Source organism: Rahnella inusitata (assembly GCF_965118895.1).
Classification (GTDB): Bacteria; Pseudomonadota; Gammaproteobacteria; order Enterobacterales; family Enterobacteriaceae; genus Rahnella; species Rahnella inusitata_A.
In genome coordinates this window covers 57,672-115,342 of sequence record NZ_CBCPJJ010000019.1, presented here as the reverse complement: position 1 = coordinate 115,342, position 57,671 = coordinate 57,672, and the positions used below count along the sequence as shown (strand labels likewise).

The 57,671-nt window shown below is 54.2% G+C and carries 50 protein-coding genes (2 of these 50 cut by a window edge); 13 read left to right on the top strand and 37 right to left on the bottom strand.

Features of this window, described 5'->3' with window-relative positions:
- The 9 genes from truD to cysG form a co-directional block, all read right to left on the bottom strand.
- A protein-coding gene (gene truD / locus ACMHLI_RS16550; protein ID WP_413530421.1) for a tRNA pseudouridine(13) synthase TruD crosses the window boundary here: on the bottom strand, positions 1-792 show its 5' portion. 255 nt of this gene lie to the left of the window's left edge; the window shows 792 of its 1,047 coding nt (coding positions 1-792); its start codon is at positions 790-792; the stop codon falls past the left edge of the window.
- Positions 793-814: 22 nt separating this feature from the next.
- Complete coding sequence (gene ispF, locus ACMHLI_RS16545; protein ID WP_101078465.1) at positions 815-1,288, bottom strand: 2-C-methyl-D-erythritol 2,4-cyclodiphosphate synthase; 474 nt, start codon at positions 1,286-1,288, stop codon at positions 815-817.
- Complete coding sequence (gene ispD, locus ACMHLI_RS16540) at positions 1,288-2,007, bottom strand: 2-C-methyl-D-erythritol 4-phosphate cytidylyltransferase (RefSeq protein WP_413530405.1); 720 nt, start codon at positions 2,005-2,007, stop codon at positions 1,288-1,290. Before ispD ends, ispF begins: the two co-directional genes overlap by 1 nt.
- A gap of 2 nt (positions 2,008-2,009) precedes the next feature.
- Positions 2,010-2,330: a cell division protein FtsB gene (gene ftsB / locus ACMHLI_RS16535; RefSeq protein WP_413530404.1), complete on the bottom strand. Its 321-nt coding sequence runs from the start codon at positions 2,328-2,330 to the stop codon at positions 2,010-2,012.
- 214 nt (positions 2,331-2,544) lie between these two features.
- Positions 2,545-2,925: a DUF3561 family protein gene (locus ACMHLI_RS16530; RefSeq protein WP_413530403.1), complete on the bottom strand. Its 381-nt coding sequence runs from the start codon at positions 2,923-2,925 to the stop codon at positions 2,545-2,547.
- 58 nt (positions 2,926-2,983) lie between these two features.
- A complete protein-coding gene (cysC, locus tag ACMHLI_RS16525; protein WP_413530402.1) occupies positions 2,984-3,625 on the bottom strand; it encodes an adenylyl-sulfate kinase in 642 nt (213 codons plus the stop codon).
- A 1-nt stretch (position 3,626) separates the two neighbouring features.
- Positions 3,627-5,054 carry a sulfate adenylyltransferase subunit CysN gene (gene cysN, locus ACMHLI_RS16520; protein WP_413530401.1) on the bottom strand — a complete coding sequence of 476 codons (1,428 nt, stop codon included), beginning with the start codon at positions 5,052-5,054 and terminating at the stop codon, positions 3,627-3,629.
- 13 nt (positions 5,055-5,067) lie between these two features.
- A complete protein-coding gene (gene cysD, locus ACMHLI_RS16515) occupies positions 5,068-5,976 on the bottom strand; it encodes a sulfate adenylyltransferase subunit CysD (protein WP_112164698.1) in 909 nt (302 codons plus the stop codon).
- A 10-nt stretch (positions 5,977-5,986) separates the two neighbouring features.
- The gene (gene cysG, locus ACMHLI_RS16510) at positions 5,987-7,411 is read right to left on the bottom strand and encodes a siroheme synthase CysG (protein ID WP_413530400.1); all 1,425 of its coding nucleotides are present in this window, start codon (positions 7,409-7,411) and stop codon (positions 5,987-5,989) included.
- A gap of 326 nt (positions 7,412-7,737) precedes the next feature.
- Between cysG and ACMHLI_RS16505 the strand changes: the two genes are divergently transcribed.
- On the top strand, positions 7,738-8,775 hold the full coding sequence (locus ACMHLI_RS16505; RefSeq protein WP_413530399.1) for an aminopeptidase: 1,038 nt from the start codon (positions 7,738-7,740) through the stop codon (positions 8,773-8,775).
- A gap of 68 nt (positions 8,776-8,843) precedes the next feature.
- Here ACMHLI_RS16505 and ACMHLI_RS16500 read toward each other — a convergent pair whose 3' ends face one another.
- The 4 genes from ACMHLI_RS16500 to ACMHLI_RS16485 all read right to left on the bottom strand — a co-directional run bounded on the left by ACMHLI_RS16500 (position 8,844) and on the right by ACMHLI_RS16485 (position 14,499).
- Positions 8,844-9,575: a phosphoadenylyl-sulfate reductase gene (locus tag ACMHLI_RS16500; RefSeq protein WP_413530398.1), complete on the bottom strand. Its 732-nt coding sequence runs from the start codon at positions 9,573-9,575 to the stop codon at positions 8,844-8,846.
- A gap of 24 nt (positions 9,576-9,599) precedes the next feature.
- Positions 9,600-11,336 carry an assimilatory sulfite reductase (NADPH) hemoprotein subunit gene (gene cysI, locus ACMHLI_RS16495; protein ID WP_413530397.1) on the bottom strand — a complete coding sequence of 579 codons (1,737 nt, stop codon included), beginning with the start codon at positions 11,334-11,336 and terminating at the stop codon, positions 9,600-9,602.
- 27 nt (positions 11,337-11,363) lie between these two features.
- The gene (gene cysJ, locus ACMHLI_RS16490) at positions 11,364-13,166 is read right to left on the bottom strand and encodes an NADPH-dependent assimilatory sulfite reductase flavoprotein subunit (protein ID WP_413530396.1); all 1,803 of its coding nucleotides are present in this window, start codon (positions 13,164-13,166) and stop codon (positions 11,364-11,366) included.
- Positions 13,167-13,509: 343 nt separating this feature from the next.
- Positions 13,510-14,499, bottom strand: coding sequence for a hypothetical protein (locus ACMHLI_RS16485; protein ID WP_413530395.1), 990 nt, complete (start codon positions 14,497-14,499; stop codon positions 13,510-13,512).
- Positions 14,500-14,667: 168 nt separating this feature from the next.
- Between ACMHLI_RS16485 and queD the strand changes: the two genes are divergently transcribed.
- On the top strand, positions 14,668-15,027 hold the full coding sequence (gene queD, locus ACMHLI_RS16480) for a 6-carboxytetrahydropterin synthase QueD (protein WP_413530394.1): 360 nt from the start codon (positions 14,668-14,670) through the stop codon (positions 15,025-15,027).
- Positions 15,028-15,096: 69 nt separating this feature from the next.
- Here queD and queE read toward each other — a convergent pair whose 3' ends face one another.
- The 3 genes from queE to ACMHLI_RS16465 form a co-directional block, all read right to left on the bottom strand.
- The gene (gene queE / locus ACMHLI_RS16475; RefSeq protein ID WP_413530420.1) at positions 15,097-15,768 is read right to left on the bottom strand and encodes a 7-carboxy-7-deazaguanine synthase QueE; all 672 of its coding nucleotides are present in this window, start codon (positions 15,766-15,768) and stop codon (positions 15,097-15,099) included.
- A 100-nt stretch (positions 15,769-15,868) separates the two neighbouring features.
- Positions 15,869-16,567, bottom strand: a complete 699-nt coding sequence (locus tag ACMHLI_RS16470; protein WP_413530393.1) for an N-acetylmannosamine-6-phosphate 2-epimerase — start codon at positions 16,565-16,567, stop codon at positions 15,869-15,871.
- Positions 16,564-18,117 carry a maltose/glucose-specific PTS transporter subunit IIC gene (locus ACMHLI_RS16465; RefSeq protein WP_413530392.1) on the bottom strand — a complete coding sequence of 518 codons (1,554 nt, stop codon included), beginning with the start codon at positions 18,115-18,117 and terminating at the stop codon, positions 16,564-16,566. Before ACMHLI_RS16465 ends, ACMHLI_RS16470 begins: the two co-directional genes overlap by 4 nt.
- Before the next feature lie 204 nt (positions 18,118-18,321).
- Between ACMHLI_RS16465 and ACMHLI_RS16460 the strand changes: the two genes are divergently transcribed.
- A complete protein-coding gene (locus ACMHLI_RS16460; RefSeq protein WP_413530419.1) occupies positions 18,322-19,122 on the top strand; it encodes a MurR/RpiR family transcriptional regulator in 801 nt (266 codons plus the stop codon).
- Between the two features lie 89 nt (positions 19,123-19,211).
- Here ACMHLI_RS16460 and eno read toward each other — a convergent pair whose 3' ends face one another.
- The 5 genes from eno to rlmD all read right to left on the bottom strand — a co-directional run bounded on the left by eno (position 19,212) and on the right by rlmD (position 27,089).
- Positions 19,212-20,516 (bottom strand): phosphopyruvate hydratase, encoded by a 1,305-nt coding sequence (gene eno / locus ACMHLI_RS16455; RefSeq protein WP_413530391.1) that lies wholly within the window; start codon positions 20,514-20,516, stop codon positions 19,212-19,214.
- A gap of 81 nt (positions 20,517-20,597) precedes the next feature.
- Complete coding sequence (gene pyrG / locus ACMHLI_RS16450) at positions 20,598-22,235, bottom strand: glutamine hydrolyzing CTP synthase (RefSeq protein WP_413530390.1); 1,638 nt, start codon at positions 22,233-22,235, stop codon at positions 20,598-20,600.
- Between the two features lie 349 nt (positions 22,236-22,584).
- Positions 22,585-23,391, bottom strand: coding sequence for a nucleoside triphosphate pyrophosphohydrolase (mazG, locus tag ACMHLI_RS16445; protein WP_413530389.1), 807 nt, complete (start codon positions 23,389-23,391; stop codon positions 22,585-22,587).
- Between the two features lie 80 nt (positions 23,392-23,471).
- Positions 23,472-25,715 (bottom strand): GTP diphosphokinase, encoded by a 2,244-nt coding sequence (gene relA, locus ACMHLI_RS16440; RefSeq protein WP_413530388.1) that lies wholly within the window; start codon positions 25,713-25,715, stop codon positions 23,472-23,474.
- 9 nt (positions 25,716-25,724) lie between these two features.
- Positions 25,725-27,089, bottom strand: coding sequence for a 23S rRNA (uracil(1939)-C(5))-methyltransferase RlmD (gene rlmD, locus ACMHLI_RS16435; RefSeq protein WP_413530387.1), 1,365 nt, complete (start codon positions 27,087-27,089; stop codon positions 25,725-25,727).
- A gap of 63 nt (positions 27,090-27,152) precedes the next feature.
- Between rlmD and barA the strand changes: the two genes are divergently transcribed.
- Positions 27,153-29,903, top strand: a complete 2,751-nt coding sequence (gene barA, locus ACMHLI_RS16430) for a two-component sensor histidine kinase BarA (RefSeq protein ID WP_413530386.1) — start codon at positions 27,153-27,155, stop codon at positions 29,901-29,903.
- Positions 29,904-29,984: 81 nt separating this feature from the next.
- On the opposite strand, the gene ACMHLI_RS16425 is transcribed toward barA, so the two are convergent.
- The 5 genes from ACMHLI_RS16425 to ACMHLI_RS16405 form a co-directional block, all read right to left on the bottom strand.
- Complete coding sequence (locus tag ACMHLI_RS16425) at positions 29,985-31,292, bottom strand: amino acid deaminase (protein WP_413530385.1); 1,308 nt, start codon at positions 31,290-31,292, stop codon at positions 29,985-29,987.
- A gap of 139 nt (positions 31,293-31,431) precedes the next feature.
- Positions 31,432-32,571, bottom strand: coding sequence for a glycerate kinase (locus ACMHLI_RS16420; RefSeq protein ID WP_413530384.1), 1,140 nt, complete (start codon positions 32,569-32,571; stop codon positions 31,432-31,434).
- Positions 32,572-32,692: 121 nt separating this feature from the next.
- Entirely contained in the window at positions 32,693-33,583 is an 891-nt protein-coding gene (gene garR, locus ACMHLI_RS16415) for a 2-hydroxy-3-oxopropionate reductase (protein ID WP_413530418.1), read from the bottom strand.
- A 26-nt stretch (positions 33,584-33,609) separates the two neighbouring features.
- Positions 33,610-34,380, bottom strand: a complete 771-nt coding sequence (gene garL, locus ACMHLI_RS16410; protein WP_413530383.1) for a 2-dehydro-3-deoxyglucarate aldolase — start codon at positions 34,378-34,380, stop codon at positions 33,610-33,612.
- Between the two features lie 54 nt (positions 34,381-34,434).
- Positions 34,435-35,781 (bottom strand): MFS transporter, encoded by a 1,347-nt coding sequence (locus tag ACMHLI_RS16405; RefSeq protein ID WP_413530382.1) that lies wholly within the window; start codon positions 35,779-35,781, stop codon positions 34,435-34,437.
- 539 nt (positions 35,782-36,320) lie between these two features.
- Here ACMHLI_RS16405 and garD point away from each other — a divergent pair.
- On the top strand, positions 36,321-37,892 hold the full coding sequence (garD, locus tag ACMHLI_RS16400; protein WP_413530381.1) for a galactarate dehydratase: 1,572 nt from the start codon (positions 36,321-36,323) through the stop codon (positions 37,890-37,892).
- Positions 37,893-37,964: 72 nt separating this feature from the next.
- Here garD and exbD read toward each other — a convergent pair whose 3' ends face one another.
- Both exbD and exbB read right to left on the bottom strand, forming a co-directional pair.
- Positions 37,965-38,399, bottom strand: coding sequence for a TonB system transport protein ExbD (gene exbD, locus ACMHLI_RS16395; protein ID WP_413530380.1), 435 nt, complete (start codon positions 38,397-38,399; stop codon positions 37,965-37,967).
- 9 nt (positions 38,400-38,408) lie between these two features.
- On the bottom strand, positions 38,409-39,314 hold the full coding sequence (gene exbB / locus ACMHLI_RS16390) for a tol-pal system-associated acyl-CoA thioesterase (RefSeq protein WP_413530379.1): 906 nt from the start codon (positions 39,312-39,314) through the stop codon (positions 38,409-38,411).
- 522 nt (positions 39,315-39,836) lie between these two features.
- On the opposite strand from exbB, the gene ACMHLI_RS16385 reads away from it, so the two are divergent.
- The 5 genes from ACMHLI_RS16385 to ACMHLI_RS16365 all read left to right on the top strand — a co-directional run bounded on the left by ACMHLI_RS16385 (position 39,837) and on the right by ACMHLI_RS16365 (position 44,955).
- Entirely contained in the window at positions 39,837-40,814 is a 978-nt protein-coding gene (locus ACMHLI_RS16385) for a TRAP transporter substrate-binding protein (RefSeq protein ID WP_413530378.1), read from the top strand.
- Positions 40,815-40,875: 61 nt separating this feature from the next.
- Positions 40,876-41,388: a TRAP transporter small permease gene (locus ACMHLI_RS16380; protein ID WP_413530377.1), complete on the top strand. Its 513-nt coding sequence runs from the start codon at positions 40,876-40,878 to the stop codon at positions 41,386-41,388.
- Between the two features lie 13 nt (positions 41,389-41,401).
- Complete coding sequence (locus tag ACMHLI_RS16375; RefSeq protein WP_413530376.1) at positions 41,402-42,694, top strand: TRAP transporter large permease; 1,293 nt, start codon at positions 41,402-41,404, stop codon at positions 42,692-42,694.
- Positions 42,695-42,875: 181 nt separating this feature from the next.
- On the top strand, positions 42,876-44,069 hold the full coding sequence (gene metC / locus ACMHLI_RS16370) for a cystathionine beta-lyase (RefSeq protein WP_413530375.1): 1,194 nt from the start codon (positions 42,876-42,878) through the stop codon (positions 44,067-44,069).
- A gap of 226 nt (positions 44,070-44,295) precedes the next feature.
- The gene (locus tag ACMHLI_RS16365) at positions 44,296-44,955 is read left to right on the top strand and encodes a DedA family protein (RefSeq protein ID WP_413530374.1); all 660 of its coding nucleotides are present in this window, start codon (positions 44,296-44,298) and stop codon (positions 44,953-44,955) included.
- A 27-nt stretch (positions 44,956-44,982) separates the two neighbouring features.
- Here ACMHLI_RS16365 and ACMHLI_RS16360 read toward each other — a convergent pair whose 3' ends face one another.
- On the bottom strand, positions 44,983-45,924 hold the full coding sequence (locus tag ACMHLI_RS16360) for an AraC family transcriptional regulator (protein ID WP_413530417.1): 942 nt from the start codon (positions 45,922-45,924) through the stop codon (positions 44,983-44,985).
- Positions 45,925-46,225: 301 nt separating this feature from the next.
- Here ACMHLI_RS16360 and dkgA point away from each other — a divergent pair, with 301 nt between their 5' ends.
- Positions 46,226-47,050 carry a 2,5-didehydrogluconate reductase DkgA gene (dkgA, locus tag ACMHLI_RS16355; protein WP_413530373.1) on the top strand — a complete coding sequence of 275 codons (825 nt, stop codon included), beginning with the start codon at positions 46,226-46,228 and terminating at the stop codon, positions 47,048-47,050.
- Between the two features lie 66 nt (positions 47,051-47,116).
- Here dkgA and ftsP read toward each other — a convergent pair whose 3' ends face one another.
- From ftsP to parC, 3 genes are all read right to left on the bottom strand, one after another.
- Positions 47,117-48,532 (bottom strand): cell division protein FtsP, encoded by a 1,416-nt coding sequence (gene ftsP / locus ACMHLI_RS16350; RefSeq protein ID WP_413530372.1) that lies wholly within the window; start codon positions 48,530-48,532, stop codon positions 47,117-47,119.
- A 75-nt stretch (positions 48,533-48,607) separates the two neighbouring features.
- Entirely contained in the window at positions 48,608-49,345 is a 738-nt protein-coding gene (locus ACMHLI_RS16345) for a 1-acylglycerol-3-phosphate O-acyltransferase (RefSeq protein WP_413530371.1), read from the bottom strand.
- Positions 49,346-49,562: 217 nt separating this feature from the next.
- A complete protein-coding gene (gene parC / locus ACMHLI_RS16340; protein WP_413530370.1) occupies positions 49,563-51,836 on the bottom strand; it encodes a DNA topoisomerase IV subunit A in 2,274 nt (757 codons plus the stop codon).
- A 323-nt stretch (positions 51,837-52,159) separates the two neighbouring features.
- On the opposite strand from parC, the gene ACMHLI_RS16335 reads away from it, so the two are divergent.
- Together ACMHLI_RS16335 and ACMHLI_RS16330 are read left to right on the top strand one after the other, a co-directional pair.
- A complete protein-coding gene (locus ACMHLI_RS16335; protein WP_413530369.1) occupies positions 52,160-52,747 on the top strand; it encodes an NAD(P)H-dependent oxidoreductase in 588 nt (195 codons plus the stop codon).
- Positions 52,748-52,778: 31 nt separating this feature from the next.
- Entirely contained in the window at positions 52,779-53,084 is a 306-nt protein-coding gene (locus ACMHLI_RS16330) for a putative quinol monooxygenase (RefSeq protein ID WP_413530368.1), read from the top strand.
- 81 nt (positions 53,085-53,165) lie between these two features.
- On the opposite strand, the gene parE is transcribed toward ACMHLI_RS16330, so the two are convergent.
- From parE to nudF, 5 genes are all read right to left on the bottom strand, one after another.
- Complete coding sequence (gene parE / locus ACMHLI_RS16325) at positions 53,166-55,061, bottom strand: DNA topoisomerase IV subunit B (RefSeq protein WP_413530367.1); 1,896 nt, start codon at positions 55,059-55,061, stop codon at positions 53,166-53,168.
- A gap of 117 nt (positions 55,062-55,178) precedes the next feature.
- The gene (gene yqiA, locus ACMHLI_RS16320) at positions 55,179-55,760 is read right to left on the bottom strand and encodes an esterase YqiA (protein WP_413530366.1); all 582 of its coding nucleotides are present in this window, start codon (positions 55,758-55,760) and stop codon (positions 55,179-55,181) included.
- A complete protein-coding gene (gene cpdA, locus ACMHLI_RS16315) occupies positions 55,757-56,587 on the bottom strand; it encodes a 3',5'-cyclic-AMP phosphodiesterase (protein ID WP_413530365.1) in 831 nt (276 codons plus the stop codon). The genes yqiA and cpdA overlap by 4 nt, the downstream gene beginning before the upstream one ends.
- A gap of 27 nt (positions 56,588-56,614) precedes the next feature.
- Complete coding sequence (locus ACMHLI_RS16310) at positions 56,615-57,040, bottom strand: DUF1249 family protein (protein ID WP_120133194.1); 426 nt, start codon at positions 57,038-57,040, stop codon at positions 56,615-56,617.
- Positions 57,037-57,671, bottom strand: partial view of an ADP-ribose diphosphatase gene (gene nudF, locus ACMHLI_RS16305; protein WP_413530364.1) — the 3' portion only. Its footprint extends 1 nt past the window's final position; the window shows 635 of its 636 coding nt (coding positions 2-636); its start codon straddles the right edge of the window (only 2 of its three bases are visible, at positions 57,670-57,671); it ends in the stop codon at positions 57,037-57,039. The genes ACMHLI_RS16310 and nudF overlap by 4 nt, the downstream gene beginning before the upstream one ends.

Below are 57,671 nucleotides of genomic sequence, written 5' to 3'. Positions count from 1 at the left end.
TAACGGGCCATCACCAGGCAAGGGCGCTGTCACCAGCAACTCGCCGCTTTCTACACGCGGCAGCAGGGAGTCAAACTCTTCTGCTTTCGCGACAAACCAGCTGCCGCGTCCGCTGAGCTGCAAGGCATCGCCAAGCATTGCCTGACGCACCGTATTATCCGCCAGACGCTGGCTGGCGACGATGTTGAACATCGCGCTACGGCTGGCTGACAAATAGAAACTGCGCTTTGCTCGCTCTTTCGGACGGGCTTCGTTGGTTGCCCAGCGTTTCGCCTGCACCAGATTATTGCCGCCACGACCAAAGCGCTGTGTCCCGAAATAGTTCGGTACGCCTTGCTCTGCGACCATTGCCAGACGGGTTTCCACATTCTCAATATCGCTTATCTGGCGCAGCACCAGCGTAAACGCATTGCCTTTCAGTGTGCCGATGCGCATTTTTTTACGATGGCGTGAGGCGCGGATTACCTCGCAACCTTCGAGATCAAACTGACTGAGGTCCGGATCGACTTTGCCCGGCAAATGCAGGCAAAACCATTGTTCGGTGACCGCATGCCTGTCTTTCAGACCGGCGTAGCTGACATCGCGCGGATGCACTTTGGCGAAACGCGCCAGTTGCTCGGCGACAAACTGTGTGTTGCAGCCGTTTTTGCGGATCCGCACTAACAGATGTTCACCCTCGCCGTCCGGCTCAAAGCCCAAATCTTCTTCGACGATAAAGTCTTCCGGATTGGCTTTTAACTGGCCGGTTGCCACGGGTTCGCCCAGCAACCAGGTGAGACGTGACATATCTATCATGCGGTAATCTTCCACAACATCATTCCTTAATCAGCAGGGCGACGGCTTCGCAGGCAATACCTTCGCCACGGCCGGTGAAACCCAGCTGTTCAGTGGTGGTAGCTTTCACGTTAACGTCGTCCATATGACACTGCAAATCTTCGGCCAGAAATACGCGCATCTGCGGAATGTGCGGCGCCATCTTAGGAGCCTGCGCGATGATAGTGATATCCAGATTGCCCAGCTTGTAGCCTTTCGCACGGATGCGGCGGTACGCTTCGCGCAGCAGCTCACGACTGTCAGCACCTTTGTAAGCCGGGTCGGTGTCCGGGAACAATTTACCAATATCACCCAGCGCCGCAGCGCCAAGCAGGGCATCCGTTGCCGCATGCAGCGCGACATCACCGTCGGAGTGGGCCAGCAAACCTTGCGGATAAGGAATACGCACACCGCCGATCACCAGCGGGCCTTCGCCGCCAAACTTATGTACATCAAAACCGTGACCGATACGCATTATGCGTTCTCCTCGTGGGATATGCGGGTTAAATAGAACTCAGCCAGTGCCAGATCTTCCGGCCTGGTGACTTTAATATTATCGGCCCGCGCTGGGACCAGCACCGGATGATAGCCACAATATTCCATTGCAGAAGCTTCATCAGTGACCACAGCGCCTTCATTAAGCGCACGGCGCAGGCAGATTTTCAGTAATTCGAGAGGGAAAAATTGGGGCGTCAGCGCATGCCAGAGATCCTGCCGGTCGACCGTGTGTGCGATAGCCTGCAAACCAGTTTCACCGCGTTTCATGGTGTCGCGAACCGGGGCGGCGAGGATCCCGCCGGTCTTACTGCTCGTTGAAATCGCCAGCAAATTATTCAGATCATCAGGATGCAGACAAGGGCGCGCGGCATCATGCACCAGCACCCAGCCGCGTTCTCCGGCCGCGTCAAGACCCGCCATTACGGACTCTGCGCGCTCGCCGCCACCGGTCACTACCTGAATGCGGGGATCCTGAGCTATTGGCAGCGACGCAAACTGCGTGTCATGCGGGCTCAGGGCCACGATCACCTTTGTGACCTGGTCGTTGTGCAACAAAGCGCGGATCGAATGTTCTATCAGCGTTTTACCGCCGATAGAAAGATACTGCTTAGGACATTCTGCCTGCATACGGCTGCCAATTCCGGCAGCGGGTAAAACGGCAATGACCTTTGGAAGGGAAACTGCGGTGTGGCTCATGGCTATGGGTTCGGATTATTTTGCGAAAGATTGCTGCCCGGAGCGCGTTTATTGTCTGGCACCAGACGATAGAAAGTCTCACCGGGTTTGATCATACCCAGTTCGTTGCGTGCACGTTCTTCGATCGCTTCCTGACCGCCGTTTAAATCGTCGATTTCAGCGAATAATTGGTCGTTACGTGATTTCAGTTTGCCGTTGTTGACCTGCTGCACTTCAACGTCATCGTTCACACGCACGTAATCATGAATACCATTCTTGCCCAGCCACAGCGAATACTGTAACCAGCCAAGTAAAATCAGTAACAGCAGTGTTAGTTTGCCCATCCCCGCCCCCTAAAAAAGCCGGGCAATCATCCCACAACTTTCCTTCTGACTCCACTGTGGCAGGATAATTGCCGTTGAGATTCAGACTTACGCACGCAATTATGGGTGAGAATGACACAATGGGTTACATCGTGGAAAAGAATTGCCGGAAAAATCGCCAGTCAAAAGAGATAAAAAAGGATCCTTGCAGGATCCGATACAGAGTTTTTTTTCCTCACCAGCCGGAGAGAAATGAGAATACGGTCCAGAACAGGCCGATGACGCAAACGCCGGTGGCGACGGGAGTTTTGAACCAGCCACCGCGAAAAAGCATGCTGAAAGCAATACCGATAAGCACCGACACCGGCATCAGCGCCAGGAAGAAGGGCCAGGTATAGAGGAGAAAAAACAGAGTATTCGAGCCGTACACCCAAAAAGGGATCGCCAGCGCCAGCCAGTAACAAGCGAAACCAATAGATCCCCCCTGCACGGAGTAGGACGGATCGTCGTTTTCTGCACTGTCTGTGGTCTGCGCTAACCGCAGCAAGGGCGGGTGTTCCGCCCTGATACGATCGAGGCGGATACGACTGACCAGTCTGCTGAGTAAAGCCTGCATAGGTGATCCCTGTGTTCAGTGTAAACCGGCACGCTCTGTGGCGTTTGGCCGGCAACATTCAGGGATTGATAATACCGCGCCGGCGCATCACATCTAACAATTGGGGAACCAAATGTGTTACCAATTGTTCACCTTCAAGATGCACATCCGGCGCTTCTGGCGGCTGATATTCAGAGTCGATACCGGTGAAGTTTTTCAGTTCACCGGCACGCGCTTTTTTGTACAAACCTTTCGGATCGCGCGCTTCGCAGACTGCCAGAGGCGTATCCACAAACACTTCGATAAACTGTCCGTCCTCCAGCAACTCACGCACTATATCGCGCTCGGCGCGATGCGGTGAGATAAAGGCAGTCAGCACAACCTGTCCGGCATCCACCATCAGTTTGGCGACTTCGCCGACGCGGCGGATGTTTTCACGGCGATCGTCAACGGTAAAACCCAGATCGCGGCACAGTCCGTGGCGGACATTGTCGCCATCAAGCAGATAGGTGCTGACGCCCAGCGCGTGCAGCGCCTGCTCCAGCGCACCGGCGACAGTGGATTTCCCCGAGCCCGAAAGCCCGGTGAACCAAAGTACCGCCCCGCGGTGACCATGCTGCTTTTCGCGATCCGCACGGGTGATGGCGTGAGGATGCCAGACGACGTTCTCATCTTTTAATAAAGCACCATCTTTCAGTAATTGCGGATCCTGAGACGCCATCTTATTTGCCACCGAGCAGGTCGCGTGCGCCCCAATGTGGGAAGTGGCGGCGAACCAGACTGTTTAGCTCCAGCTCAAAGGCGCTGTATTTGTCAGACTCTTCATACACCTGTTCCAGTGCTTCGCGTACCAGACCGGCACCCACGGTGACATTCGTCAGACGGTCGATAAAGATCATGCCACCGGTGACCGCATTGCTCTGGTAGTTATCCAGCACCAGCGGTTCATCGAAGGCCAGTTCGACCAGACCGATACCGTTAAGCGGCAGGTTTTCCACCACGCGCTGCGTCAGTGAGTTAATCTCAACCTGATATTCAATGTTCTCCACGCGCGCACGGGCTTTCTTGCCGCCAACTTTAATGTCGTAGCTCTGGCCGACGCTCAGCGGTTGCTCCGCCATCCACACCACGTCGACTTTGGCATTCTGCACCGGTTTCACGGTTTCATTCGCATCTACAAGCGTATCGCCACGGCTGATATCGCGCTCATCCGCCAGCACCAGCGTAATGGCCTCGCCGGCCCAGGCTTCCTGCAAATCTCCGTCGAAGGTCACAATGCGTGCGACGGTAGACTCCACGCCAGACGGCAGCACTTTGACTTTCTGCCCGACGCGAATCGAACCGGACGCCAGCGTACCGGCATAACCGCGGAAATCGAGGTTAGGACGGTTCACGTACTGCACCGGGAAACGCATTGGCTGCTGTTCGCGGATATTGATGATGTTGACGGTTTCCAGCACGTCGAGCAGCGTCGGGCCGATATACCAGCTCATTTTCTCGCTTGGTGTGGCAACGTTGTCACCTTCCAGTGCGGAAAGCGGCACAAACTTGATGTCCAGATCGGTCGGCAGCTGCTGCGCGAAATCCAGATAATCTTGTTTAAACTGCTCGAATACGGTTTCGCTGTATTCCACCAGATCCATTTTATTCACGGCAACCACCAGATGGCGGATCCCGAGCAGTGTGGCGATAAAGCTGTGACGACGGGTCTGATCCAGCACGCCTTTACGGGCGTCGATCAGCAGGATCGCCAGATCGCAGGTCGAAGCTCCGGTCGCCATGTTGCGGGTGTACTGCTCGTGCCCCGGCGTATCTGCGATGATAAATTTACGCTTCTCGGTAGAGAAGTAGCGGTAAGCCACATCAATCGTAATGCCCTGTTCGCGCTCGGCCTGTAAGCCATCCACCAGCAATGCCAGATCGATTTTTTCGCCCTGCGTACCGTGACGTTTGCTGTCGTTGTGCAGTGAAGACAGCTGATCTTCATAGATCTGACGCGTGTCGTGCAGCAGGCGGCCTATCAACGTACTTTTGCCATCATCAACGCTGCCGCAGGTCAGGAAGCGCAGCAGGCTTTTGTGTTGCTGGGCGTGCAGGTAAGCTTCAACGCCGCCCTGCTCCGCGATTTGTTGTGCAATTGCGTTATTCATTAGCTGCGGCTCCTCAGAAGTACCCTTGACGCTTTTTCATTTCCATAGAACCGGCCTGATCGCGGTCGATCGCGCGGCCCTGTCGTTCACTGGTGGTGGAGACCAGCATCTCTTCGATGATCTCCGGCAGCGACTGCGCTTCGGATTCAACGGCACCGGTCAGCGGCCAACAGCCTAACGTACGGAAGCGCACCATTTTCTTTTCGATAACTTCACCCGGCTGCAAATCAATGCGGTCGTCATCAACCATCAGCAGCATGCCGTCGCGCTCCAGCACCGGACGCGGCGCGGCCAGATATAGCGGAACGATTTCGATATTTTCCAGATAGATGTACTGCCAGATATCCAGCTCAGTCCAGTTGGAAAGCGGGAATACGCGAATACTTTCGCCTTTGTTAATCTGGCCGTTGTAGTTATGCCACAGTTCAGGACGCTGATTTTTCGGATCCCAGCGGTGGAAGCGGTCGCGGAACGAATAGATACGTTCTTTTGCGCGGGATTTCTCTTCGTCACGGCGTGCGCCACCGAAGGCCGCATCAAAACCGTGTTTGCTCAGCGCCTGCTTCAGACCCTCGGTTTTCATGATGTCGGTGTGTTTGGCGCTGCCGTGGACGAACGGGTTAATGCCCATCGCCACGCCTTCCGGGTTCTTATGCACAATCAGCTCGAAACCATAGTTCTTCGCCGTTCGGTCGCGGAACTCGTACATCTCGCGGAATTTCCAGCCGGTGTCCACGTGCAGCAGCGGAAACGGCAGCGTACCGGGGAAGAAAGCTTTGCGCGCCAGATGCAGCATGACCGAAGAATCTTTCCCGATGGAGTACATCATCACCGGGTTGGCGAATTCAGCAGCCACTTCACGGATGATATGGATACTCTCCGCTTCCAGTTGCCGCAAATGAGTCAGTCGTTTTTCGTCCATAACAGATCCTTTAAGCCAAATTCACAACCGACGGGCGTTGAGTGCCGTCAGTCTCAGGATGATGCCCAAACCACGCCAGTTGCTGATGAAGTGCTACCACCTCACCAATCACCAGCAACGCCGGCGTCGGCGCCTGTTGAGCCAGATGTTCAAGATTATCAAGCGTGCCGGTCAGCACCTGCTGATCCGCACGCGTTCCCCGGCCAATTACGGCAACCGGAGTGTGCGCTGCGCGACCATGAGCAATCAGTTGCTGGCTGATTTCGGCCGCCTTGAGCGTGCCCATGTAAATCGCTAATGTCTGCTTGCCTTTCGCCAGCGTCTCCCACTGAATGCCGTTATCTTCCGGCTTACAATGGCCGGTCACGAATACCACACTCTGCGCATGATCGCGGTGAGTCAGCGGTATACCGGCATACGCCGTGGCACCTGCCGCTGCGGTGACGCCGGGGACAACCTGAAAAGGAATGCCCGCCGCCTGGACGGCCTGTAACTCTTCGCCGCCGCGACCGAAAATAAAGGGATCGCCGCCTTTAAGACGCACGACCTTTTTCCCCTGCAGGGCCAGTTCGACCAGCAGGCGGTTGGTTTCTTCCTGGGCGACGGAATGACTGCCCGCACGTTTGCCGACACAAATCTTGTCGGCGTCGCGGCGCACCAGATCTAAAACTTCATCGCTGACCAGATAGTCGTAAAGCACCACATCGGCCTGCTGCATCACCTGAAGTCCACGTAAGGTGAGTAATCCTGCATCACCCGGCCCTGCGCCGACCAGCGTGACATTGCCGTTAAGCGAGATGTCTTCCGCGTTTTCTAACTGCTGTTGCAGTGCTTGTTCTGCTTCTGCGAGCTTTCCCGCAGAAGCGAGGCTGGCAAAGCGACCGGCAAAGGCCATTTCCCAGAACCGGCGGCGGGCGCGCATCGAGGTGAATTGCGTTTTAACGCTCTCACGCCAGCGTCCGGCGATATCAGCCATCTGCCCGAGGCTGGTGGGCAGCAAGGTTTCCAGCTTCTCGCGCAACATACGCGCCAGCACCGGAGCTTTACCGCTGGAGGAGATCGCCACCACAATCGGCGAACGATCGACAATTGAAGGAAAAATAAAGGAGCATTTCGGCTGATCGTCGACCACGTTAGCCATGACGAAGCGCTGATTGGCTTGCTCGAAGACTTCCGCATTGAGCGCCGCATCATCGGTTGCCGCAATCACCAGGAACACGTTATCGAGCTGCTCCGGCAGAAAAGCCTGCGCGACCCAGCTGACTTCTGCGGCCTGTTTGCGTTGTTCCAGCTCGGGGGAAAGTGCCTGCGCGACTATCCGAACTTGTGCGCCCGCTCGCAGGAGAAGATCTATTTTGCGAGCAGCGACTTCGCCACCACCGACAACCAGCACCGGGCGTTGTTTGAGGTCGGCAAATATTGGTAGATAGTCCACAAAAACCTTAACTGATAACCAGAATGAATATCCCGACTATACGTGCAGGCAATAATTGATCTGAAATGACGAAAAGGAATGATTAGTTACTAAATGGAATATAGAGCGCCAGACGGGACTCAGCCTCGCGGGAATTTCATCTGCCTGAATATTTTTCATGACCTGGCCGCGTTTATCATCCCGCGACAAAAAGAGCGATTTCAGATTTGGGAAATTGTCTATTGGCTCACACAATCGCATACTATCAGCCCTGTAAGACCGCCTGCGCGGCCTGCTGCTTTGATTGCCTTCCGGTCACCCTGACCTACTGACAAGGATTTTTGGCTATGTTTTCTTTTTTACGCATGAAGCGGACGCTGCTGGCTTTTAGCCTGGGCTGCGCCGGGATAACTCATGCGCTGGCGGCCACTTCGCCGCTTCCTCCGATGGGCGAAATCGCCAGTCAACAAATTCGCCATATCGCCACCTATTTTCCGGGGCGGATGGCAGGCAGTCCGGCGGAACTGATCGCCGCCGAGTACCTGAATCAGCAATTTAATAAATTCGGGTATCAGAGCAATCTGCGCGGTTTCGATACCCGCTATCTGTACACCAGCAATGATGGCAAACAGGACTGGCATAATATCCACGCCACCTCAGTCATCGCCGCGCGCGCCGGCGAAGTGCCGCAACAAATCATTGTGATGGCGCATTTTGATACGTACGTTCCGCAAAGCGATGCTGATACCAACCACAATCTGGGTGGCCTGACGTTGCAGGGCGTGGACGATAACGCCTCTGGTATTGGCGTGATGATGGAGCTGGCAGAGCGGATGCAGGCTGTTCCGACGCATTACAGCCTGCGTTTTGTCGCGCTGAGTGCGGAAGAAACCGGCGCGAAAGGGGCCGAGGATTTTATTAAACGGATGAGCGCCGAAGAGAAGAAAAATACCCTGCTGGTGATCAATCTCGATTCCCTCATCACCGGCGATAAACTGTATTTCAACAGCGGCGTGAATACCTCAGTAGCGGTCGCCAAACTAACCCGCGTGCGTGCCATTAATATTGCGCACAGTCTGGGTATTCCGGCAGAAAGCCATGCAGGCGCGCACTGCTGCGACGGTTTACAGGCGCTGGACGATGCGCATCTGCCTTTGCTCAACGTTACGGCCACCAATTATGCGCTGGGCAAGAAAGACGGCGTACAACAACGGGCGATCAGCAGCCACTTCCCGCTGGGCTCCGCCCGTTATCAGAGCCAGTTCGACAATCTGCAATATCTTGAAAGCGTACTGCCGGGGCGGATTGATAAACGCGCCAGAGACAGTGTGAAGGTGCTGTTCCCGCTGCTAAAAGGGCTGGCGAAACCTGCCAAACACGCCTGACCTGAGAAAGCACAAAAGACAACGGACGCTTTACGCGTCCGTTTTTTTATCGAAGATTATGCAAATCATCACTCATGTAAGCCGCATTCACGCTTCAGTCCAAAGAAGCGCGTGTCCTCTTCCTTCATCCCTTCTTCCCACTTTTTAGTGGTGTGCGTATCGCCGACAGACAGATAGCCCTGATCCCACAGCGGGTGGTAGCTCAGACCGTTGTCTTTCAGATACTGGAAGATCTGACGGTTATCCCAGTCGATGATCGGCAGGATCTTAAACACGCCGCGCTGTACCGCCAGAACAGGTAAATGCGCACGGCTGCCGGATTGCTCACGGCGCAGACCGGCGAACCAGGTTTGGACGCCGAGCTGTGCAATCGCACGGTTCATTGGCTCAACTTTGTTGATCTGATTGTATTTTTCGATCCCATCGACGCCCTGCTCCCACAGTTTGCCGTAACGCGCTTCCTGCCATGCGGGCGACTGCCCGGCGCGAAACACCTGCAGGTTGAGATTCAGCTGTTCGGTTAACGTATCAATAAACTGATAGGTTTCCGCAAAGAGATAACCGGTATCGGTGAGGATCACCGGAATATCGGATTTCTGCTGAGTGACCAGATGCAGACAGACCGCCGCCTGAATGCCGAAACTGGAGGACAGCGCGAATTCGCCAGGCATATTTTCCAGCGCCCACTGCACCCGCTCCTGTGCCGACAGCTTTTCGAGGCTGACGTTAATTTCCGCCAGCGCCATAGACTGTCCGGATTTCGGTAATGCATTCAATTCAGCCAGACTGAGTAAACTCATAGCGTCTCCGATAACTCGTCGCTCTTAATCGTAAAAATCACGTGCCGGATCAAGCACCGGCCTGATGATACCTGCGCGGATCACGAAGTCGCCGAAACCTTCATTCGTTTCGCGCTCTTTTGCCCAGCGGCCGACCAGTTCGTCGATAATGCCGAGGATCTCTGTATCTGAAATATTCTCGCGGTACATGCGGGGAATGCGCGTACCGGCGCGGTTGCCGCCAAGATGCAGGTTATAGCGGTTCATCGCTTTGCCGACTAAACCGATTTCCGCCAGCAGCGCACGTCCGCAGCCGTTCGGGCAACCGGTCACGCGCAGAACGATATGCTCATCACCCACGCCATGCCCGTGCATGATGCCTTCGACCTTGGTTACAAACTCCGGCAGGAAGCGTTCAGCTTCAGCCATCGCCAGCGGGCAAGTCGGATAGGACACACAGGCCATCGAATTTTTACGTTGCTCGGTGATCCCGTCGTCGATTAAACCGTGGTTGCGTGCCAGCGTTTCGATTGCGTCTTTGTCTTTTTCCGCGACGCCGGCGACGATCAGATTCTGATTAGCAGTAAGCCTGAAATCCCCTTTATGGATCTTAGCAATTTCTGCCAGACCGGTTTTCAGCGGCTTGCCCGGATAATCCAAAATACGGCCATTTTCGATAAACAGTGTCAGGTGCCACTGGTTGTCGATACCTTTTACCCAACCGATACGATCACCGCGGCCGGTGAATTCATAAGGGCGAACATCAGCAAACTGGATGCCTGCGCGCTTTTCGACTTCGGCTTTAAAGACCGGCACACCGACGCGTTCCAGCGTGTATTTGGTTTTGGCATTTTTACGATTGGTACGGTTGCCCCAGTCGCGCTGAGTGGTCACCACCGCTTCAGCCACGGCCAGCGTGTTCTCGAGCGGAATAAAGCCCAGTTCGCTGGCAGTACGGGCGTAAGTGGCTTTATCACCATGCGCGATGGAAAGTCCGCCACCGACCAGCACGTTGAAGCCGATCAGCTTGCCGTTGTCGGCGATCGCCACAAAGTTCAAATCGTTGGCGTGAAGATCCACGTCGTTTTGCGGCGGGATCACCACGGTAGTTTTGAATTTACGCGGCAGATAGGTCGCGCCCAGAATGGGCTCTTCGTCGGTGGTTTCGACTTTTTCCTGATCCAGCCACACCTCGGCGTAGGCACGGGTGCGCGGCAGCAGATGCTCGGAGAGTTTCTTCGCCCACTCGTAGGCTTCGCGATGCAGCTCAGACTCTACCGGGTTCGACGTACACAAGACGTTACGGTTCACGTCATTGGCGGTCGCCAGCGCGTCCAGCCCCAGTTTATTGAGCAACTGATGCACCGGCTTAACGTTCGGTTTCAGAATGCCGTGGAACTGGAATGTCTGACGGTTAGTAATACGGATGCTGCCGTAGATCGTGCTGTCATCGGCAAATTTGTCGATACCCAGCCACTGCGCAGGCGTCATTACCCCACCCGGCAAACGGCAGCGCAGCATCATGGCGTGACGAGGTTCGAGTTTTTGCTCAGCGCGTTCGGCGCGGATATCACGGTCATCCTGCTGATACATACCGTGGAAACGGATTAACAGGAAGTTGTCACCGTTGAACCCGCCGGTCAGGCCATCTTTTAAATCTTCGGTAATGGTCCCGCGCAGGAAATTACTCTCCTTTTTCAGACGCTCAGCGTCGGCCAGCGGGGCATCGACGATCAAAGGGCCGGGACCGGGATTTTGTTCGCTCCACAATTTATTGCTCATAAGGTTTTCGCTCATTGCTCAAATTCGTTAGTAGACGTCACGCTGGTAACGACGATCCAGACGTAATTCACTTAAATATTCGTCGGCCGTTTCCAGATCCATCACGCCGTTTTCGGCAATAATTTCCAGTAACGCCTGCTCTACGTCTTTCGCCATACGGTTGGCATCGCCGCAAACATACACGTGCGCACCTTCCTGCAACCATTGCCAGACTTCCGCGCCTTTCTCACGCAGTTTGTCCTGCACGTAGACTTTTTCAGCCTGATCGCGTGACCACGCCAGATCGATATGGGTCAGCAGGCCGTCTTTGACGTAGCGCTGCCATTCCACCTGATAGAGGAAGTCATCGGTAAAGTGCGGATTACCAAAGAACAGCCAGTTTTTGCCGCTTGCGCCGTCGTTATCACGCTGCTGAATAAAAGCGCGGAACGGCGCGATACCGGTGCCGGGGCCAATCATAATGACCGGCGTTTCCGGGTTGGCCGGGAGGCGGAAGTTATCGTTATGCTCAATGAAGACTTTCACTTCGCCGTCTTCTTCCAGACGATCTGCCAGATAGCCAGATGCTCCACCAGAGCGCGGGCGGCCGTCGATGTCATAACGCACCACACCAACGGTGATGTGAACTTCAGTTTCGGTCTCGGCCTGCGAAGAGGCGATTGAGTACAGGCGCGGCGTCAGTGGACGCAGCAAATCCACCAGCTGTTGCGCGTCCAGTTCGGTCGGTGCGCGGCGCACCATATCCACAAACGGCACGGTCTGCGCATATTGCTGGAGCGCCGTTTTATCGGCCAGCAAACCGGTCAGGTGCTCGTCGCGGCACAGCCCGGCATATTTCTCGATAATCGGCGTGGTGTTTTGTGTCAGTTCGATGTGATGTTGCAACGCCTCGGCAAGCGGCAGCGATTTGCCATTCACCTCAACGGTTTCATCGCCTTTCAGCCACAGCAGTTCAACCACTTCCTGCACCAGTTGCGGATCGTTTTCAAACCAGATACCCAGCGCATCGCCCGGCTGATAACGCAGGCCGGAATCGCCAAGATCAATTTCAAGATGACGCACGTCTTTGTCGGAATCGCGACCGGTAATTTTCTGATTTACCGCAAGCGTAGCGGTCAGCGGCAACGCTTTGGTGTACGGACTGCTGTCTACCTGATTGACACTGCCTGCCAGCGTTGGCGCGGCTTGCCCGGAGGTATCGGCAGGCACGCGCTGTTGCAGCACTTCGACAATGCGCTTGCGCCATTCCTGCGCCACGTCTTTGTATTCGACATCCGCATCCACGCGGTCTAACAGGCGCTCCGCACCCAGTTCGCCCAGGCGGTTATCGAAATCTTTACCGGCCTGACAGAAGAATTCGTATGACGTATCACCGAGCGCAAATACGGCAAACGCGGTGTCTTTCATCTGCGGTGCTTTTTTGGATTGCAGGAATTTGTGCAGCGCGACGGCTTCTTCCGCCTGCTCGCCTTCACCCTGCGTCGAGGCCACGATCAGCAGCAGCTTTTCCTGACCAATTTGCTTGAATTTGTAGTCGCCTGCGTTGACCAGATTGACGTTCAGTTTCGCGGCGATGAGATCGTCACGCAGTTGTTCAGCTACGCGGCGGGCGTTGCCGGTTTGCGAGGCGGAAATCAGCGTAATGGCCGCAGCAGCCGGTGCGGCTACCGGGGCGGCAACAGCGCCCGGTTGCTGATTAACCATTCCCCAAAAATATCCGGAGAGCCAGGCCATCTGAGTCGGTGAGTAATCACCAATCGCCGATTGAAGGCGGGCCATTTGCTCGGGGGTCAGCGGGAGCAGTGAAATTGGAGGAGCCTGAGTCGTCATCGCGGTACGAATTCCCTTATGCAGAAGCCAGTCATCAATCCGGCCTTTTACGCATTTTTGCGCCCTTTGCGGTTAAATGAGCGCGCAGGAAAGACCTTTATTGTTTGTAAGGTTAACGAGGCCGATGATAACAATTAAAGAAGTGATGGAAATAATAAATAACCAAAAGAACTAAGAGGATTTAGAGGTAAGATTAACCGGAAAAACGGGTAAGGAAGGATTTTTATCGCACTGAAATCGCTATAAAAATTTCCCTGCACTTCCAGGACTGAACGCAAAGTGCCGGATAGATAAAGAAAAACCCCGCCGCAGCGGGGTAGTGAAATTTTCTCACTCACGTCCTTCAGAGATGGAACGCGTTGTGTTGCTCAAACCAGGCAAACTGTCCGGCGGCAAACACCGACATTTTACTGCCGCTGTGGCCGACGTCCGAAAGATCTATAAAATGCCAGTTAAACGGCGTGTTGTTCTGCTCGGCGCGTTGCTGCGACGTGGCGAAATAACTCTCGGCGCGATCCAGACGGTTAGTCCCCTGTGCCATCGCCTGCTTGGATTTGCGCAGTAAATGGTTTTCCGGGTCATCATCTTCAGCACCGACGGCAATCAGCACCGGCTTGGCAAAGTAATCATTCAGTTGCTGCTGACTGACGGCAACCGGCGCTTCGCGAAGACCGTAAGGCCAGCGCTGATCGGTGTCCGGCAACGTCCACCATCCTGCTGCTGCGCACACTGCCGCTTTGACATTCGGTTGCGGCAGCAGTGTCAGCATACGGTGGACGAACTGGCAGCCCGCACTGTTCCCAAACAGATAATATTGTTTCTGACGGGTCACGCCCTGTTTTTGCAGCGTGGTGAAAATATTATCGACAATCGTGAATGCCCACTGGGATTTAGGCTGGCGATGGTGAGTTTTGGCGTCCACCAGATTGCCGAGGTTATAACCCGCTGCGCCGGGAAAATCTTGCTCGCTGAAATGCGGCACCAGAACGCGTAAATGATACTGTTCGGCGACGGTTATCCAGTCGTTTCGGTACGTAGACGCATTACGGTCAACGCCGGTCATCACCATGACCACCGGCGTCGTTTCATCAGCATCGGCTGGCTGATAGGTGAAGACTTCCAGCGTCTTTTTGCCCTGCGCGATAGGAATATGTATCACACCGGCACCCGGCGGGAAGGTGACGGACACTTTCGCGGCCACCGGCGATTTTGTCTCAGGATGAACCGTTTTCGCTACGGCGGGCGCGGGTGCCTGAGCCGTCGGTGCGGTCTCAGCATACGCGCCAGCGGAGAAAATCAGCGCCAGAACGGCGCAACGCAGCACAGTAATCATTCACTATCTCAACAGGTTAGTTTCTACCGGCTCACTGTATGCCAGCAATGCAGGCAGTGTAAAGGCAGTTGAAGTCAGGATTTGGTGAAGAAAAGCGCAGTGAAGTCATGGCACGCAGGCCGGTATTCCGGTACTATGCCGCGTTTTTTCGAGCAACGAGAGCGCCTCATGACCACCACATTATTTAAAGATTTTCAGTTCGAAGCCGCCCACCATTTACCGCATGTGCCCGCTGGTCATAAATGCGGACGGTTACACGGCCACTCATTCACCGTGCGTTTAGAAATCACCGGTGAAGTGGATCCGCATACCGGCTGGGTGATGGATTTCGCCGATCTGAAAGCTGCGTTCAATCCGACATTGGATCGTCTCGATCACTATAATCTGAACGATATTCCCGGATTAGAAAACCCGACCAGCGAAGTGCTGGCCGAATGGATCTGGAATGAGATGAAGCCGAAGTTACCTTTGCTTTCCGCCGTGCGTGTGAAAGAAACCTGCACTGCGGGATGCATCTACCGCGGCTAACAATATTTACCGCGGGTCACTATATTTCCCGCGGGTCACTATATTTACCGCGGGTCACAATATTGCCCGTCAGGCAATGTTCAGATACTTGTGTGTCTGCATCGAAAGCCGCCAGTTCCTTGCAATGCAGGTCGCAATGCAAAGTTTGGTGGCTTCTTCTTTTTGACTGATCGGTTGCAGGGCGATAATACGCGCTTTGCTGTCGGTCAGGGTTTCCAGCAAAGCATCCAGCGCGTCGATATCACGCTGACGCGCCACCGGATGTTTCACTTCATCAGCACGTTTGAGCGCCTGCGGCAGAATGTCGTAGCCACCACGCATATTCACCTTTGGCGACACGGTCACCCAGGTATTCACTGAACAACGGACTTCGTGCGTCCCGCTGGTCTCAATCTGGCAGCTGAAGCCGTTCTTTTCCAGCAGCATGGTCAGCGGCATCAAATCGTAAATACACGGCTCACCGCCGGTGATCACAATGTGGCGCGCGGTATAACCCTGCTGCACGATGACGTCCAGCAACTGCTCGGAGGTCGCGTTGCCCCAGGCATCACTTTCTTCGGTTTTGACCAGAATGCGCTGCATATCGACTTCCCGATCGGCAATTTTATCCCAGGTGTGTTTGGTGTCGCACCAGCTGCACCCTACCGGACAGCCTTGCAGGCGTACAAAAATCGCCGGCACGCCGGTAAAATAACCTTCCCCTTGCAGGGTTTCGAACATCTCATTAATCGGGTACTGCATCGTTTTCTCAGTCATCTCTAAAAAGTCAGCGCGCATTATCGCAGATCGCAGGCGCTGCGCCAAACACGGGGCGCAGCGGAAATGTCTGCAAAAATGTCTGTCAGCCTGCAGAGTGAATGGCGTCGGTAAAACGTTGCGTGATCTGCTGCGGGCGGGTGATTGCACCACCGACCACGACAGAATGCGCCCCAAGCGTTAAGCATCGCGCCGCCATTTCAGGTGTATCGACATTTCCCTCGGCAATGACCGGCGTATCGCAATGCGCCAGTACTTGCCGCAGGAAGGCAAAATCGTCATGCCAGAGTTTGCTGCCCTGTGTCTCCTGAGTATAGCCGTGCAATGTCGTGCCGATACAATCAAACCCTAACGTCTGCGCGTTCTGCGCTTCTTCTAAGGTCGCGATGTCTGCCATCAGCAACAAAGCCGGAAACTCTTCACGAATGCGTTGCACCAGCTCGGCGAGCTGTAATTCGCCTGGGCGTTGATGGGCAGTGGCATCGAGCGCAATCATATCTGGCGCAACAGCCATCAGTTCGCGCACTTCTTTCAGAGTTGCCGTGATGTACACGTCGCTGGCGGGATAATCACGCTTAATGATCCCGATGATCGGTAATGGCACGGTGGCACGAATGGCTTTCACATCCGCGACGCTGTTGGCGCGGATCCCCGCCGCGCCGCCCTGCATCGCGGCCAGCGCCATGCGGCTCATAATAAAATCACTGTGCAGCGGTTCGTTGTCCAGCGCCTGACAGGACACCACCAGCTTTCCCTTGATGGTCGTTAACATTGACTGATTCATACTCCCAACATCTCCTCGATTTCATTTTTAATAATCGTGACGTGTGGCCCGTAAATGACCTGAATTCCGTTCCCACGGATAAGGACGGCCCTTGCTCCGCTGGACTTCAGCTTGCTTTCATCCACGTCTGCTGCCTGAAGGACGCTGATCCGCAAACGCGTTGCACAACAGTCCAGCTCGGCGATATTGGCCGCGCCGCCCAGAGCTTCAATAATCATTCCAGCGCGGTCGGTTACCACGTTATCCTGCTGAATTTCAGCCTCATCACGCCCCGGCGTTTTCAGGTTGAAGCGCCTGATCAGATAGCGGAAAGAGAAGTAATAGAGCGCGAACCACGGCACACCGACCAGCGGGACGTACATCCAGTGAGTTTTACTTTCTCCCTGTAAAACGCCAAACAGGATGAAATCGATAAAACCGCCGGAGAAAGTCTGCCCGATGGTGATCTGCAAAATATGCGCGATCATGAAAGCCAGACCGTCAAAAACGGCGTGCAGGACATACAGCATCGGCGCGACAAACAGGAACGAGAACTCAATCGGTTCAGTAATCCCGGTCAGGAAGGAGGTCAGTGCCGCCGAGAGCAGCAGCCCTGCGACCCGCTTTTTATTCTCAGGCCGTGCCGTGTGATACATCGCCAGACATGCCCCAACCAGACCAAACATCATGGTAATAAAGCGCCCGGACATAAACCGTGAGGTGCCGATATAAAACTGCTGCGTATTCGGGTCGGCCAGTTGTGCGAAGAAGATCCGCTGTGTGCCTTCCACCAGATGCCCATTCACCACTTCACTGCCGCCGAGTGCGGTAGTCCAGAAAGGCAGATAGAAAATATGATGCAGGCCGAACGGGCCGAGCATGCGCAGCACAAAACCGTAAATGAAAGTGCCGAAGTATCCTGTGGCATCCACCAGCCCGCCCATCCCAAAAATCACTTTCTGAAAATGTGGCCAGATGAAGAACATCACCGCCCCGACGACAATCGCCGCGACAGAAGAGATGATCGGTACAAAACGCGAACCACCGAAAAACCCAAGAAACTGCGGCAACTCGATTTTGTTAAATCGGTTATGCAGCCACCACGTCACGAGACCAATCACCACACCGCCAAAAACGCCGGTTTCCAGCGTCTGGATACCGAGCGCCATGCCCTGCCCGACGGCGCTGAGATTGGTCGTGACGAGCTGACCTTTGAGGATCAGGATGGCGTTGATGGTCGCGTTCATCACCAGATATCCCAGCAGCGCGGATAATCCTGCCGTGCCTTTATCACTGCGCGCCAGTCCGACCGCAACCCCGACGGCAAACAGCACCGCCAGATTGGCAAAGACGATCGAGCCGGCGCTGGCCATGACGGTGAAAATCGCCTGCAAGGCCGGGATATTCAGAAACGGATACGCCGCTAACGTATTTGGGTTAGAGAGCGCCCCGCCGATCCCCAACAGCAAGCCGGCTGCGGGCAAAATCGCGATAGGCAACATGAAAGACTTGCCGAATTTTTGGGCTCTTTCGAACCAGGCCCCGCCCCCTGAACCATTGAATATTGACATGAGATGACTCCGCGTTGCGTTGTTATGATAATTATTTTCACCACATTATATAAATAAAATAATAATTACCATCAAATACGCAGCATTATCCATACGGAATTCTTCTGGCGTTAACTGCGTCACATCAGCCAAACTAGGGAGGTCAATTATTCTGAGGAGAGCCGAGTGAGTCAGACCAAGGAAACAGGCACGCTATTACTGCGAATGCGTCAGGGGCTGGAGAATTACAGCCCGACGCTGCACAAGCTGGGCAGTTTTGTGCTGGAACAGCCGCAGCGCGTGCTTTACCTGACCATCACTGAACTGGCGCGTGAAAGTGACACCAGCGAGGCCAGCGTCACGCGACTTTGCCGTCAGCTGGGGTGCAAGGGGTTTACCGAGTTCAAAATGGGGCTCGCGCTTGAGACGCGTCAAAACCCGGCAAATCAGGCCGCCGAAGGGAATGACGATGTTCAGACGCTGATCGAAGACAGCATCGCCGCCCTGCGCGATACCGGTAAACTGCTCGATCGTCAGGTGCTGGCGGACGCGGCATTGCACATTCATAACGCGCGTTCCGTGCAGGTCTATGGCGTCGCCGCCAGCGCCATTGTGGCCGATTATCTGGGCTATAAGCTGCTGCGCCTGGGTAAAGCGTCGCAATGTTTTGCCGATATGCATCGTGGGGCGATGAACGCAGTGAGTCTGGACAAACGGGATATTGTGGTGGTGATTTCAAGCTCAGGATCCACCAAAGATGTGCTGCACGCGGCAGAACTGGCGAAGCGTCAGGGCACTACGATAATCGGCATCAGCAATACGCTGCGCAGCCCGCTTTCCTCACTGGCGGATATTTTACTGGTCGCCGCCAAACCGGAAGGCCCGCTGACAGCGGGATTACTGACGTCAAAAGTCGGTGGGATGTTACTGGTAGAATTACTGATCAATCAGCTGTTAACGCTCTCCCCTGATTATCTGCAGGCCAGCGAACACAGTGCAAGTGCCACGCTTTCTTTGTTGCTGTAACCCGAAACTTTCCCGCAGCTTTCCCGGAATTACGGACATAAAAAAACCCGCCGGAGCGGGTTTTTCAGGAAAGTGTTACGGGGCAGTAATTACTGACCTTTAACTTCTTTCAGACCGTTGAACGGTGCAGGTGTGCCTTGTGCAGCCAGCGCTTCTTCAATACGAATCAGCTGGTTGTATTTAGCAACACGGTCAGAACGGCTCATAGAACCGGTTTTGATCTGGCCTGCAGCGGTACCTACTGCCAGATCGGCAATGGTAGCATCTTCAGTTTCGCCTGAACGGTGAGAGATAACGGCAGTGTAGCCAGCGTCTTTCGCCATTTTGATCGCAGCCAGAGTTTCGGTCAGTGAACCGATCTGGTTGAATTTGATCAGGATGGAGTTAACGATGCCTTTATCGATACCTTCTTTCAGGATTTTGGTGTTGGTTACGAACAGATCGTCGCCAACCAGCTGGATTTTGTCGCCCAGCACTTTAGTCTGGTATGCGAAACCATCCCAGTCAGATTCGTCCAGACCGTCTTCGATAGAAACGATTGGGTATTGTTTGGTCAGGTCTTCCAGGAAGTGAGTGAACTCTTCAGAAGTGAAAGCTTTATTGCCTTCGCCGGCCAGAACGTATTTACCGTCTTTGTAGAATTCTGATGCTGCACAGTCCATCGCCAGAGTAATGTCTTTACCCAGCTCGTAACCTGCTGCTTTTACCGCTTCAGCGATAACAGACAGAGCTTCTGCGTTAGAACCCAGGTTTGGCGCGTAGCCACCTTCGTCACCAACAGCAGTACCCATGCCTTTAGATTTCAGCACTTTAGCCAGGGTGTGGAACACTTCAGAACCCATACGGATGGCTTCTTTCAGAGTTTTAGCGCCAACAGGCTGAATCATGAACTCTTGAATATCAACGTTGTTATCAGCGTGTTCGCCGCCGTTGATGATGTTCATCATAGGCAGTGGCATAGAATATTTGCCTGGGGTGCCGTTCAGTTCTGCGATGTGAGCGTACAGTGGCAGACCTTTAGAAGCAGCAGCCGCTTTAGCAGCAGCCAGGGAAACAGCCAGAATCGCGTTAGCGCCGAAGTTAGATTTGTTTTCGGTACCATCAAGATCGATCATGATCTTGTCGATGTTAGCCTGGTCTTTCGCGTCTTTACCGGTTACAGCCTGAGCGATAGGACCGTTAACAGCAGCAACAGCTTTCAGTACGCCTTTGCCCAGGAAACGGGATTTGTCACCGTCACGCAGTTCCAGCGCTTCGCGGGAACCAGTAGAAGCACCTGATGGTGCAGCTGCCAAACCAACGAAACCGCCTTCCAGATGAACTTCAGCTTCTACAGTCGGGTTACCACGGGAGTCAATGATTTCACGGCCGATAACTTTAACGATTTTAGACATTAAGATTTCCTCAGTACAAGTTAACTAAAGCTTCGGAAAAGCGATTCCAGACAGTCTGTCCCGAACCACTTCCCCGGTATTTTATTTTACCTGACGCTTCTGATACTCACCGGCAGCCTTCACGAAGCCTGCAAACAACGGGTGACCATCACGCGGCGTAGACGTAAATTCTGGATGGAACTGACAAGCCACAAACCACGGATGATTTGGCAGCTCGATGATTTCCACCAGTTGCTTATCGCCAGAGCGACCGGCTACGCGTAAACCTGCGGCTTCGATTTGTTTCAGCAGCATATTGTTTACTTCGTAACGGTGACGATGGCGTTCAACTATTGTCGGTTCGCCGTACATCTCACGAACCAGGCTACCGTCGCTCAGGTGACATTGCTGCCCACCGACGCGCATGGTACCGCCTAAATCACTGTCTTCGGTACGTACTTCAACGTTACCGTCTTCATCTCGCCATTCGGTGATCAGCGCCACCACAGGGAATTTACAGTCTGGCACAAATTCAGTGGAGTTGGCATTTTCCATACCTACCACATTGCGGGCGAACTCCATCAGTGCCACCTGCATACCCAGACAAATGCCCAGATAAGGAATGTTGTTTTCACGTGCATAACGGGCGGTCGCGACTTTGCCTTCCACACCACGGTAACCGAAGCCACCTGGGATCAGGATAGCGTCCAGACCTTTGAGCACTTCAACACCACGGGTTTCGACATCCTGAGAGTCGATAAGTTTAATGTTCACGGTCAGACGATTTTTCAGGCCGCCGTGCTTGAGCGCTTCAATCACAGATTTATACGCATCTGGAAGCTCAATGTACTTACCGACCATACCAATCGTGACTTCACCGCCCGGATTGGCTTCTTCGTAGACAACCTGTTCCCACTCGGAAAGATTGGCTTCCGGAGCATTGAGGTTAAAGCGCTTACAAATATAGTCGTCCAGACCCTGAGATTTCAAGAGGGCCGGGATTTTATAAATGGAATCAACATCTTTAAGAGAAATCACCGCTTTTTCTGGCACATTACAGAACAGGGCAATTTTGGCACGTTCGTTGGCAGGAACTGCGCGATCGGAACGGCAGATCAGCACGTCTGGCTGTATCCCGATAGATAGCAGCTCTTTTACGGAGTGCTGAGTCGGTTTAGTTTTCACTTCACCGGCAGCCGCCATGTAAGGCACCAGCGTCAGGTGCATGTACAGCGTGTGCTCACGGCCCACGTCTACGGCCATCTGGCGAATCGCTTCCAGGAACGGCAGGGATTCGATATCACCCACAGTACCGCCAATTTCAACCAGCACAACGTCGTGGCCTTCGCCGCCTTCGATGATGCGTTCTTTGATATTGTTGGTGATGTGCGGGATAACCTGAATGGTCGCGCCGAGATAGTCGCCGCGGCGCTCTTTGCGCAGCACGTCGGAGTAAATACGGCCAGTGGTGAAGTTGTTACGACGGGTCATTTTGGTGCGAATGAAACGCTCGTAGTGACCGAGGTCCAGATCCGTTTCAGCGCCATCTTCGGTTACGAAGACTTCACCGTGTTGAGTCGGACTCATGGTGCCGGGATCCACGTTGATATACGGGTCCAGTTTCATCATGGTCACGTTAAGGCCACGGGCTTCGAGAATAGCCGCCAGAGAGGCTGCGGCAATGCCTTTACCCAGAGAGGATACGACCCCGCCGGTCACAAAAATATAATTAGTTGTCATGCTGAACCTGAGAGGTTAGGTTTAAAGATGATGGAGTAACCAAGACGGGAAAACAGTATACCGGAACCTTGTGTGCGCCACAAATAAACGTTTTGCTGCCCATCATCGTTTTCCTCAGCGTCAGTTCAGAAAAGTTAACCTTTCCCAACATTCTCTCTCATTCTTTCAAAAACAATCAGTTAGCGAATAAAAATGGCGTAACTGTTCGCATGACTCACTAAAACATCTTAGATATCAATTTGTTGGACTTTAACGCTCTCAGATCAGGCTTTTAGCGGCTGACTGATACTGAGCTTAACCGTTTCAGCAAATGCAGATCTTGTCGCCGATCAAAGTCCGGGCACCGGTTTTACGGCTTCTCGCTCTTCTTTACCTGCTGCCACGCGGCTTCCATCTGATCCAGGGTGGCATCTTCCATGTTCAGCCCCTGCTCACGGATAATGCTTTCCACATGACGAAAACGGCGCTCGAATTTACGGTTCGCAGCCTGCAGTGCATCTTCCGCTTTGTGCCCCAGATGGCGGGAAAGATTCACCGTCGCGAACAGCAGATCGCCAATTTCCTCGCCGAGCTTTTCTTCGTCAATCACTGCCTGACGCGCTTCAAACATTACTTCATCGATCTCTTCGTAGACTTTATCGAGCACCGGGCCGAGCGTGGTCCAGTCGAAACCCACGTTTGAGCAACGCTTCTGAATTTTGTGCGCTTTCATTAGTGCAGGCAGTGCGGAGGGAATGTCGTCGAGCGCCGAGTGCAGCGATTTGTCAGCCCGTTCCAGCGCCTTGCGCGCTTCCCATTTCACCAGCACATCTTTGCTGCTGGCGTCTTTTGACCACGCCGCTTCATCACCGAAAATTTGTGGATGACGACGTTCAAGCTTATCGGAAATCGCATTACAGATATCGTCGAAAGCAAACAACCCCTGCTCGCTGCCCATCTGCGCGTAAAACACCACCTGAAACAGCAGATCGCCCAGTTCATCACGCACGTCGTCGTAATCTTTACGCGCAATGGCATCCAGTACTTCATAGGTTTCTTCCAGCGTGTACGGCGCGATGGTCTCGAAGGTTTGTTCTTTATCCCACGGGCAACCGGCCGCGGGATCGCGCAGAGTTTTCATGATGGTGAGCAAACGTTGAAGAGGTGATTCGGTCATGAGGGCTGTCCGTTTTAAAAATGTGTATGCCAAAGCAAAAATAAGAAAGGCCCGACAGGCGGGCCTTTAAAGGATTTCGATCAGTTGCCGTGCAGGCGTTTGGCGTCAATGACGTCCGGCAGCTGGTTCAGCTTGGCGATCACCCGCCCCAGCACCTGTGGATTGTAGATTTCGATATCCATATCGATAGTCGCCAGTTGTTGCTTGGTATCGCTGCGGCTGGCCACGCCCAGTACGTTGACCTTCTCGTTGGCCAGAATGGTGGTGATATCGCGCAGCAGGCCGCTGCGATCGTTCGCCACCACGCGTACCACCAGCGAATACCCGCTGGAGTAGCTTTCGCCCCAGACGGCGTCTACCACACGCTCTGGCGCATTCAGGCGTAAATCTTCTAACTGGTCGCAATCGGCCCGGTGAATAGAAATCCCCCGGCCCTGGGTGATGTAACCGACGATTTCATCACCCGGTATCGGCTGGCAGCAGCGCGCGATGTGGTGCATCAGATTGCCTACGCCTTCAACCACCACGCGGCCATTGTCTTTACTGCCATTGCGTTGCGGTGCCGGCGTAGTTTTCTGCGTCAGCTGACGCATCGCCTCTTTATCCAGCTCTTCCGCACTCGGCTTTTTAAGCTGCGATTGCAGGAAGTTGACCATCTGGTTGATGCGGATGTCGCCGTTGCCAATTGCGGCCAACACTTCGTCGAGCGAATTGACGTTGTAGCGCGGCAGCAGCAGTTTTTCGGCATCCTTGATGCTGATATCCATTCGATCGAGTTCGTCGTCGAGGATCTGCTTACCGGCGATGATATTTTTGTCGCGATCCTGTTTACGGAACCAGTTCTGGATCTTCGAGCGCCCGCGGCTGGTGGTGACATACCCGAGACTCGGGTTCAGCCAGTCACGGCTTGGGTTCGCGTGCTTCTGGGTGATGATTTCAATCTGATCGCCCATTTGCAGCTGATAGGTAAACGGCACAATGCGCCCGCCGATTTTCGCCCCGATACAGCGGTGACCGACATCGCTGTGGATGTGGTAAGCGAAGTCGAGCGGCGTCGAGCCGGTCGGCAAATCGATAACATCGCCTTTTGGCGTAAACACGTAGACGCGGTCGTCGAAGACCTGACTGCGCACTTCGTCGAGCATTTCGCCCGAATCGGCCATTTCTTCCTGCCACGCGATAAGTTTACGCAGCCACGCGATGCGACCCTCGTAGCCACCGCTGCGGCCACCGACCACGGCGGTGCCTTCTTTGTATTTCCAGTGCGCCGCGACGCCCAGTTCTGCGTCTTCGTGCATCTGGCGGGTGCGGATCTGGACTTCCAGCGTTTTACCACGCGGCCCGAGCACCACGGTGTGGATCGACTGATAGCCGTTCGGTTTCGGGTTGGCGACGTAATCGTCGAACTCATCCGGCAGATGGCGGAAATGGGTATGCACAATCCCTAACGCCGCGTAACAATCCTGCAAACGCTCCACCACGATACGCACGGCGCGCACGTCGAACAGTTCGTCGAAGGAGAGGGATTTTTTCTGCATCTTGCGCCAGATGCTGTAGATGTGTTTCGGGCGGCCATAGACATCGACTTTAATGCCCTCTTCGCCCATCGCATTTTTGACGGTAGAAACAAAATCATCGATGTACTGTTCACGGTCGATACGACGCTCATGCAACAGTTTGGCGATGCGTTTGTATTCATCAGGATGCAGATAACGGAAGCAGAAATCTTCCAGCTCCCATTTGAGCTGGCCGATACCGAGGCGGTTCGCCAGCGGGGCATAAATATTGGTACATTCTTTCGCCGCCAGAACACGCTCTTCTTCCGGCGCGTCCTTCACTTCACGCAGATGCGCGATACGTTCGGCGAGCTTGAGCACCACGCAGCGGAAATCTTCCACCATTGCCAGCAGCATCCGGCGGACGTTGTCCACCTGCTCCGGGGCCATAGAGTCATTGTGCGTGGCTTTCAGTTGGCGGATGGCATCCATATCACGCACGCCATGCACCAGATCGGTAATGCCTTTACCAAACTGCTCAGTCAGCGTGTCTTCATCGATGATGCCGTCATCGACCAGCGGAAACAGCAGCGCGGCGCGCATACTGTCGTTATCCATACTGAGGGTCGAGAGGATTTCAACCATCTCAAGACCGCGCCACAGCAAGAGCGACGCGTGCGGATGGCCCTGCGTTTGTTGCTCGCAGTAGCGCCAGGTTTCGGCTAAACGGTCACATGACTGTTGGCTGGACAGCCCTAAACTGTTAATCCAGTCGTCGAGCGCAAACTCGCCAGCCGTGTTCAGATGTGCACTTCTTACCGCAACCATACCCTCTCCCTACGTGTCTGACACAACCCCGGTGTCAGATGGGTTGATAAACAGAGCCATCGATTCAAGGTGCCCGGTGTGCGGAAACATATCCAGCATACGAACCTGAGCCAACCGATAACCCGCCTCCAACAAAATTTTACTGTCCCGAGCCAATGTCGTGGGATTGCAGGACACATACACCACGCGCTGCGGGGCAAGCTTAACAATATGCGCCATCACGCCGGCCGCACCGCCCCGCGCAGGATCGAGCAAAACTTTATTGAAGCCTTGCGCTGCCCAGGGTTGCTGACTGACGTCGTCCTCCAGATTTTCATGGAAGAATGACGCATTTTCTACTCCGTTAATCCGGGCATTATCTTGCCCATTCGCCACCAGTGTAGCAACACCTTCGACTCCGACAACCCGCTTAGCTCTTTTTGCCAGTGGAAGCGTGAAATTTCCCATTCCGCAGAATAAATCCAGCACCCGGTCTTCGGGCGTCAGCGCCAGCCATTCCAGCGCCTGTGCCACCATTTGCTGGTTTACGTCATCGTTAACCTGAATAAAATCACGCGGACCGAAATTCAGCGTCAGGCCATCAATCTGATACGAAGGGACATCGCCGCACAAGCGCTCCAGCGTGTCGCTGTCCGGTGCCAGAAAAATCGTTAACTGATATTTCTGCGCAAACGTTGTCAGGCGGGTGCGGTCAGCTTCGCTGAGCGGATCCAGATGGCGCAATACCAGCAGCGCACCGCTGTCCGCCAGCACCATTTCCAGATGTCCGAGGCGTTTAGCCGCCGTCAGCGAGGCCAGACATTCCTGCACCGGTACCAGCAGTTGCTCGAGCTCAGGACGCAATACCGGGCAGCGGGTGACAGCCACCAGATCATTCGAACCTTCCTGACGGAATCCCATCACCAGCGGCCCGTTGCCGGATTTACGCCCCGGCTTAGCGCCGGCAATTTGCAATCCGAGACGCGCACGGCGGCGATAACCGTATTGCGGACCGGCAATCACCGGCTGTTCATCGGCCTGAATCCCTGTTTCGCGGGAAATCAGCCGCAGCAGAGACGCCGATTTACTGCGCTGCTGCAACGCCTCGCTGGCGTGCTGCTGCTGGCAACCGCCGCAGGTGGAATAGTGCGGGCACGCCGGTTTGACGCGGTCAGCGCTGGTGGTCAGCAGATGTTTCAGCCGCCCTTTGGCGTACTTACTTTTATCTTCTGTTAAGATCACTTCCGCCTGCTCGCCCGGCAATAAGCCACTGACAAACACGGCTTTGCCGTTATGACGTGCAACACCCTGCCCGAAAGCATCCAGGTCGGTGGCGGTCACAGTTATCGTTTGCCGGGTCGTCACACGGCGGTTCGGAGAGTAGAATTGAGCCATTATTGTCGATTGCACGCTGGTTTATTAAGCTTACTTTAGGTAATTCTCCCACATTGGAACCTCATGACCAAATATAGCCTTCGCGTACGGATGATGATCCTGATTCTGGCACCGACATTAATGATCGGTTTGCTGCTCAGCACCTTCTTTGTGGTGCACCGATATAACGAGTTGCAGAATCAGCTGATCGACGCCGGAGCCAGCATTATCGAGCCACTGGCGGTCGCGAGCGAATACGGCATGACGTTCCGCGAACGCGAGCCGGTGATACGTCTCATCAGCCGCCTGCATCGCAATCATTCCGACATTGTCCGCAGCATCAGCGTGTTTGATGGCGACAACAAACTGTTTGCCAGCTCGAACTCACTGCGCGAAAACACACCGTTGCAGGTTAAAAGTGTTAAAGATATTCCCCGCGAACTGACGCAGATGCGCATCGGCGACTCCCTGATTTTGCGCACACCGGTTCAGGCCGAAAACCATACTGAGGCCGATGACGCCTCTTTCATAACGTCTCCCGAACATAATCTGGGATATATCGCTATTGAGCTCGATATCAGTTCGGTGCGGCTGGCGCAGTATCAGGAAGCGTTCGTTTCCACCATGTTGTTACTGTTGTGTCTGGGTATCGCCACCCTCTTTGCCTATCGCCTGATGCGCGACGTTACCGGGCCAATCCGCAACATGGTAAACACAGTGGACCGGATCCGTCGCGGCCAGCTCGACAGCCGCGTCGAAGGCACGATGCCCGGTGAGCTGAGCATGCTGAAAAACGGCATCAACTCGATGGCAATGTCCCTGACGGCGTACCACGAAGAAGTGCAACAGAATATCGATCAGGCCACGTCAGACCTGCGCGAGACGCTCGAACAGATGGAAATCCAGAACGTCGAGCTGGATTTGGCGAAAAAGCGTGCGCAGGAGGCAGCGCGTATTAAATCGGAATTCCTCGCCAATATGTCGCACGAGCTGCGCACACCGCTTAACGGCGTCATTGGTTTTACGCGCCAGACACTCAAAACGCCGCTGTCCCCGACGCAGGCAGATTACCTGCAAACTATTGAACGCTCAGCCAATAATCTGCTGACCATCATTAATGACGTACTGGACTTCTCGAAGCTGGAAGCGGGCAAACTGGTGCTTGAACACATTCCTTTCTCGCTACATGAAATGCTCGATGAAGTGGTGATCCTGCTGGCACACACCGCGCACGACAAAGGGCTTGAGCTGACGCTCAACGTTCACAATAACGTGCCGGAAAACGTGCTCGGCGACCCGATGCGTATGCAGCAAGTGGTCACCAACCTGCTGGGAAATGCGATTAAATTCACCGAAAATGGCAATATTGATATCAATGTGGAACTGCGCTCGCAGAACAATTTGCAGGTCGAACTGGAAGTACAGATCCACGACACCGGCATCGGTATTTCCGAGCGGCAGCAGTCGCAGCTGTTCCAGGCTTTCCGTCAGGCCGATGCCAGTATTTCTCGCCGTCACGGCGGAACCGGTCTGGGGCTGGTAATCACTCAGCGGCTGGTGAAAGAGATGGGCGGCGATATCAGCTTCTACAGCCAAATCAATCGCGGTTCGACTTTCTGGTTCCACGTTACGCTGGAGCTCAATGAAAACCGCCACGTGACGCCGGTTTCCATGAGCTCGCTTGAAGGTAAACGTCTGGCTTACATCGAAGCCAACCCGGCGGCGGCGAAAGCCACTATGGAGATTTTGCAGGCAACACCGCTGGAAGTAACCCATCGCACGTCGCTGGCGGCATTGCCAGAAAACTATTACGACATGATGTTGTGCAGTATTCCGGTCAAACAGGATCAGACGCTGGCCGATTATGACGACAGACTAAAACGGGTGCTGGGCATGACGCGCCACCTGCTGCTGGCGCTGCCAAGCCAGTTCCAGGTTGATGCCGAAGAGCTAAAACGGCGTGGCGTGCAGGCTTGTCTCATCAAACCTATGTCCAGCATCCGTCTGCTGCCATTGCTGTTAAAAGAGCAACAACCGGTGGTTCAGATCCTCGGTTCGGAGGAAACTAAAATCTCGCGCCTGCCGCTGACAGCGATGGCTGTGGATGATAATCCGGCGAACCTCAAACTGATTGGTGCGTTGCTCGAAGAACTGGTCGAAACAACCGTGCTTTGCCACAGCGGTGAAGAAGCGATTGAAGTCGCCCGCCACACCGATCTGGACATCATTTTGATGGATATTCAGATGCCCGATATCGACGGCATCCGCGCCAGCGAAATCATTCATCAGATGGCGCGCCACACCAGTACACCGGTGGTGGCAGTAACCGCCCACTCGCTGAGCGGCGAACGCGAACAGTTGCTGAAACTCGGCATGGACGATTATCTGGCGAAACCGATCGACGAAGGCATGCTGAAAAATGTGCTGTCGCGCCATTACTCGCATCAGAATCAGTTAGATTCACCTCTGCAAACGCAGGAAGACCTGGCGCCAAACAGCACGCTCGACTGGCAGCTGGCACTGAGCCAGTCCGCCAATAAAGTCGCGCTGGCTCAGGATCTGTTGCAAATGTTGGTGGAATTTCTGCCGCAGGTCGCCGAACGCGTCGATGCCGTTGCGCGCGGTGAAACCGATAACGACATTCTGGCGCTTATCCACAAACTGCACGGCAGTTGCAGCTACAGCGGCGTCCCGCGTCTGAAACAGCTCTGTTATTACATCGAACAACAGCTGCGTCAGGGCGTGAGTGTGGAAACGCTGGAGCCAGAATGGTTTGAACTGCTTGATGAAATCGAGAATGTGAAGCAGGCGGCGGTGGCCTACTTGCCAAGGTAAAAAGGGCCGGAGTGAGAAGTTTCAGGTAAACAACATAACGCCCGGCTTTAACCGGGCGTTTTTACGCGTTAAAAATGCCGGTTAAAACCAGGTTGTCACAGCCCCGGTCACATCCCATTGTTCGTTCACCAGCAGCAGCTGGCGCCATTTATCAAAGGTCAGGCACGGATGGCAGATATCGAACACCAGCATATCGCCAACTTTCAGATCTGCATTTTCCGGGATCGACATAAACGCATGCTGATCCATCATCGCGTAAACCTTCCAGTCATCGGGCGCGGGCACAACGGTGGTGTAACCTGCCTGCGTGGCGCTGCGCGGGCGGAAATGACCGGCGGCTTTCGGGTATCCGGCATCGTAACCGGCATCACGCTTGCCGAAGGCGATGATCGCCCTGCCCGGCTCCGGCAAAGACTGCACCGCCGCCCAGACCTGCAGCGCGGGTTGTAAGCTGCTGTTCATTTCACGCGCCACCGGATTGCTGGTTTGCATCCGCTCCAGCGCGACCTGATACGCACCAACATCGTGCGTGACATAGCAGCCGGAGCGCAGGATAACGTCAAGCCGGTAGCGTTTATCACTGTCCAGATGAGGATCTTCACGTGTCAGCTCTTCCGCCACCACGTCAAACCACGCAGATCCTGCGCCGGTCAACATCACCTGCGGTTCAGCGAATTCACCTGCCTGCGCCAGCGCTTCGGTACGCGCGACAACGTGACGCAGGAAGGCGCGGATCGCTGCTTCGTCATTACTGACACCCTCATAAAGCTCAACGCCCACCAGCGCCAGCGACTGCGGCCAGCGCTTCACGGCCGCCAGCACTTCCGCCTCCTGCTCGCCGGTGCGGATACCGGTGCGACCGCCCTGAATGCCGTATTCGAACATGACGCGCAGTGTCAGTTGCTGGCTGGCAAAATAGTGGCCGAGGGCATCCACGTTATCGGCAGAATCGATGATGCAGGAAAATTCAAATTCAGGATCCTCACGCAATAATCCGGCGATGATCGCCATGCTGCCTTTGCCGATCAGCTGGTTCGCCATAATCACTTTGCGCACACCATGCTGGAACGCCACATTAACCTGTGGCGCGGTCGCCAGCGTGATACCCCACGCGCCGAACTCCAGCTGCATCTGGTACAACTCAGGGCTCATGGTGGTTTTGCCATGCGGCGCGAGTTTCAGCCGATAGCGCTGAATAAATTCACGCATCCACGCAAGATTGTGTTCGATTCGCTCTTCAAGCAGTACCGCTACCGGCAGGCTGACGTCCTCGCGCAGAATATTCCAGCCCTGCTGGCGGATATCCCCCATGCGTGAATCTGCACTGATGGCACCTAATCCTTTGGTTTGTGTATTGACCGGCTGCTGCGAAAAATCAATCTCTGACATGGCGAGGTTCCCGTTGCGATTTGATTCTAAAAACTAACGTAAAATCGTCGGGAATAAAATACAAAAACCGGTGCAGGCTGGGCCTGAACACCGGTTTTTTAATGACGTATTGTTGCTGATTCTTGCCGTGAATACTTTCTCAGAGCTTTTGCGATAACTTAATGGTCGCGGCAATATTCCGTGCTGACTTACGCAAATTATCTGCGGCATTTTTAAGGGCGTCGTCCAGCGTACACACACTGTAGAGCACGCTGAAAACCGCATCCAGCCCGTGAGCGTAAACCACATCCACGTCTTTAGTCAGACTGCCCGCAATGCCAATCACCGGTTTGTTGTAACGCTTGGCGACCCGCGCCACGCCAATCGGCACCTTGCCGTTGATGCTCTGGCTGTCGATACGCCCTTCGCCAGTGATCACCAGCGTCGCGTCTTTGACCAGCGCATCCAGCCCCAGCGCATCGGTGACGATCTCAATGCCCTGACGCAGTTCCGCGCCGCAGAATCCGTATAACGCCGCGCCCATGCCACCCGCTGCACCTGCGCCGGGCACATGCTCAACGTCAATGCCCAGATCCTGTTTGATCACTTTTGCGTAATGATGCAGATAGCCGTCGAGCTGCTCAATCATCTCGGGCGTTGCACCTTTTTGCGGGCCAAAGATGGCGGAAGCGCCGTCTTTTCCGGTCAGCGGATTGGTCACGTCACAGGCCACTTCGAAGCGGCATGTTTTGACTCGAGGATCCAGCCCGCTGATATCGATGTGATGCAGCTTTTCCAGCTCCCCGCCGCCCTGACCAATGGACTGGCCCTCTTTGGTCAGCAACTTCGCGCCCAGCGCCTGCATCATGCCGGCCCCGCCGTCATTGGTCGCACTGCCGCCGATGCCGATGATGCAGTGTTTTACGCCGTGGTCGAGCGCGGAGCGGATCAGCTCGCCCGTGCCGTAAGAGGTGGTTTTCAGCGGATTACGCTGCGCTGCCGGTACACTTTCCAGCCCGCTGGCGGCGGCCATTTCGATGAACGCGATTTTCTCGTCGCCGGAAAGCCCGAAGAAGGCTTCAAGTGGTGTGCCTAAAGGCCCGGTCACATTCACTTTCACCACGCGTCCGCCGGTGGCTGCCACCATCGCTTCCACCGTGCCTTCGCCGCCGTCGGCGACTGGCAGTTTGATATACTCCGCGTCAGGGAAAATCTCACGAAATCCACTTTCGATGGCCTTCGCCACATCCAATGCAGACAAACTTTCTTTGTATGAATCCGGTGCGATCACTATTTTCATAAAGTCATTACCTTCATAAACTGCACGCGCCGTTGTGGAAAAGCGTCCTGTCAGTTTTGCATTCTGCCAAAAGGCTACGCGGCGCGATTTACTACGCATCGGGCCGCGCCACCCCCTTTGACTAACGGGTAACTTCAACCTTCGCTAAGTTTTCATAATAGCGTGCAATGGCGCTGTGGTCAGATTGCCCGTGACCATCCGCTTTCAATGCCTGCATCATTTCCATGACCAGCGAGGTCAGAGGCAGTTGCGCACCCACGCCGTGAGAAGTGTCGAGTGCATTGGCTAAATCTTTAATGTGCAAATCAATACGGAATCCCGGTTTGAAGTTGCGATCCATCACCATCGGCGCTTTGGCTTCAAGCACGGTACTACCTGCCAGCCCGCCACGGATGGCCTGGAAAACAAGGTTAGGATCTACACCCGCTTTGGTTGCCAGCACCAGCGCTTCGGACATTGCCGCAATGTTCAGCGCCACAATGACCTGATTCGCCAACTTGGTAACATTCCCCGCACCGATATCACCGGTATGCACTACGGAGCCGGCCATCGATTTCATGATTTCATAACATTTATCGAACACGGCTTTGTCGCCGCCGACCATTACTGACATCGTGCCGTCAATGGCTTTCGGTTCGCCGCCGGAGACGGGTGCGTCGAGCATGGCAATCTCTTTGGCTGCCAGCGCTTCACTGATTTCACGGCTGGCCAGCGGGGCGATAGAACTCATGTCGATAAAAATTGTGCCCGGACGCGCACCTTCAATCAGGCCATTTTCGCCCAGCGCCACTTCTTTGACCTGCGGTGAGTTAGGCAGCATGGTAATAATCACATCAGACTGCTCAGCGACCGCTTTCGGCGTGTCGGCGGCGGTTGCGCCCAGTGCGACAATTTCGCCCACGGTATCGGGATTGCGGTCCATAACCACCAGCTCATAGCCTGCTTTGAGCAGGTTTTTGCTCATAGGCTTGCCCATGATGCCTAAACCAATAAAGCCAATTTTCATTCGGATATCCTCAGAGTATTGATGTGATGAGATCACTTAGTGAAGCGATCACACAGCGCCTGCGTACCTGCGCGATAAATGCCTAAATCACTGCCGACCGCCACAAAGGTCGCGCCCCATTCCATATAGCGGCGTGCATCGGCTTCAACCGGTGCCAGAATGCCGCTGGATTTTCCGTGTGCTTTTGCACGGTCAAAGATGTGGCGGATAGCCGCCTGAACTTGCGGGTGTCCGGCGTTGCCAAGATGTCCCATGCCTGCGGCCAGATCGCTTGGGCCGACAAAAATACCGTCGATACCCTCGGTGGCGGCAATCGCATCAAGGTTATCGACGCCCTGCTGGCTCTCGATTTGCACCATCACCGTGATGTTGTCGTTGATGCTGGTGAAGTAATCCGGCACGGTGCCAAACATATTGCTGCGGTGCGACACGGACACGCCGCGGATCCCTGCCGGCGGATAACGCGTGGAGGCTACGGCGCGCTCGGCCTGCTCCTGCGTTTCGACGAAGGGAATGAGGAAGTTGTAAAAACCAATATCCAGCAGACGTTTAATCACCACCGGTTCATTGAACGGCGGGCGTACAACCGGCGCGCTTTTGCTGCCTTTGAGCGCCATTAGCTGCGGCACAAAGGTGCTGATGTCATTCGGTGCGTGTTCGCCGTCAAGCAGCAGCCAGTCAAAACCTGCGACCCCCAGTACTTCCGTGGCAATCGGGTTGCACAAGGCGGCCCAACAGCCGATCAGCGTTTTGCCTTGCAATAAATCCTGACGAAACCGGTTTGGAATCATTTGATTACTCATAGATGACCTCGTTATAGGGCGGACGTGGAGTTTTCTTCAACCCGCCATCGCAAATTAGCTTTTCTTAAGTTCGAGACGTTTGATCTCACCGACAACCAGCAGGTAACACAGCATCGCCATCAGCGCAGAGCAGCCGACGAAAATCAGTGCCATGTTGAAAGAATGCAGACCTTTGACGATATAACCGATAACCAGCGGCGTTACGATAGAAGCCACGTTGCCAAAGACGTTGAAGATACCGCCGCACAGTCCGATGACTTCTTTCGGCGCGGTGTCGGCAATGACCGGCCAGCCCAGCGCACCGAAACCTTTGCCGAAGAACGCCAGTGCCATCAGGGTCACAACCAGTGCGTTGTTATCCGTGTAATTACATAAAATGATGCTGGTGGCTAAGAGCATGCCCAGGACAATCGGAATTTTACGCGCCACGGTCAGTGAGAAACCGCGTTTAAGCAGATAGTCGGAGAACACGCCGCCCAGCACGCCACCGGCAAAGCCGCACAGCGCGGGGATTGCTGCAATCATCCCGACTTTAAGAATAGACATCCCTTTTTCCTGGACCAGATAAATGGGGAACCAGGTCAGGAAGAACCACGTAATACTGTTAATGAAGTACTGACCGAAGAAGATCCCTAACATCATGCGGTTACTCAGCATCTGGCGCACGTAACTCCATTTCGGGCCACCTTGCGTGCCGTCGGTTTTCTTGTGGTCGATATCCACCACGGCACCACCGTCTTTCAGAAATTCCAGCTCGCTTTTAGAAATTCCCGGATGTTCCGGCGGGTTATGGATGAACTTGATCCACACCAGCGTTAGCACAAAACCGAGCACTCCCATCACGATGAAGACATGTTCCCAGCCCCAGGCGTAGGTCAGCCAGCCGAGCAGCGGGGAGAACAGCGCGAGCGAGAAATATTGTGCGGAGTTAAAAATCGCCGAGGCGGTACCGCGCTCTTTGGTCGGGAACCAGGCAGCCACGATGCGGGCGTTCGCCGGGAAAGAAGGGGCTTCAGAAAAACCGAGCATAAAACGCAGCATAAACAGCGTCAGCGCGCCGTATGCCAGCGGGAACCAGCCAACAAAGCCCTGCAACAACGTGAACAGTGACCAGAAAAACAGGCTGTAGGAGTAAACTTTTTTGGAACCGAAACGGTCCAGCAGCCAGCCGCCGGGCAGTTGCATGATGAGATAAGCCCAGCCGAACGCGGCGAAGATTTGCCCCATATCAGCGGCATCCAGGCCCAGCTCACGCGCGACCTCAGTACCGGCAATGGAAAGCGTTGCACGATCGGCATAATTCACCGCCGTGATAAGAAAAATAATCAGCAAAATATAATAGCGAATATGTGTTCGCGTCTTACTTTGCGCCAGTACTCGGGACTGGGAATGAACGCTCATGGTGACCCTCATTTTACTAGTACGGAAAAAATCGCAGGGAAATTACAGTTATCGAAATAACTTTTTTTCGCATCACCTGCTGGCTTCCTTTATATGAGACAGGCATTTCATCGTAATTTATCCATGCCTGAAATTTACCTGTATTGCTTTCAACGCGACCTTCAGAGGGCAAACACAGTATAAAAAACGAGGGCGGAAATAACACTGTGCATTCGCCCAAGAATACACCGTAAGATAACGATTATTCTTTTGCATCCACACATCGTGATGGGAGGATAATCACAGTTCACACGGGTTCTGAAAGCCTGCAAAACAAAGGGTGATATCCGTCACATCTATTCTGTCACCTGCCACACAGAATGACGTTCCGCGAGCGAAAAGCTGGTCAGTTGCACAATGAGGTTCCCGGACAGCTGCTTTATAATGGGGGCATACCCTGTAATGCCGGAAAGACAAAACGTTAACATTTGTACGCGACAACTTCAGAGAATTAACCGAAGGATCTTTTTTCGGGATGTTTAATAAACGCGGAGACAGTTATGTCACGTAATAAAGATAAAGAGCATGCAACCGACGCACTTTTCATTAAAGTTCATGAAAGCGATAACGTTGCCATTATTGTGAACGATAACGGCTTAAAAGCCGGCACCCGATTTTCAAATGGTCTGGAATTAATTGAGCATATTCCGCAAGGCCATAAAGTGGCTTTAGAACCGATTGCCAAAGGCGGCGATATTATTCGTTATGGTGAAGTGATCGGTTATGCCGTGCGGGAAATTTCGCAAGGCAGCTGGATTGACGAATCGCTGGTCGAACTGCCCGTTGCACCGGAGCTCGCCAGCCTGCCGCTGGCGACACGCGTTCCCCCGGCCTTACCGCCGCTTGAAGGCTACACGTTTGAAGGCTATCGCAACGAAGATGGCAGTGTGGGCACCAAAAACCTGCTCGGTATTACCACCAGCGTGCATTGCGTAGCGGGCGTGGTTGATTACGTGGTGAAAATCATCGAACGTGATTTACTGCCGAAATTCCCCAACGTTGATGGCGTGGTCGCGCTGAACCATTTGTACGGCTGCGGCGTGGCTATCAACGCACCGGCAGCGGTCGTGCCAATCCGCACCATCCACAATCTGGCGCTCAACCCGAACTTTGGCGGTGAGGTGATGGTGGTCGGTTTGGGCTGCGAGAAACTACAGCCGGAACGTCTGTTGGAAGGCACACCAGACGTGCAGGCCATCTCGCTCGACGATACTCACATCGTCCGTTTACAGGATGAACAGCACGTCGGTTTTCAGTCGATGGTTGACGATATTCTCACCGTCGCACAGTTCCATCTCGAACGCCTGAACCGCCGTCAGCGTGAAACCTGTCCGGCGTCAGATCTGGTGGTCGGTATGCAGTGTGGCGGCAGCGATGCTTTCTCCGGCGTGACCGCCAACCCGGCGGTCGGCTTCGCCTCGGATCTGCTGGTCCGCTGCGGTGGCACGGTAATGTTCTCCGAAGTGACCGAAGTACGCGACGCGATCCACCTGCTCACTCCGCGTGCAGCGGATGTTAGCGTCGGTAAACGGCTGCTGGAAGAGATGGCCTGGTACGATAATTATCTGTCGCTCGGGCAAACCGATCGCAGCGCCAACCCGTCGCCGGGCAACAAGAAAGGTGGACTGGCGAACGTAGTAGAAAAAGCGCTTGGCTCGATTGCGAAATCTGGCACCAGTGCGATTTCAGAAGTGTTGTCACCGGGACAGCGTCCGACCAAAAAGGGGCTGATCTTCGCCGCGACGCCCGCCAGTGATTTTGTCTGCGGCACGCAGCAACTGGCTTCAGGTATTACCGTTCAGGTCTTTACCACCGGGCGCGGTACGCCTTATGGCCTGCTGGCCGTGCCGGTAATCAAAATGGCAACCCGCACTACGCTGGCCAATCGCTGGCATGACCTGATGGACATCAACGCCGGTACCATCGCCACGGGCGATGCGACTATCGAAGACGTCGGCTGGGAGCTGTTCCACTTCATTTTAGATATCGCCAGCGGCCGCAAGAAAACCTGGTCAGACACCTGGGGCATTCACAATGCACTGGCAGTGTTTAACCCGGCACCGGTGACCTGATTCACATACCCAACATGCAAAAAGGCCAGCAAACGCTGGCCTTTTCTTTAGGACTTCACCGCAGATAAACGCTTACTTCGCGGCGGCTGCGCCGGTCTGTTCTGCACCGACCAGCCCAACTTTCAGGTAACCGGCTTTACGCAGGTTATCCATTACGTTCATCAGCGTTTCGTAATCCACAGTCTTATCTGCACGGAAGAAAATCGTACTTTGTTTGTTGCCCTGAGTACGCTGATCAAGCATGGCCGTCAGGTTGTCGCTGTTGACCGGGCTGTCGCCGAGGTACAGCTGCTTGTCGGATTTCACCGTCAGGAAGATTGGTTTTTCCGGACGCGGCTGTGCTTTAGCCGTAGAAGCCGGTAAATCTACCCGTACATCTACGGTGGCCAGCGGCGCGGCAACCATGAAGATGATCAGCAGCACCAGCATGACGTCAATAAAAGGCGTGACGTTGATGTCATGCATTTCACCGCTTTCGTCGATATCGTCGTTTAACCGAATAGCCATAATCTGTTCTTATCCTACGCGTAACTGACCTGTCTGACCGCGCGGCGCATCGCCTTCGCTGGCAGCCAGATCCAAATCGCGGCCCTGTAACAGGATAATCTGCGCCGCCACGTCACCTACCTGATGGCGGTAAGACGTAATGGTACGGGCGAAAATATTGTAGATAACCACAGCAGGAATTGCGGCCACCAGGCCCACAGCTGTCGCCAGCAGTGCTTCTGCGATACCCGGCGCAACAACGGCCAGGTTAGTGGTTTGGGTTTGTGCGATACCGATGAAGCTGTTCATGATGCCCCAGACAGTGCCGAACAGGCCAACGAACGGAGAAATCGCGCCGATGGTGGCGAGGATCCCGTTGCCACGGCCCATGTGACGACCGGCAGCGCCGACGCGGCGCTCAAGGCGGAAGCCGGTACGTTCTTTGATGCCGTTATTGTCGGTAGAACCGGCAGACAGCTCGAGTTCGTTCTGCGCATCGCGGATCATCTGCGCGCTGATGCTGCTGGCGGCGAAGCTTTCAGCCTGCTCAGCGGCTTCGTCCAGCGTACGCACGGAAGACAGTGCGTCAAACTCACGGCGCATACGACGTTTGGCGCTGAACACTTCCGAACCTTTGCTGAACAGCAAAGCCCAGGTGACCACGGACGCCAGCAGCAGGCCAATCATGACGGTTTTCACCACCACATCAGCGTGATGGTACATACCTAATACAGACAAATCGGTTGGAATGACGGGAGCTTCGGTCGACGCAGGTTGCATGACAGGTGCTGGCGTTGTGTCAGCCGCAGCAGGCGCAGGTTGCGTGTTCTCAGAAGTGACGGCGTTCGCCGCCGGCGTCGCAGGCGCTGCCGTTGCGTTGCCGCTTAAACCAGCGACCAACATTAACGACATCAATACAGAGGTCGTTTTTTTCATTTTATTGCGAGCCGTTTTCACGCGTCGCCTCCAGCCAGAATCAGTGTATATGGGTTAAATAACGCCGAATTATATCAAATAAAAAGGCCTAATTGATAGTCGTTCTCATTATTATTTACATTGTCGCGTCTGACGCCGCCAGTGTCCTTGACGGATGACAAGGTTTTGACCCTTTGGTCAATAGATAAGCAGTTTAATCTGCGTCACACTTTTGCAAATAATCCCGCACTAAATCAATCATCTGCCTGTAATTACCAAAGACAAAACAACGTTTTAAATATTAAGTAACGGTATTTTACATTTGTTGCGAGTTTGTGATAACGCTCAAATACCCAACAGTTATAAATAAGGTAAGGTGATTATCACGGGCAAAGACCTTACACCGGCATGTCCAGTATCTCACTCATTTACAAGATGTTTTAAAAGATTCTCATGTAGAACCGGCTAATTTCTTTGTGCAAGACCGGTTCAATTTCGCCCTACCTTTTCATTTCATTATCGACTACCCCTGGAGACAAACTGATGAAAATGCAAAAAGCACTTCTCAGCCTTTGCCTGAGTTCCGCCACCCTGTTATTTACCTCCGGCCTGTCGGCACAAACGCTGAAAGCCGCCGATGTGCATCCGCAGGGCTACCCAAACGTGGTTGCTGTCCAGCACATGGGCGAGAAGCTGAAAGAGCAAACCGACGGACGTCTTGAAATCAAAACCTTCCCCGGCGGCGTGCTGGGCGATGAAAAGCAGGAAATCGAGCAGGCCCAGCTCGGCGCGCTGGATATCATTCGTGTGTCAATGACGCCGGTTGCCTCGATACTGCCGGAAATTAACGTGTTCACCCTGCCCTATATTTTCCGTGATGAAGACCACATGCACAAAGTGCTTGATGGTCAGATTGGCAAAGAGATCGGAGACAAAATCACTAACAACCCGAATTCGCGTCTGGTGTTCCTCGGCTGGATGGACGGCGGTACGCGTAATCTGATCACCAAAGAGCCGGTAGTAAAACCAGAAGATCTTAAAGGAATGAAGATCCGCGTTCAGGGCAGCCCGATTGCACTGGCCACGTTGAAAGCTATGGGGGCGAATCCGGTGGCGATGGGCGTCAGTGAGGTGTTCAGCGGAATGCAAACCGGCGTGATCGACGGTACCGAAAATAATCCGCCGACGTTCGTCGCGCACAACTATCTGCCAGTAGTGAAGAATTATACTTACAGCCGCCACTTCATTATCCCTGAGCTGTTCCTGTACTCGAAAGTGAAGTGGGACAAGCTGAAACCTGAAGACCAGCAGTTGATCCTCAAACTGTCGAAAGAAGCGCAGGATGAGCAGCGCGAGCTGTGGAAAGCCTATAACGAGAAAGCCCTCGCCACGATGAAAGCGGGTGGCGTGAAATTCTACGAAATCGATCCGGCGACTTATGTGCAAGCCACACAGTCCGTGCGCGATGAGTTCGGCAAAGACCATAAAGAGCTGATGCAGCAAATCGCTGACGTTCAGTAAACACTGTCTCTGCTCGGGCAGCGACCGCTGCCCTTTTCCGACACTCACCGGGGGAAGCCTAATGATTTCCGGATATCACACCCTGATGGACATCCTTTACCGCGCTGCAATGTGGCTCGCCGGGATTGCGCTATTGCTGATGGTGGCAGTGATCCCCATCGGGATCTTCGCACGTTACGTTATGAACAGCGCACTGTCGTGGCCTGAACCGGTCGCCATCATGTGCATGGTGACGTTCACCTTTATCGGCGCTGCTGTCAGCTACCGCGCTGGCTCTCACATCGTGGTGGCGATGGTCACCGACCGTCTGCCCCCTGCCCTGAAAAAGTTCTCAGCGCTGCTGTCTGACCTGATGATGCTGGCCATCAGTATTTTCATCTTCTGGTACAGCATGCATCTGTGCAGCGAGCTCTGGACACAACCGGTAGCGGAGTTCCCACTGCTGACCGCCGGTGAAACCTATCTGCCGCTGCCGATAGGATCCGCCCTGACAATTTTATTTATCATTGAGCAGATCATCGCCGGACCGCAGCATCAGCGCCCGGTAGTGATACTGGGCAATTCCGACGCCTGACCCGGAGACGTTTATGGACGCACTCATTTTATTATTAACGCTGGGGGTGATGCTGGCTATCGGCGTGCCGGTAGCGTACGCCGTCGGCCTCAGCGCGCTGGCCGGTGCCTGGTGGATCGACCTGCCGTTTGAGGCGCTGATGATCCAGCTGACCAACGGCGTAAACAAGTTTTCACTTTTGGCGATCCCGTTCTTTATTCTGGCGGGCGCAATCATGGCCGAAGGTGGCATCGCCCGCAGGCTGGTGAGTTTTGCCTACATCTTTGTCGGGTTTATTCGCGGCGGACTGTCGCTGGTCAACATTGTTGCTTCGACGTTTTTCGGTGCGATCTCCGGCTCGTCAGTGGCAGATACCGCGTCGATCGGTTCGGTGATGATCCCGGAAATGGAGAAAAAAGGGTACCCGCGCGATTTCGCCGCTGCGGTCACCGCCAGCGGTTCGGTGCAGGCGATCCTGACGCCGCCGAGCCATAACTCAGTGATTTACTCGCTGGCGACCGGAGGTACGGTCTCAATAGCCGCGTTGTTCATCGCCGGTATTCTGCCCGGTTTGCTGCTCAGCCTGACGCTGATGGTGATGTGCGTAGTGTTTGCCCATCAGCGCGGTTATCCGAAAGGCGAGCGCGTGCCGTTCCGCCAGGCGCTGAAGATTTTCATCGACACGCTGTGGGGGCTGATGACAGTGGTCATCATCATGGGCGGTATTCTTAGCGGGATTTTCACCGCGACCGAATCCGCCGCTATCGCCTGCCTGTGGTCATTCTTCGTCACCATGTTTATCTACCGCGATTACAAGTGGAACGAGCTGCCAAAATTGATGTACCGCACGGTCAAAACGGTCAGCATCGTCATGATCCTGATTGGCTTTGCCGCCAGCTTCGGCGCGGTGATGACCTATATGCAGTTGCCTATGCGGATCACCGAGTTCTTCACCTCGATCTCTGATAATAAGTACGTGATCCTCATGTGTATCAACGTCATGCTGTTGCTGATCGGCACACTGATGGACATGGCGCCGATCATCCTGATCCTGACACCAGTGCTGCTGCCGGTGGTGTTATCGCTCGGCATCGATCCGGTACATTTTGGGATGATCATGCTGGTCAACCTGGGGATCGGGCTGATTACGCCGCCGGTCGGTTCGGTGCTGTTTGTTGCCAGCGCAGTCAGTAAGCAGAGCATCGAGAAAGTCGTCAAAGCCATGTTGCCGTTCTACTGCGTGCTGTTTGTAGTGCTGATGCTGGTGACCTATGTTCCTGAGATTTCGCTATTCCTGCCCAAATTGTTTGGTGTTTATACGGGTTAACTTTTCCTTTGTGCCTTGTTTCTCCTCTGCCCGTTCTGCGAACGGGCTTTTTTTTGTCTGAAATTTTTTCATTCACCGGGCAAAAGACAGATCCCTGAAATTCCTCATGTTAAGTTAAAGACATATCAGCCGACGCGTCAGCGCGCCGCTCTCCAAAATCAATCAGGGTGAAATACGGATTATGTCGTCTAAGAAAATTGAAACCGCGCTGGTCAGCGCCGGGCGGGACAAGAAATTCACGCAGGGTTCAGTGAATGCGGTGATCCAGCGCGCGTCATCGCTGGTATTTGAAACGGTGGCTGAGAAAAAATACGCCACCGCCAATCGCGCCAACGGCGAGCTGTTTTACGGCCGCCGCGGCACCCTGACGCATTTCTCATTACAGGAAGCGATGGTCGAGCTGGAAGGTGGCGCGGGCTGCGCGCTCTATCCGTGTGGTGCGGCGGCGGTCAGCAATGCGGTGCTGTCGTTTGTCAGCGCCGGTGACCACATTCTGGTGGCCGGTTCTTCTTACGAGCCAACGCAGGATTTTTGTGAAAAAGTGCTGAAAAAACTGGGTGTTTCAACCACCTACTTCCCATCAGACATCGGCGCCGGGTTGGGAGCGCTGATGCAACCCAACACTAAAGTCGTGTTCCTCGAATCACCGGGCTCGATCACTATGGAAGTGCCGGATATTCCGGCGATGGTCAAAGCGGTGCGTGCGGTGTCCCCGGACGTCGTCGTCATGATCGACAATACCTGGGCGGCGGGCATTCTGTTTAAGGCGCTGGAGTTTGATATCGATATTTCGATTCAGGCAGGCACCAAATATATCGTCGGGCATTCCGATGCAATGATCGGCACCGCGGTTTCCAACGCACGTTGCTGGGAGCAGCTGCGCGAGCATTCCTATCTGATGGGGCAAATGGTCGACGCCGATACGGCTTACGTCGCCAGTCGCGGTTTACGCACCATGGGCATTCGCCTGAAGCAGCATGCAGAAAGCAGTCTGCATATCGCGCAGTGGCTGGCGACGCGTCCGGAAGTCGCCGTGGTGAATCATCCGGCATTGGCGGGCAGCAAAGGCCATGAGTTCTGGAAACGTGATTTTACCGGCAGCTGCGGCCTGTTCTCGTTCGTACTGAAACAGCGCCTGAGCAAACAACAGCTTTCAGACTATCTCGATCACTTCGAACATTTCAGCATGGCGTATTCCTGGGGCGGGTTTGAATCGCTGGTTCTGGCCAATCAGCCGGAAGAAATTCAGGCCATCCGCCCGGCAGAAACCGTCGATTTCATCGGTACGCTGGTGCGCCTGCATATCGGTCTTGAGCACTGTGATGATTTGATCGCCGATCTGACTGCGGCATTTGAACGGATTGCCACCGTCTGAGACACAGGGATTGCGACAGACTGCGCAGATCGTTAAGGTATCTGTCGGATTTTCATTCGTATAATGAGAATAATCTGTAAGCTCTACTCATAGCCCTGATGAATCAATCTCAGGGCATGAGATTTTTTGAAGTAGCCTCAGATCAACGTCTCAGAACGGGATCCACGGTACACTGTAAGCGATAACGATCTTTACGTACGGTACACGAACAGCAACAGGACAGAATATGGCAGTGATTTGCGACATTTTTCATGCACTCTGGCGGCATGATTTTACTATGCTCGCCGACCCCAATTTGCTTTGGGTTATTTACGCTGTCCTGTTCACTACGCTGTTCCTTGAAAACGGATTGCTTCCAGCCTCTTTCTTGCCCGGCGACAGCCTGCTGCTGCTGACCGGTGCGCTCATCGCCAAAGGTGTAATGAGCTTTTTCCCGACGCTGATTATTCTGGTGATCGCAGCCAGCCTAGGCTGCTGGCTGAGCTATATTCAGGGGCGATGGCTTGGTCATACACGCGTGGTGAAAGGCTGGCTGTTGCAGCTACCGGCGCATTATCATCAGCGAGCCCACCGGATGTTCACTGAGCACGGTTTGATGGCGCTGTTGGCGGGCCGTTTTTTGGCGTTTGTACGCACGCTGCTGCCGACCATGGCCGGGATCTCCGGTCTGAATAACGCGCGTTTCCAGTTCTTTAACTGGCTGAGCGCCATCCTGTGGGTAGGTGTGGTGATTACGCTGGGCTTTGCCATGAGCCACATTCCTCTGGTGAAACGTCATGAAGATCAGGTCATGGCCGGGCTGATGATTTTACCGGTGCTGCTATTGGTGATTGGCCTCGCAGGCGGTCTCGTGGTGCTGTGGAAAAACCGCAAAGCCCACGCCTGAGGCAACTCAGTTCTCTATTATCACCGGCTAGAATACTGCTTTAAATGACGCGTCGGCGACGGCCACTGCACCGAAATGGCCTTCCCTCAGGCGCGCAATTTCGTCGCTCGGGGTTACACCAAAGTAACGCTTAAACTCGCGGCTGAACTGCGACGCGCTTTCGTAACCCACCTGTAATGCCGCCGAACTGGCTTTTATTCCGTCATAAATCATCATCATGCGCGCTTTATGCAGACGATAGGTTTTCAGGTATTGCAACGGAGACGTGCTGGTCACGGCTTTGAAATTGTGATGAAACGCCGAAACGCTCATATTCACTTCACTCGCCAGAATTTCGACGCTGAGATTATCGGCATACTGAGCTTCAATGCGGCGCAAGGATTTGGTGATCTGGCTGAAGTGCGTATGGCGGTTCACCAGAGCCTGCAATGCCCCGCCATTTTCGCTGGTCAGAATGAAGAACAAAATCTCGCGGATGATTTTCGGCCCAAGTACACGGGCGTGCAGCGGTTTATCCATCACATCCAGCAGACGTTCGGTCGCACACAGGATGTCATCATCTAAAACACCGGAATTAATCCCTGTGGAAGACTCGCGCTGATGCGCCATCGCCTCATCGCCTATATCCATCAGTAAATCCTGCAACATCAGGTTATCAATACTGATCTGAATACCGGCCATCGGCTGTTCCGGACTGCCGAAGGTTTCGCATTCGAAAGGCAGCGGCACCGTCAGCATCAGGTAATTATGTGGATCGTAGGAGAAGGTTTTTTTGCCGAGATAGCCGACTTTGCTTCCCTGAAACAGGATCACCACGCCGGGGTTATAGAGCACCGGCTGGCGCGCATGGTACTGCGTGGTGTACATCAGCGTGACTTGAGGCACCGCCGATTTACTGAGTATTTTGTCACCGCTCAGCTGCGCGACGCGTGCCGACATACGGGCACATAAGCTGTCCACGTTTTCCATATTATCTTCATCCCGTTTCCGATAAACCGGCATTAATAGTGCCATATCCGCCATCTTTTCTACAGAGACAAGCAGAAACAGGCAAACCTTAAGCAGGATTGAGCATCTCCCGGGCGGCAGTTTGGACGTACAGTAAAAACCGTCATTTGATCGGCTAGTTGAAAATAAAATCAGTAGCTTGCTCAGCAAGATGCCGTTTCGTTAACTAGACTTAGTCTCAGGCTAAAGCCCCATTTCTGTCTGTGCCTGCGTATTTCAGCGGGCACGATGTCAATTAAGGTCCGCCCATTAGGAGAAACTCATGGCAACTCAACCCATCATAAAACTTCACGATGGCAACCTGATGCCTCAGTTAGGACTTGGCGTATGGAAAGCCAGTAATCAGGATGCTACCGCGGCGGTAAAAACCGCCATCGAAACCGGTTATCGTCATATCGATACCGCCGCCATTTACAAGAATGAGGAAGGCGTTGGCGAAGCGATTGCCGCTAACCTCGTTCCTCGTGAAGAGTTGTTCATCACCACCAAACTGTGGAATGACGATCAGCTGAATGCACCGCAAGCGCTGGAAACCAGCCTTAAAAAACTGCAAACCGATTATGTCGATCTGTACCTGATCCACTGGCCGCAACCGCAACAGGGCAATTATGTTGAAGCATGGAAAGCCCTGCTGAAGCTGAAAGAAGAGGGTCTGGCGAAAAGCGTCGGCGTGTGTAACTTCCCGCTCGCCCATTTACAGAAACTGAAAGATGAAACCGGGATTTTCCCGGTGGTGAACCAGATTGAGCTGCACCCGCTGATGCAACAGCGTCAGCTGCATTCCTGGAATGCCACGCACAATATCGCCACCGAATCCTGGAGCCCTCTCGCACAAGGTGGCGAAGGCGTTTTCGATCAGCCGCTGATTCAGAAACTGGCGGATAAATACGATAAAACGCCGGCGCAGATCGTGATCCGCTGGCATCTGGATAACGGGCTGATCGTTATCCCGAAATCTGTCACACCAAAACGCATCCGCGAAAACTTCGACGTGTTTGATTTTAAACTGGAAAAGGAAGAGCTGGCGGAAGTGACCAAACTGGATAAAGAGCACCGTCTGGGGCCAGATCCTGAAAAAGGGCTGTAATCCTGCTGTGTTCTGAAAACTAAAAAACCCGCCTCGGCGGGTTTTGTTTTTTGGCTATCACAATCGTTACATCGACGGCTGAACCAGCATATTGCCCGCTGAACCGCGATCCGCCAGTTCCAGCGCGCCGCTGCGATACACAAACGGGAAATGCTCGTACGACGGCTGGTTGAAATACACCAGTAGCTCCACTTCGCCATCGACCCAGACCGTATCTTTGAATCCGGCGTCTTCCACCAGCGGCGCGGCACCGTTGACACTTTTCACCAGGAAAGACACGCCCTCCGCATGGAACGACTGTGGCATGTCCGCGTGTATTGTCCAGCGCTCCCACGTCCCCTGCTGAGCCGTGAGGTCAATACGGTTGATGTCCCACATCGCACCGTTCACGCCCGGCTGACTGTCACCGAGGCGCAGGTCACGGGTGCGGATCACGTTGCCGGAAAGAATTTGATCAGCCAGTAAACGCATCGGCAGATTGTCCGTTACCAGCGGCAGCAGCCCCGTCGGTTTGAGCGTCAGCACCAGCGTGGATACCAGAATGCTCGATGGCTCAAACAGCCCGCGCAGGCGCTCCATCACGCCCGCCGCTTCACCGGCGGTAATCGATACTTCTTCACCCTGGGACATATCCACCAGCACTTCGCGGCGCTCGCCGGGGGCAAGGGATAAGCGCTGCACGGTCATCGGCGCAGGCAGGAAGCCGAGATCGGAAGCCACTACGTGGAACGGGCGACCGTCGCTCATGCTCAGCTCGTAACGACGCGCATTGGACGCATTCAGTAAACGCAAACGTACCCAGCCGCGTGAGACTTCGACGAACGGGCTTTGCACCCCATTCACCAGCATGGTATCGCCGAAGAAGCCGCCCGACGCGGGTGTGTCGTATTGCGGCACACCAAAACCGTCCAGACGTTTGTCCTGAATGATCAGCGGGAAATCATCGACGCCGTAATGATTCGGCAACGGCAGATTTTTGCTGATTTCATCCTCGACAATCCACATTCCTGCCAGCCCGTTATAGACGTGAGGTCCCATGCGGTTTGGCGTATTGGCGTGATACCAGCACGTCGCCGCTGGCTGGCGGATAGGCAATACCGGCGACCAGTCAACGCCAGGTGACATCATGCGTGCGCCACCGCCGGTCAGTGTGCCCGGTTCCAGCAAACCGCTGATGGTCATCGACACCGGTTCTGTCAGACGGTTGCTGTAAATCAGCTTCACGTCATCCCCACTGTGCACTTTCACCGTCGGTCCGAGATACATGCCGTTGATGCCCCAGACAGGCGCTTTGGCACCGCCGAGGAACGACCAGTGGGCGGATTGCAACGTGAGGAACAGGGGTTGCCCGCGACGCGATTCTAGCAGCGGCGGAACAGGCAAGGCCGGTTGCGAACCACTCGCTTCTGCTTTCAATGGCAGAGCACCTGCGGCAAGAGCTACGCCGGAGGCTTGCAGGAACGAGCGACGACTGAGTGACATATCTTCTCCATGAAAACAAAAGTAGGCCCCGTCGCCATCAATGGCAGCGGGTTTTAATGGGGTATGTAATGATTTTTATTTTTTTTCTGCAGCTTCGCGCAGCGCCACTTCGGCATCCAGCTCGGCAATTTTATCCGCCATCAGCTTGTGACAGTGTTCAGATAATTCGCGCAAACGATCTTTCGTGTAGCCGGTTGTATCAACAGGCGGCAGCATCTCAACAATCACGTGGCCGTTGGACCAGCGGTTGAGTTTCACTTTGCCATTGGTGTTTGAGACGCAAATTGGCACGATAGGCACCCCGGCTGAAATCGCTGCGTGGAAAGCGCCCGTTTTAAACGGCATCAGGCCACGACCGCGGCTGCGCGTTCCTTCAGGGAACATCCAGATCGACAGGTTCTTTTTCTTAATCTGGCTCACAACCTGCGAAATCGTCCCGTGGGCTTTCGCGCGGTTGTTACGGTCAATCAGCAAGTTGCCGGTAAGCCAGTAAAGCTGACCAAAAAACGGGATCCAGACCAGGCTTTTTTTACCGACGGTGACGGTACCGGGCATGACAACCGACGAGGCGGTCACCATATCGTAATTGTTTTGATGGTTGGCGATGTAAATGCATTTACCGTTGTTCGGCGCCTCAGCGGGAATACGCTTTTCAACGGTCAGGCCAAACACCGGGGCCAGATTTCCAAATAACTTTCCGAAAGTCGCCACATGTTTCGGATTACGCGGGCTGAACAGACAATAGATACAGCCAAAAAAACTTACCAGAATCGAGTAAATCACCACGATTATCAGTCGTAAAATAAATAACATAACATCCTCTTAAAACTACAGCCGAAGCCGGTAAGAAACCTGTGCAGTTGTGATCCCTGTGCGCCGAACTATTCTCAAGCCTGATTCGACGCTATACAACGGTTTTGTTTATACAAATGTAAAATCTTTGCACTGCACAACAGTCTCAAACAACAGGTGAACGCCAGAACGTAGACAGGGCACAAATGTGCCCTGTCCGTGCCGTTGAGTCAGCGCGTTATTCTTCGCTGTCGCCGCCTTTACTGCGGGCAGGCGCATCCACTTCGACGCGATCGATCCGTTGCAGGCCGCGTGGCAGAAGAGTTCCCTTGCGCCCGCGTTCCGCACGAAACTTCTGCAAATCTTCAGGACGCAACAGCAGTTTGCGCTTACCAACGTGCAGGGTGATCGACGTCTGCGGCGGCAGAACCAGCAACCAGGCGAGTTTATCTTCACCGGAAGCGGCCTGCGCCGAAGGGATTGAAACAATTTTGTTACCCTTGCCTTTCGACAGTTGCGGCAAATCCGCCACCGGGAACAACAGCATACGGCCAGCGGCGGTCACGGAAAGCAGCATATCATCCGCACCATTAAGCTCAATGGGTGCAAAGGCTTTGGCATTTTCCGGCAAGGTAATCATCGCTTTACCGGCACGGTTACGCGCCACTAAATCGTTGAAGGTACACACGAAACCGTAACCGGCATCGGAAGCCATCAGCAGTTTCTGCTCGTCCTGTGCCATGATCACATGTTCAATGGTCGCACCCGGCGGTGGCGTAAGCTTACCCGTCAGCGGCTCGCCCTGCCCGCGCGCGGAAGGCAACGTCATCGGATCCAGCGCGTAACTGCGCCCGGTGGAGTCGATAAACACCACCGGCTGATTGCTTTTACCTTTGGCGGCGGCACGGAAGCTGTCACCGGCTTTATAGCTTAAACCGGAGGCATCAATATCGTGGCCTTTGGCGCTGCGCACCCAGCCAGATTCAGACAGTACGATAGTCACCGGTTCGGATGGCACGAAGTCGTGCTCGCTCATCGCTTTAGCTTCTTCACGCTCAATGATTGGCGAGCGACGGTCATCGCCAAAGGATTCAGCATCGGCCTGAATTTCTTTACGGATAAGCGTGCTGAGTTTACGTTCTGAGCCCAGCAATGCCTGTAACTGATCGCGCTCTTTCGCCAGCTCATCCTGCTCACCGCGAATTTTGGTTTCTTCGAGTTTAGCCAAATGGCGTAATTTCAACTCAAGGATCGCTTCGGCCTGCGTATCAGACAGCTCAAAACGCTGCATCAGCACAGGCTTTGGTTCATCTTCAGTACGGATGATGTGAATAACTTCATCAATGTTCAGGAAGGCTATCAGCAAACCTTCGAGAATATGCAGACGTTTCAGAACTTTATCGAGGCGGAAATTCAGGCGGCGGCGCACGGTATCGCGGCGGTAGGCCAGCCACTCGGTGAGGATCTCCACCAGCCCTTTGACCTGCGGACGGTGATCCAGCCCGATCATGTTCATGTTGATACGGTAGCTGCGTTCCAGATCGGTGGTTACGAACAGGTGATTCATGACCTGATCGAGATCGATACGATTGGATCGCGGCACCACCACCAGGCGGGTCGGATTTTCGTGATCGGATTCGTCACGAAGATCTTCGACCATCGGCAGCTTTTTGGCACGCATCTGGCTGGCGATTTGCTCCAGCACTTTCGCACCGGAGACCTGATGCGGCAACGCGGTGATCACCGCACTGCCATCTTCTTTGTGCCAGACCGCACGCATGCGCACCGAGCCTTTGCCCGATTCGTACATTTTGCGGATTTCGCTGCGCGGCGTGATGATTTCGGCTTCGGTCGGGAAGTCTGGCCCCTGCACGAATTCCAACAGATCATCGAGCGAACTGCCCGGTTTTTCCAACAGCGCAACGGCAGCCGCGGCAACTTCACGGATGTTATGCGGCGGAATATCCGTCGCCATACCCACGGCGATGCCGGTAGTGCCGTTTAGCAGAATGTTGGGCAGGCGCGCAGGCAGCATTTTCGGCTCCTGCATGGTGCCGTCAAAGTTCGGGACATAATCCACCGTACCCTGACCGAGCTCGCGCAGCAGCACTTCGGCATATTTCGACAGGCGCGATTCGGTGTAACGCATCGCGGCGAAGGATTTCGGGTCATCCGGTGCACCCCAGTTCCCCTGCCCGTCAACCAGCGGATAACGGTAAGAGAAGGGCTGCGCCATCAGCACCATGGCTTCGTAGCAGGCGCTATCGCCGTGCGGATGGTATTTACCCAGCACGTCACCGACGGTACGTGCGGATTTCTTGAATTTAGCGTTATTACTCAGGCCGAGTTCGGACATCGCATAAATAATACGGCGTTGTACCGGCTTCAGGCCGTCACCGATAAACGGCAGCGCGCGGTCCATGATGACGTACATGGAATAGTTGAGATAGGCGTTCTCAGTAAACGTGTGCAGTGCTAAACGCTCTGTTCCGTCATGAGTCATTTCGCTCATTGATGTTTAATCCTCAGACCCGTGGCGTTATCGTTTTGGAAATTAAGGAAGCTTGCCCCCGCAGGCGCGCAAAGGCACCCGCCGCGAGGCAATGATGTCCGCGATAGTACATCATCTGCCGTATTCCTGTCACAGTTGCTGTGTTTATGCGTTGTTTTTAACCAGTTTTAGCCGGCCGAACTGGCGAATTTGTCGGGCAAATCGGGCGATTATTGCATCTGGGTCAATAGTCTTGTGCGCAATATCACATTTTTTCGCGATGCAGAGTTCAGTACACTATGTGACAACAGCCTGACAGCCAGAATTCATTTTAAGGAAACCCCATGAGCAACATCCTGATTATTAACGCCGGCAAAACCTTTGCCCACTCAAAAGGCGCACTGAACAATAGCCTGACCGACGTCGCGTCCAGCTTCCTGCGCGATGCCGGGCATGACGTACGCGTGACCGTACTTGAAGAGGGTTACGACGTTCAGACCGAAATCGACAGCTACCTGTGGGCCGATGCCATCATTTATCAGCAACCGGGCTGGTGGATGGGCATGCCGTGGACGCTGAAAAAGTACATCGATGAAATCTTCACCGAAGGCCACGGTAAACTCTACGCCAGCGATGGCCGTACCCGTTCAGACGGTGCAAAAAAATACGGTTCCGGCGGCCTGTTGCAGGGCAAATGTTACATGCTTTCCGTGACCTGGAATGCGCCACTGGAGGCGTTCGAGGATAAAGAGCAGTTCTTCCACGGCGTGGGCGTTGACGGTGTCTATCTGGCACAGCATAAAGCCAACCAGTTCATCGGTCTGGACACACTGCCGACCTTCATGTGTAACGACGTGATTAAGCAGCCTGATATCGAAGGTGATTTCGCCCGTTACCGCGCGCACCTTGAAAATGTGTTCGGTCAGGCCTAAGGTAAAAAGTCATTCGTGTAATGAGGTAGTTATGATAACTGTTATCGCCGAAATCAAAGTAAGACCGGGCCGCCGCGATGCGGTCATGGAAAAAATTACCGCGCTGCTGCCAAGCGTTCTCGAAGAGAAAGGCTGCCACCGCTATGAGCCTTACATTGATTTCAACGGCCAGATCCCGTGGCGTAAAACCGTTCCTGATTCCATTTTCATGCTGGAAGACTGGGAAAGCCTGGCGCATCTCGAAGCGCATCAGCAGGCACCGCACATGGACAAGCACCGTGAAAACATCAAAGCCGACGTGCTGGATGTGGTGATCCATATTATCGAAAAAGCCTGATCCTAAATCTGACTTCGTTTAAAACAAAAATGCCGGCGCTGCAAAGCGTCCGGCATTTTTTTATGGCGCAATCTGAGGGGATCAGACGTCCAGTTCGGCAGTATCGCCTTTTTCCTGTAACCAGTTACGGCGATCTTCAGACCGTTTCTTCGCCAGCAGCATATCCATCATGCGCAGCGTCTGGTCGATATCATTCTCATCGATGGTCAGCTGAACCAGACGACGGGTATTCGGATCAAGCGTGGTTTCGCGCAGCTGCAATGGGTTCATCTCACCCAGCCCTTTAAAGCGCTGGACGTTCGGCTTACCCTTCTTGCGTTTGAGCTGATCCAGTACGCCTTCTTTTTCCTGCTCATCCAGCGCATAGAACACTTCTTTGCCCAGATCGATACGGTAAAGAGGTGGCATAGCGACATACACGTGGCCGCCGCGCACCAGAGATCGGAAGTGACGGACAAACAGTGCGCACAGCAGCGTGGCGATGTGTAAGCCGTCGGAATCCGCATCCGCAAGAATACAGACTTTGCCGTAACGCAGCTGCGTCAGGTCTTCGCTGTCCGGATCGATACCAATTGCCACGGAAATATCGTGTACTTCCTGCGACGCAAGGACTTCATCGGAAGAGACTTCCCACGTATTGAGGATCTTACCCTTGAGCGGCATGATCGCCTGATATTCACGGTCGCGCGCCTGTTTGGCCGAGCCGCCTGCGGAATCCCCTTCCACCAGGAACAGTTCGGTCATGTTCAGATCCTGCGACGTACAGTCCGCCAGTTTCCCCGGCAGCGCAGGGCCGCTGGTCAGCTTCTTACGTACCACTTTCTTCGCTGCGCGCAAACGGCGCTGAGCGCTGGAAATACACAGTTCCGCCAGCTGTTCTGCCGCATGGACGTTCTGGTTCAGCCACAGGCTGAAGGCATCTTTCACCACGCCGGAGACGAACGCGGCGCACTGACGTGAAGAGAGACGCTCTTTGGTCTGACCGGCGAATTGCGGATCCTGCATTTTCACTGAGAGCACATAAGCGCAGCGTTCCCAGATATCTTCCGCAGAAAGCTTTACGCCACGCGGCAAAATGTTGCGGAATTCACAGAACTCGCGCATCGCATCGAGCAACCCCTGACGCAGGCCGTTGACGTGTGTACCGCCCTGCATGGTTGGGATCAGGTTGACGTAGCTTTCGGTCAGCAGTTCGCCGCCTTCCGGCAGCCACAGCAGCGCCCAGTCTACCGCTTCGATATCACCGGCAAATGCACCGACAAAGGCTTTTTCCGGCAAGGTGATGAGGCCGTTGACCGCTTCCATCAGGTAGTCGGTCAGCCCGTCTTCATAACACCAGCGTTGTTCGGTGTTATTCACCTTATCTTTGAAGATGATCTCAGCACCGGGGCACAGTACGGCTTTGGCTTTCAGCAAATGGCTGAGGCGGCTGACCGAAAAACGCGGGCTGTCGAAGAAGCTGACGTCTGGCCAGAAGTGAACGCTGGTGCCGGTATTGCGTTTTCCACAGGTGCCGGTGACGTGCAGATCTTCGACTTTATCGCCGTTTTCAAACGCCATCTCATACACTTCGCCGCCGCGTTTTACCGCCACTTCGACGCGTCTGGATAAGGCATTGACTACCGAAATCCCGACGCCATGCAGGCCGCCGGAGAACTGGTAGTTTTTGTTAGAGAATTTACCGCCCGCGTGCAGACGGCAGAAAATCAGTTCGACGGCAGGCACGCCTTCTTCCGCGTGGATATCCACCGGCATTCCACGGCCATCATCGATGACTTCAAGAGACTGGTCTTCGTGCAGAATGACTTCGATACGTTTAGCGTGGCCGGCTAATGCCTCATCCACGCTGTTATCAATCACTTCCTGGCCGAGGTGGTTTGGCCGGGTGGTATCGGTGTACATGCCCGGACGGCGGCGCACCGGTTCGAGTCCGCTGAGGACCTCTATGGAATCCGCGTTATAAGTAGATTGGCTCATCGTTGATTATTCGTGGCTCATAGGTTTGTGGGCTAACGATACAGTATGTGGGCGGGAGGAAAATCACTGGCAGCAAGCAGACGCTCTACATCCGGGGAGAAACGTCACCCTGCGATGTTAGTCTGCGGCCAGTTCGAGGAAATCGACAATCGGCGAAAAATAGCGCTCAAAGCCGACAAATGCATGATTTCCCTCGGGTTCAACCGTCTGACGACAGGTGGTGTAATATGCCACAGCCTGACGGTAATCGAGAATTTCATCGCCCGTTTGCTGTAATAACCAGAGTAAATCCGGCGACTCCAGCGGTTCGATCTGCATCACTTTCAGATCGTAAACGTGGCGTGACTCTAACACATATTGCTGGCCGGTGTAGGGGTTCTCGTTTTGCCCGAGAAAGTCGATCAGCAGCTCATACGGCTTGACTGCCGGGTTCACCACTACCGCCGGTACGGCAAAACACTGCGATAACCACGTGGCGTAATATCCGCCCAGCGACGACCCTACAATGCCCAACTTTTTACCGGCTTTTTGGATCACCAGACTTTCCAGCAACTCGGCGGCCTCGGACGGATACGGCGGCAACTGCGGCACCACCATGTCGATATGCGGATGATGTTCCGCCAGCCAGTTTTTCAGCAATGTCGCTTTGGCCGAGTCGGGAGAGCTGTTAAATCCATGCAGGTACAATAGGGTGTTCATTCGTAGCCGTCCGATTCCGTATCCGGGTGAAACTCGGTGGATTCGAGACGGAATACCTGCGTTTCTACGCGGCCATCCGGATATAAATCCAGATAACGCCAGCCCGGCGCAACGGTATCAATGGTGAAATTGGTGCAGTGCGGTTTGAACTGAACGCAGGTCGATGGGGTGGCGTAGAGGCGACGGCCATACCAGTCGAGATCCAGTTCCTGATGAATATGGCCACACAGCAGCGTATTCACTTTCGGATATTTCAACAGCGTATTCGCCAGCATGTGCGCGTTGCGCAGACTGTGCTGATCGAGCCAGGTACAACCCGACGGTAACGGATGGTGATGCAGCATCAGCAGGGTAAAGCGATCCGGATAAGCCTTCAGACAGCGCTCCATCCACTCCAGCTGATATTCACTCAGCTCACCGTGCGGCACGCCAAACACCTGCGTATCGAGCAGAATGATTTGCCAGCGATCGCCGAGCAGTACATGCTTCGACGGGTTGATCCCGGCGTCACGCAAGGTGTCAAACATGGCAGGCTGGAAATCATGGTTTCCGGGAAGCCAGACACAAGGCGCAGGCAGTTCACTGATGCCACGGCAAAACTGATGGTATGCCGCCACCGACTGATCCTGAGCCAAATCCCCCGTCGCCGCGATGATATCGACTTCGCGCTGCTGCGCCTTGATAGCGTCCAGCACAGCGCGATAGCTGTTAAACGTATTCACGCCCAACAACGTTTCATCTTCACCGGCAAAAAGATGGGTATCGGTAATCTGTAGAACTCTGACTTTGGCCCCATTTACCAAAGGCAGTTTAAACAGGCTTTCCAAATCGTTTCCTTTGTTATTGAAGTCTGTCTAACAAACCGGAATTGCCATCGCTCCGTGCGCAAGGCAATAACGCAGCCAGTCCGCAAGGAACTGGTTAATTTGATGCTTTTCATCACGCTGATGCAACTTTTTATTAGGATAATCATAGCGTGCTTTGAAGCGAAAGATCTGCTGACTTGCACACACTTCCGCCACCATCGCATCGTGATAAAGGCGAACCGTCAGCGACGGTAAACTCCAGTAACTGACCGCAGGTGCGGTTTGCTTGATTTCTACCAGTGACGTATAGCGCGTCGATTCAAGGATCGTCAGGCGATACGTGGCGCTACTCACCTGATATGTCACTGTTTCGCCAGGCTCATCTGTGCGCGGCATTAAACGGCGCAACTGTGCGAAATTAGTTTCACACAATCTCATCATTTCAGGGAAATCAGGGGTATAGCGCTTAATCATTCGTTGGCCCACTCTTTTCTCAGGGATTCATAGTGCAGTTGCAGCCATTGCAGAGCAATCACTGACGCCGCATTGTCTATCGCTCCTTCTTCCACCCAGCGGTAAGCCTTTTCGCGGCTCACAACGTGTACCCGGATGTCTTCATTCTCTGCTTCCAGACCGTGAATTCCTTCTGCCGTGGTGGCGTCGACTTCACCGACCATAATGGAGAGACGTTCGCTGGTACCACCGGGGCTCGCAAGATAATTCAGCACCGGTTTGCAACGTTTCACCACAATGTTCGCTTCTTCCAGCGCTTCGCGGCGGGCGACTTCTTCTACCGTTTCGCCCTCTTCAATGATACCGGCGACCATCTCCAGAAGCCATGGGGTATCACTGGAATCAATACATGGGATGCGGATCTGTTCGATCAACACCACCTCATCCCGCTTAGGATCATAAGGTAATAACACGGCCGCATGCCCGCGTTCAAAAACTTCACGTACCACCTCGCCGCTCATTTCTCCATTAAACAAACGATGGCGAAACCGATATGCAATAATAGAAAAAAAACCTTTATATCGTGTCTCACGTGCAATAATTTCTACATCATCTTTGCCGAAACTTACCGGTGAATTGTTGAATGAAGACA

Bases quoted from the DNA above. Each gene is read 5' to 3' on its own strand.
- ispF (WP_101078465.1), bottom strand. From the start codon at position 1,288: ATGCGTATCGGTCACGGTTTTGATGTACATAAGTTTGGCGGCGAAGGC.
- ispD (WP_413530405.1), bottom strand. From the start codon at position 2,007: ATGAGCCACACCGCAGTTTCCCTTCCAAAGGTCATTGCCGTTTTACCC.
- ftsB (WP_413530404.1), bottom strand. From the start codon at position 2,330: ATGGGCAAACTAACACTGCTGTTACTGATTTTACTTGGCTGGTTACAG.
- ACMHLI_RS16530 (WP_413530403.1), bottom strand. From the start codon at position 2,925: ATGCAGGCTTTACTCAGCAGACTGGTCAGTCGTATCCGCCTCGATCGT.
- cysC (WP_413530402.1), bottom strand. From the start codon at position 3,625: ATGGCGTCTCAGGATCCGCAATTACTGAAAGATGGTGCTTTATTAAAA.
- cysN (WP_413530401.1), bottom strand. From the start codon at position 5,054: ATGAATAACGCAATTGCACAACAAATCGCGGAGCAGGGCGGCGTTGAA.
- cysD (WP_112164698.1), bottom strand. From the start codon at position 5,976: ATGGACGAAAAACGACTGACTCATTTGCGGCAACTGGAAGCGGAGAGT.
- ACMHLI_RS16505 (WP_413530399.1), top strand. From the start codon at position 7,738: ATGTTTTCTTTTTTACGCATGAAGCGGACGCTGCTGGCTTTTAGCCTG.
- ACMHLI_RS16500 (WP_413530398.1), bottom strand. From the start codon at position 9,575: ATGAGTTTACTCAGTCTGGCTGAATTGAATGCATTACCGAAATCCGGA.
- cysI (WP_413530397.1), bottom strand. From the start codon at position 11,336: ATGAGCAATAAATTGTGGAGCGAACAAAATCCCGGTCCCGGCCCTTTG.
- cysJ (WP_413530396.1), bottom strand. From the start codon at position 13,166: ATGACGACTCAGGCTCCTCCAATTTCACTGCTCCCGCTGACCCCCGAG.
- ACMHLI_RS16485 (WP_413530395.1), bottom strand. From the start codon at position 14,499: ATGATTACTGTGCTGCGTTGCGCCGTTCTGGCGCTGATTTTCTCCGCT.
- queD (WP_413530394.1), top strand. From the start codon at position 14,668: ATGACCACCACATTATTTAAAGATTTTCAGTTCGAAGCCGCCCACCAT.
- queE (WP_413530420.1), bottom strand. From the start codon at position 15,768: ATGCAGTACCCGATTAATGAGATGTTCGAAACCCTGCAAGGGGAAGGT.
- ACMHLI_RS16470 (WP_413530393.1), bottom strand. From the start codon at position 16,567: ATGAATCAGTCAATGTTAACGACCATCAAGGGAAAGCTGGTGGTGTCC.
- ACMHLI_RS16465 (WP_413530392.1), bottom strand. From the start codon at position 18,117: ATGTCAATATTCAATGGTTCAGGGGGCGGGGCCTGGTTCGAAAGAGCC.
- ACMHLI_RS16460 (WP_413530419.1), top strand. From the start codon at position 18,322: ATGCGTCAGGGGCTGGAGAATTACAGCCCGACGCTGCACAAGCTGGGC.
- eno (WP_413530391.1), bottom strand. From the start codon at position 20,516: ATGTCTAAAATCGTTAAAGTTATCGGCCGTGAAATCATTGACTCCCGT.
- pyrG (WP_413530390.1), bottom strand. From the start codon at position 22,235: ATGACAACTAATTATATTTTTGTGACCGGCGGGGTCGTATCCTCTCTG.
- mazG (WP_413530389.1), bottom strand. From the start codon at position 23,391: ATGACCGAATCACCTCTTCAACGTTTGCTCACCATCATGAAAACTCTG.
- relA (WP_413530388.1), bottom strand. From the start codon at position 25,715: ATGGTTGCGGTAAGAAGTGCACATCTGAACACGGCTGGCGAGTTTGCG.
- rlmD (WP_413530387.1), bottom strand. From the start codon at position 27,089: ATGGCTCAATTCTACTCTCCGAACCGCCGTGTGACGACCCGGCAAACG.
- barA (WP_413530386.1), top strand. From the start codon at position 27,153: ATGACCAAATATAGCCTTCGCGTACGGATGATGATCCTGATTCTGGCA.
- ACMHLI_RS16425 (WP_413530385.1), bottom strand. From the start codon at position 31,292: ATGTCAGAGATTGATTTTTCGCAGCAGCCGGTCAATACACAAACCAAA.
- ACMHLI_RS16420 (WP_413530384.1), bottom strand. From the start codon at position 32,571: ATGAAAATAGTGATCGCACCGGATTCATACAAAGAAAGTTTGTCTGCA.
- garL (WP_413530383.1), bottom strand. From the start codon at position 34,380: ATGAGTAATCAAATGATTCCAAACCGGTTTCGTCAGGATTTATTGCAA.
- ACMHLI_RS16405 (WP_413530382.1), bottom strand. From the start codon at position 35,781: ATGAGCGTTCATTCCCAGTCCCGAGTACTGGCGCAAAGTAAGACGCGA.
- garD (WP_413530381.1), top strand. From the start codon at position 36,321: ATGTCACGTAATAAAGATAAAGAGCATGCAACCGACGCACTTTTCATT.
- exbD (WP_413530380.1), bottom strand. From the start codon at position 38,399: ATGGCTATTCGGTTAAACGACGATATCGACGAAAGCGGTGAAATGCAT.
- exbB (WP_413530379.1), bottom strand. From the start codon at position 39,314: ATGAAAAAAACGACCTCTGTATTGATGTCGTTAATGTTGGTCGCTGGT.
- ACMHLI_RS16385 (WP_413530378.1), top strand. From the start codon at position 39,837: ATGAAAATGCAAAAAGCACTTCTCAGCCTTTGCCTGAGTTCCGCCACC.
- ACMHLI_RS16380 (WP_413530377.1), top strand. From the start codon at position 40,876: ATGATTTCCGGATATCACACCCTGATGGACATCCTTTACCGCGCTGCA.
- ACMHLI_RS16375 (WP_413530376.1), top strand. From the start codon at position 41,402: ATGGACGCACTCATTTTATTATTAACGCTGGGGGTGATGCTGGCTATC.
- metC (WP_413530375.1), top strand. From the start codon at position 42,876: ATGTCGTCTAAGAAAATTGAAACCGCGCTGGTCAGCGCCGGGCGGGAC.
- ACMHLI_RS16365 (WP_413530374.1), top strand. From the start codon at position 44,296: ATGGCAGTGATTTGCGACATTTTTCATGCACTCTGGCGGCATGATTTT.
- ACMHLI_RS16360 (WP_413530417.1), bottom strand. From the start codon at position 45,924: ATGGAAAACGTGGACAGCTTATGTGCCCGTATGTCGGCACGCGTCGCG.
- dkgA (WP_413530373.1), top strand. From the start codon at position 46,226: ATGGCAACTCAACCCATCATAAAACTTCACGATGGCAACCTGATGCCT.
- ftsP (WP_413530372.1), bottom strand. From the start codon at position 48,532: ATGTCACTCAGTCGTCGCTCGTTCCTGCAAGCCTCCGGCGTAGCTCTT.
- ACMHLI_RS16345 (WP_413530371.1), bottom strand. From the start codon at position 49,345: ATGTTATTTATTTTACGACTGATAATCGTGGTGATTTACTCGATTCTG.
- parC (WP_413530370.1), bottom strand. From the start codon at position 51,836: ATGAGCGAAATGACTCATGACGGAACAGAGCGTTTAGCACTGCACACG.
- ACMHLI_RS16335 (WP_413530369.1), top strand. From the start codon at position 52,160: ATGAGCAACATCCTGATTATTAACGCCGGCAAAACCTTTGCCCACTCA.
- ACMHLI_RS16330 (WP_413530368.1), top strand. From the start codon at position 52,779: ATGATAACTGTTATCGCCGAAATCAAAGTAAGACCGGGCCGCCGCGAT.
- parE (WP_413530367.1), bottom strand. From the start codon at position 55,061: ATGAGCCAATCTACTTATAACGCGGATTCCATAGAGGTCCTCAGCGGA.
- yqiA (WP_413530366.1), bottom strand. From the start codon at position 55,760: ATGAACACCCTATTGTACCTGCATGGATTTAACAGCTCTCCCGACTCG.
- ACMHLI_RS16310 (WP_120133194.1), bottom strand. From the start codon at position 57,040: ATGATTAAGCGCTATACCCCTGATTTCCCTGAAATGATGAGATTGTGT.